General features: G+C 66.8%; 58 protein-coding genes (2 of these 58 running past the window's edge). 31 read left to right on the forward strand and 27 right to left on the reverse strand.

The window, feature by feature from the left end:
- The 4 genes in view from hemW to IB255_RS11925 are tightly spaced (at most 56 nt apart) and all read left to right on the forward strand, a layout consistent with a single transcriptional unit that may run on beyond the window.
- Positions 1–727 carry the 3' portion of a radical SAM family heme chaperone HemW gene (hemW, locus tag IB255_RS11910; RefSeq protein ID WP_192210407.1) on the forward strand. Its footprint begins 464 nt before the window's first position, so the window shows 727 of its 1,191 coding nt (coding positions 465–1,191); its start codon lies off the left edge, out of view; the stop codon is at positions 725–727.
- A 5-nt stretch (positions 728–732) separates the two neighbouring features.
- On the forward strand, positions 733–1,563 hold the full coding sequence (locus tag IB255_RS11915; RefSeq protein WP_081519581.1) for a glycosyltransferase: 831 nt from the start codon (positions 733–735) through the stop codon (positions 1,561–1,563).
- Between the two features lie 56 nt (positions 1,564–1,619).
- Entirely contained in the window at positions 1,620–1,943 is a 324-nt protein-coding gene (locus IB255_RS11920) for a DUF3392 domain-containing protein (protein ID WP_017520106.1), read from the forward strand.
- 44 nt (positions 1,944–1,987) lie between these two features.
- Complete coding sequence (locus IB255_RS11925; RefSeq protein ID WP_017520105.1) at positions 1,988–2,242, forward strand: hypothetical protein; 255 nt, start codon at positions 1,988–1,990, stop codon at positions 2,240–2,242.
- Between the two features lie 227 nt (positions 2,243–2,469).
- Here the strand turns inward: IB255_RS11925 and IB255_RS11930 are convergent, their stop codons facing one another.
- The 5 genes from IB255_RS11930 to IB255_RS11950 form a co-directional block, all read right to left on the reverse strand.
- Positions 2,470–3,816: a DUF1329 domain-containing protein gene (locus IB255_RS11930; protein ID WP_081519580.1), complete on the reverse strand. Its 1,347-nt coding sequence runs from the start codon at positions 3,814–3,816 to the stop codon at positions 2,470–2,472.
- Between the two features lie 170 nt (positions 3,817–3,986).
- Positions 3,987–4,658, reverse strand: a complete 672-nt coding sequence (trmB, locus tag IB255_RS11935; RefSeq protein ID WP_218189949.1) for a tRNA (guanosine(46)-N7)-methyltransferase TrmB — start codon at positions 4,656–4,658, stop codon at positions 3,987–3,989.
- A 135-nt stretch (positions 4,659–4,793) separates the two neighbouring features.
- Positions 4,794–5,600, reverse strand: coding sequence for a thiazole synthase (locus IB255_RS11940; protein WP_045213012.1), 807 nt, complete (start codon positions 5,598–5,600; stop codon positions 4,794–4,796).
- 54 nt (positions 5,601–5,654) lie between these two features.
- Positions 5,655–5,855, reverse strand: a complete 201-nt coding sequence (thiS, locus tag IB255_RS11945) for a sulfur carrier protein ThiS (protein WP_017520101.1) — start codon at positions 5,853–5,855, stop codon at positions 5,655–5,657.
- A gap of 100 nt (positions 5,856–5,955) precedes the next feature.
- Positions 5,956–6,324, reverse strand: coding sequence for a DUF423 domain-containing protein (locus IB255_RS11950; protein WP_192210408.1), 369 nt, complete (start codon positions 6,322–6,324; stop codon positions 5,956–5,958).
- A 32-nt stretch (positions 6,325–6,356) separates the two neighbouring features.
- Here IB255_RS11950 and mtgA point away from each other — a divergent pair, with 32 nt between their 5' ends.
- Complete coding sequence (gene mtgA, locus IB255_RS11955; protein WP_081519577.1) at positions 6,357–7,079, forward strand: monofunctional biosynthetic peptidoglycan transglycosylase; 723 nt, start codon at positions 6,357–6,359, stop codon at positions 7,077–7,079.
- On the opposite strand, the gene IB255_RS11960 is transcribed toward mtgA, so the two are convergent.
- The 5 genes from IB255_RS11960 to ftsY form a co-directional block, all read right to left on the reverse strand.
- Positions 7,076–7,690: a hypothetical protein gene (locus IB255_RS11960; protein ID WP_081519576.1), complete on the reverse strand. Its 615-nt coding sequence runs from the start codon at positions 7,688–7,690 to the stop codon at positions 7,076–7,078. The two genes, mtgA and IB255_RS11960, sit on opposite strands and share 4 nt — an antisense overlap.
- Before the next feature lie 82 nt (positions 7,691–7,772).
- Entirely contained in the window at positions 7,773–8,627 is an 855-nt protein-coding gene (gene rpoH / locus IB255_RS11965; protein ID WP_045213023.1) for an RNA polymerase sigma factor RpoH, read from the reverse strand.
- A gap of 110 nt (positions 8,628–8,737) precedes the next feature.
- On the reverse strand, positions 8,738–9,748 hold the full coding sequence (gene ftsX, locus IB255_RS11970) for a permease-like cell division protein FtsX (RefSeq protein ID WP_081519575.1): 1,011 nt from the start codon (positions 9,746–9,748) through the stop codon (positions 8,738–8,740).
- Complete coding sequence (gene ftsE, locus IB255_RS11975) at positions 9,748–10,419, reverse strand: cell division ATP-binding protein FtsE (protein WP_017520095.1); 672 nt, start codon at positions 10,417–10,419, stop codon at positions 9,748–9,750. The genes ftsX and ftsE overlap by 1 nt, the downstream gene beginning before the upstream one ends.
- A complete protein-coding gene (gene ftsY / locus IB255_RS11980; protein ID WP_081519574.1) occupies positions 10,416–11,855 on the reverse strand; it encodes a signal recognition particle-docking protein FtsY in 1,440 nt (479 codons plus the stop codon). The genes ftsE and ftsY overlap by 4 nt, the downstream gene beginning before the upstream one ends.
- Before the next feature lie 205 nt (positions 11,856–12,060).
- On the opposite strand from ftsY, the gene IB255_RS11985 reads away from it, so the two are divergent.
- The 4 genes from IB255_RS11985 to IB255_RS12000 are packed head-to-tail and all read left to right on the forward strand — an operon-like array spanning position 12,061 to position 16,101.
- Complete coding sequence (locus tag IB255_RS11985; protein ID WP_081519573.1) at positions 12,061–13,431, forward strand: M16 family metallopeptidase; 1,371 nt, start codon at positions 12,061–12,063, stop codon at positions 13,429–13,431.
- Positions 13,424–14,935 (forward strand): M16 family metallopeptidase, encoded by a 1,512-nt coding sequence (locus IB255_RS11990; RefSeq protein WP_081519572.1) that lies wholly within the window; start codon positions 13,424–13,426, stop codon positions 14,933–14,935. Before IB255_RS11985 ends, IB255_RS11990 begins: the two co-directional genes overlap by 8 nt.
- Entirely contained in the window at positions 14,935–15,543 is a 609-nt protein-coding gene (gene rsmD, locus IB255_RS11995; RefSeq protein ID WP_081519571.1) for a 16S rRNA (guanine(966)-N(2))-methyltransferase RsmD, read from the forward strand. The genes IB255_RS11990 and rsmD overlap by 1 nt, the downstream gene beginning before the upstream one ends.
- 3 nt (positions 15,544–15,546) lie before the next feature.
- Positions 15,547–16,101, forward strand: a complete 555-nt coding sequence (locus IB255_RS12000; protein ID WP_192210409.1) for a hypothetical protein — start codon at positions 15,547–15,549, stop codon at positions 16,099–16,101.
- A gap of 6 nt (positions 16,102–16,107) precedes the next feature.
- Here IB255_RS12000 and IB255_RS12005 read toward each other — a convergent pair whose 3' ends face one another.
- Positions 16,108–17,103 (reverse strand): tetratricopeptide repeat protein, encoded by a 996-nt coding sequence (locus IB255_RS12005; protein WP_192210410.1) that lies wholly within the window; start codon positions 17,101–17,103, stop codon positions 16,108–16,110.
- A gap of 76 nt (positions 17,104–17,179) precedes the next feature.
- A complete protein-coding gene (locus tag IB255_RS12010; protein WP_192210411.1) occupies positions 17,180–17,533 on the reverse strand; it encodes a hypothetical protein in 354 nt (117 codons plus the stop codon).
- 108 nt (positions 17,534–17,641) lie between these two features.
- Here IB255_RS12010 and IB255_RS12015 point away from each other — a divergent pair, with 108 nt between their 5' ends.
- Together IB255_RS12015 and IB255_RS12020 are read left to right on the forward strand one after the other, a co-directional pair.
- On the forward strand, positions 17,642–18,637 hold the full coding sequence (locus IB255_RS12015; RefSeq protein ID WP_192210412.1) for a hydrolase: 996 nt from the start codon (positions 17,642–17,644) through the stop codon (positions 18,635–18,637).
- 82 nt (positions 18,638–18,719) lie between these two features.
- Positions 18,720–19,136, forward strand: coding sequence for a GNAT family N-acetyltransferase (locus IB255_RS12020; protein WP_192210413.1), 417 nt, complete (start codon positions 18,720–18,722; stop codon positions 19,134–19,136).
- A gap of 96 nt (positions 19,137–19,232) precedes the next feature.
- Here IB255_RS12020 and IB255_RS12025 read toward each other — a convergent pair whose 3' ends face one another.
- Positions 19,233–19,886, reverse strand: coding sequence for a TetR/AcrR family transcriptional regulator (locus tag IB255_RS12025; protein ID WP_192210414.1), 654 nt, complete (start codon positions 19,884–19,886; stop codon positions 19,233–19,235).
- A gap of 245 nt (positions 19,887–20,131) precedes the next feature.
- On the opposite strand from IB255_RS12025, the gene IB255_RS12030 reads away from it, so the two are divergent.
- The 6 genes from IB255_RS12030 to IB255_RS12055 all read left to right on the forward strand — a co-directional run bounded on the left by IB255_RS12030 (position 20,132) and on the right by IB255_RS12055 (position 26,797).
- Positions 20,132–21,562: a coniferyl aldehyde dehydrogenase gene (locus IB255_RS12030; RefSeq protein ID WP_081519565.1), complete on the forward strand. Its 1,431-nt coding sequence runs from the start codon at positions 20,132–20,134 to the stop codon at positions 21,560–21,562.
- Positions 21,563–21,610: 48 nt separating this feature from the next.
- The gene (locus tag IB255_RS12035) at positions 21,611–22,156 is read left to right on the forward strand and encodes a twin-arginine translocation pathway signal protein (RefSeq protein ID WP_081519564.1); all 546 of its coding nucleotides are present in this window, start codon (positions 21,611–21,613) and stop codon (positions 22,154–22,156) included.
- A gap of 39 nt (positions 22,157–22,195) precedes the next feature.
- Positions 22,196–23,791 (forward strand): GMC family oxidoreductase, encoded by a 1,596-nt coding sequence (locus IB255_RS12040; RefSeq protein ID WP_081519563.1) that lies wholly within the window; start codon positions 22,196–22,198, stop codon positions 23,789–23,791.
- Positions 23,792–24,106: 315 nt separating this feature from the next.
- Positions 24,107–24,586 (forward strand): pantetheine-phosphate adenylyltransferase, encoded by a 480-nt coding sequence (coaD, locus tag IB255_RS12045; protein WP_024767001.1) that lies wholly within the window; start codon positions 24,107–24,109, stop codon positions 24,584–24,586.
- Positions 24,587–24,718: 132 nt separating this feature from the next.
- Entirely contained in the window at positions 24,719–24,970 is a 252-nt protein-coding gene (locus tag IB255_RS12050) for a YfhL family 4Fe-4S dicluster ferredoxin (protein WP_017521427.1), read from the forward strand.
- A gap of 123 nt (positions 24,971–25,093) precedes the next feature.
- Complete coding sequence (locus IB255_RS12055) at positions 25,094–26,797, forward strand: gamma-glutamyltransferase family protein (RefSeq protein ID WP_081519562.1); 1,704 nt, start codon at positions 25,094–25,096, stop codon at positions 26,795–26,797.
- Here IB255_RS12055 and IB255_RS12060 read toward each other — a convergent pair whose 3' ends face one another.
- The 6 genes from IB255_RS12060 to nudE form a co-directional block, all read right to left on the reverse strand.
- Positions 26,798–28,645, reverse strand: coding sequence for a Na/Pi cotransporter family protein (locus IB255_RS12060; RefSeq protein ID WP_192210415.1), 1,848 nt, complete (start codon positions 28,643–28,645; stop codon positions 26,798–26,800).
- A 73-nt stretch (positions 28,646–28,718) separates the two neighbouring features.
- The gene (locus IB255_RS12065) at positions 28,719–29,057 is read right to left on the reverse strand and encodes a multidrug transporter (protein ID WP_151189037.1); all 339 of its coding nucleotides are present in this window, start codon (positions 29,055–29,057) and stop codon (positions 28,719–28,721) included.
- An 83-nt stretch (positions 29,058–29,140) separates the two neighbouring features.
- Positions 29,141–29,719, reverse strand: coding sequence for a lysophospholipid acyltransferase family protein (locus tag IB255_RS12070; RefSeq protein ID WP_192210416.1), 579 nt, complete (start codon positions 29,717–29,719; stop codon positions 29,141–29,143).
- A 96-nt stretch (positions 29,720–29,815) separates the two neighbouring features.
- Positions 29,816–30,628 (reverse strand): bifunctional DNA-formamidopyrimidine glycosylase/DNA-(apurinic or apyrimidinic site) lyase, encoded by an 813-nt coding sequence (mutM, locus tag IB255_RS12075; RefSeq protein ID WP_081519558.1) that lies wholly within the window; start codon positions 30,626–30,628, stop codon positions 29,816–29,818.
- 99 nt (positions 30,629–30,727) lie between these two features.
- The gene (gene cysQ, locus IB255_RS12080) at positions 30,728–31,546 is read right to left on the reverse strand and encodes a 3'(2'),5'-bisphosphate nucleotidase CysQ (protein WP_139791632.1); all 819 of its coding nucleotides are present in this window, start codon (positions 31,544–31,546) and stop codon (positions 30,728–30,730) included.
- Positions 31,546–32,112: an ADP compounds hydrolase NudE gene (nudE, locus tag IB255_RS12085; RefSeq protein WP_081519556.1), complete on the reverse strand. Its 567-nt coding sequence runs from the start codon at positions 32,110–32,112 to the stop codon at positions 31,546–31,548. Before nudE ends, cysQ begins: the two co-directional genes overlap by 1 nt.
- Positions 32,113–32,238: 126 nt before the next feature.
- Between nudE and yrfG the strand changes: the two genes are divergently transcribed.
- Positions 32,239–32,901 carry a GMP/IMP nucleotidase gene (gene yrfG / locus IB255_RS12090; protein ID WP_081519555.1) on the forward strand — a complete coding sequence of 221 codons (663 nt, stop codon included), beginning with the start codon at positions 32,239–32,241 and terminating at the stop codon, positions 32,899–32,901.
- Positions 32,902–32,953: 52 nt separating this feature from the next.
- Here yrfG and lysM read toward each other — a convergent pair whose 3' ends face one another.
- Positions 32,954–33,400: a peptidoglycan-binding protein LysM gene (gene lysM, locus IB255_RS12095; RefSeq protein WP_081519554.1), complete on the reverse strand. Its 447-nt coding sequence runs from the start codon at positions 33,398–33,400 to the stop codon at positions 32,954–32,956.
- Positions 33,401–33,549: 149 nt separating this feature from the next.
- Between lysM and IB255_RS12100 the strand changes: the two genes are divergently transcribed.
- The 5 genes from IB255_RS12100 to IB255_RS12120 all read left to right on the forward strand — a co-directional run bounded on the left by IB255_RS12100 (position 33,550) and on the right by IB255_RS12120 (position 39,190).
- Positions 33,550–34,449: a LysR family transcriptional regulator gene (locus IB255_RS12100; protein ID WP_081519553.1), complete on the forward strand. Its 900-nt coding sequence runs from the start codon at positions 33,550–33,552 to the stop codon at positions 34,447–34,449.
- 93 nt (positions 34,450–34,542) lie between these two features.
- The gene (gene fdhD, locus IB255_RS12105; protein WP_081519552.1) at positions 34,543–35,379 is read left to right on the forward strand and encodes a formate dehydrogenase accessory sulfurtransferase FdhD; all 837 of its coding nucleotides are present in this window, start codon (positions 34,543–34,545) and stop codon (positions 35,377–35,379) included.
- Between the two features lie 29 nt (positions 35,380–35,408).
- The gene (locus IB255_RS12110; protein ID WP_081519551.1) at positions 35,409–37,730 is read left to right on the forward strand and encodes an FdhF/YdeP family oxidoreductase; all 2,322 of its coding nucleotides are present in this window, start codon (positions 35,409–35,411) and stop codon (positions 37,728–37,730) included.
- A gap of 397 nt (positions 37,731–38,127) precedes the next feature.
- Positions 38,128–38,631: a hypothetical protein gene (locus tag IB255_RS12115; protein ID WP_081519550.1), complete on the forward strand. Its 504-nt coding sequence runs from the start codon at positions 38,128–38,130 to the stop codon at positions 38,629–38,631.
- Positions 38,632–38,752: 121 nt separating this feature from the next.
- Complete coding sequence (locus tag IB255_RS12120) at positions 38,753–39,190, forward strand: glycine zipper domain-containing protein (RefSeq protein ID WP_081519549.1); 438 nt, start codon at positions 38,753–38,755, stop codon at positions 39,188–39,190.
- Between the two features lie 59 nt (positions 39,191–39,249).
- On the opposite strand, the gene IB255_RS12125 is transcribed toward IB255_RS12120, so the two are convergent.
- Positions 39,250–39,789, reverse strand: coding sequence for a DUF2087 domain-containing protein (locus IB255_RS12125; protein ID WP_081519548.1), 540 nt, complete (start codon positions 39,787–39,789; stop codon positions 39,250–39,252).
- Positions 39,790–40,063: 274 nt separating this feature from the next.
- Here IB255_RS12125 and IB255_RS12130 point away from each other — a divergent pair, with 274 nt between their 5' ends.
- On the forward strand, positions 40,064–40,429 hold the full coding sequence (locus IB255_RS12130) for a hypothetical protein (protein ID WP_081519547.1): 366 nt from the start codon (positions 40,064–40,066) through the stop codon (positions 40,427–40,429).
- An 18-nt stretch (positions 40,430–40,447) separates the two neighbouring features.
- Here IB255_RS12130 and IB255_RS12135 read toward each other — a convergent pair whose 3' ends face one another.
- From IB255_RS12135 to IB255_RS12145, 3 genes are all read right to left on the reverse strand, one after another.
- A complete protein-coding gene (locus IB255_RS12135) occupies positions 40,448–40,882 on the reverse strand; it encodes an acyl-CoA thioesterase (RefSeq protein WP_045213088.1) in 435 nt (144 codons plus the stop codon).
- 7 nt (positions 40,883–40,889) lie between these two features.
- A complete protein-coding gene (locus IB255_RS12140; RefSeq protein WP_081519546.1) occupies positions 40,890–42,047 on the reverse strand; it encodes an iron-containing alcohol dehydrogenase in 1,158 nt (385 codons plus the stop codon).
- 260 nt (positions 42,048–42,307) lie between these two features.
- Positions 42,308–43,102, reverse strand: a complete 795-nt coding sequence (locus IB255_RS12145) for a thymidylate synthase (protein ID WP_081519545.1) — start codon at positions 43,100–43,102, stop codon at positions 42,308–42,310.
- A 210-nt stretch (positions 43,103–43,312) separates the two neighbouring features.
- On the opposite strand from IB255_RS12145, the gene IB255_RS12150 reads away from it, so the two are divergent.
- The 7 genes from IB255_RS12150 to IB255_RS12180 all read left to right on the forward strand — a co-directional run bounded on the left by IB255_RS12150 (position 43,313) and on the right by IB255_RS12180 (position 50,412).
- The gene (locus tag IB255_RS12150; protein ID WP_081519544.1) at positions 43,313–43,819 is read left to right on the forward strand and encodes a sugar dehydrogenase complex small subunit; all 507 of its coding nucleotides are present in this window, start codon (positions 43,313–43,315) and stop codon (positions 43,817–43,819) included.
- A 2-nt stretch (positions 43,820–43,821) separates the two neighbouring features.
- A complete protein-coding gene (locus IB255_RS12155) occupies positions 43,822–45,411 on the forward strand; it encodes a GMC family oxidoreductase (protein WP_081519685.1) in 1,590 nt (529 codons plus the stop codon).
- Positions 45,408–46,688 carry a cytochrome c gene (locus IB255_RS12160; RefSeq protein ID WP_081519543.1) on the forward strand — a complete coding sequence of 427 codons (1,281 nt, stop codon included), beginning with the start codon at positions 45,408–45,410 and terminating at the stop codon, positions 46,686–46,688. The genes IB255_RS12155 and IB255_RS12160 overlap by 4 nt, the downstream gene beginning before the upstream one ends.
- A gap of 111 nt (positions 46,689–46,799) precedes the next feature.
- Positions 46,800–49,217: a tetratricopeptide repeat protein gene (locus IB255_RS12165; protein ID WP_192210417.1), complete on the forward strand. Its 2,418-nt coding sequence runs from the start codon at positions 46,800–46,802 to the stop codon at positions 49,215–49,217.
- A 122-nt stretch (positions 49,218–49,339) separates the two neighbouring features.
- The gene (locus IB255_RS12170; protein WP_081519541.1) at positions 49,340–49,657 is read left to right on the forward strand and encodes a DUF2388 domain-containing protein; all 318 of its coding nucleotides are present in this window, start codon (positions 49,340–49,342) and stop codon (positions 49,655–49,657) included.
- 111 nt (positions 49,658–49,768) lie between these two features.
- Complete coding sequence (locus tag IB255_RS12175; RefSeq protein ID WP_045213102.1) at positions 49,769–50,095, forward strand: DUF2388 domain-containing protein; 327 nt, start codon at positions 49,769–49,771, stop codon at positions 50,093–50,095.
- Positions 50,096–50,190: 95 nt separating this feature from the next.
- On the forward strand, positions 50,191–50,412 hold the full coding sequence (locus tag IB255_RS12180) for a hypothetical protein (protein ID WP_081519540.1): 222 nt from the start codon (positions 50,191–50,193) through the stop codon (positions 50,410–50,412).
- Between the two features lie 422 nt (positions 50,413–50,834).
- Here the strand turns inward: IB255_RS12180 and gcvP are convergent, their stop codons facing one another.
- The 3 genes from gcvP to gcvT form a co-directional block, all read right to left on the reverse strand.
- Complete coding sequence (gcvP, locus tag IB255_RS12185) at positions 50,835–53,711, reverse strand: aminomethyl-transferring glycine dehydrogenase (protein ID WP_192210418.1); 2,877 nt, start codon at positions 53,709–53,711, stop codon at positions 50,835–50,837.
- Between the two features lie 76 nt (positions 53,712–53,787).
- Positions 53,788–54,177 carry a glycine cleavage system protein GcvH gene (gene gcvH, locus IB255_RS12190; RefSeq protein ID WP_045213109.1) on the reverse strand — a complete coding sequence of 130 codons (390 nt, stop codon included), beginning with the start codon at positions 54,175–54,177 and terminating at the stop codon, positions 53,788–53,790.
- A gap of 67 nt (positions 54,178–54,244) precedes the next feature.
- Positions 54,245–54,452, reverse strand: the end of a protein-coding gene (gcvT, locus tag IB255_RS12195; protein WP_081519538.1) for a glycine cleavage system aminomethyltransferase GcvT. 875 nt of this gene lie beyond the right edge of the window; only the last 208 of its 1,083 coding nucleotides appear in the window; its start codon lies off the right edge, out of view; its stop codon occupies positions 54,245–54,247.

The following is a 54,452-nucleotide window of genomic DNA, read 5'->3' on the forward strand; positions in this document are numbered from 1 at the left end:
CCACGATGGTGACGAAGCAGTACGCGCCGCCGAAATGGCCCGCCGCGCCGGCTTCGACAACTTCAACCTGGACCTGATGCACGGCCTGCCGGAGCAGAGCGTCGCCGACGCCCTGGCCGACCTGCAGCAGGCCGTCGACCTGGCGCCGACGCACCTGTCCTGGTACCAGCTGACCATGGAGCCGAACACGGTGTTCTGGAGCCAGCCGCCAGAGCTGCCCGAGGATGACCAACTGTGGGAAATCCAGGAAGCCGGCCAGGCGCTGCTCGCCCAGGCGGGCTACGCCCAGTACGAAACCTCGGCCTATGCCCGTGACGGCAAGCGCGCGCGGCACAACCTGAACTACTGGACCTTCGGTGACTTCCTCGGCATCGGCGCCGGCGCCCACGCCAAGCTGAGCACGCCGCAAGGCCGCATCCTGCGCACCTGGAAGACCCGCCTGCCGAAGGACTACCTGAACCCGGACAAGCCCTTCCAGGCCGGCGAGCGCGACCTGCTGGCGGACGACCTGCCCTTCGAGTTCATGATGAACGCCCTGCGTCTCACCGAGGGCGTGCCGGCGGCGGCCTTCGCCGAGCGCACCGGCCTGCCACTGGCCTGTATCGAGGAGGCCTGCCGTCAGGCGCGCCAGGACGGCCTGCTGGTGGACGACCCGCAGCGCCTGGCTCCTACCGAGCGCGGGCAGCTGTTCCTCAACGACCTGCTGCAACGCTTCCTGCCGGAGTGAGCCAGATGCGGGCGACGATCGTTCTGGTGATCTACCGGCAGTCCCTGGCCGACTCCGAAAGCTTTCGCAGCTTGCAGGCCAACCGGGCATTGCTGGCGGAGCACGATATCGAGCTGATCCTCCACGACAACAGCCCGCAACCGCAGCCTCTGCCCCCCATGGATGCAGCGCTGCCGGTTCGCTACCACCACGATGCCGGCAACCCGGGGCTGGCAGCCGCTTACAACCTCGCCCTGCGCTCGGCCTGCCAGCGTGGCAGTGAATGGCTGTTGCTACTGGACCAGGACACCCACCTGAACGCCGGCTACTTCCGCGAGCTGCTGGAAGCGACTCCAGGCCTGGAGCCCGGCTGCATCTGCCTGGTGCCCCGCGTCAGCGATGGCCTGCGACAGGTGTCGCCGATGGATTGCAGCAAGGTGCGCGCCCAGGCCTACACCCGCTCCGGCAGCACCTCCGGGATGGTGACGGCGATCAACTCCGGCGCCTGCTGGCGCGTCTCCTGGCTGACCGAGAGCGGGGGATTCAACCTCGACTTCCCCCTGGATTACCTGGACCACTGGGCCTTCCACCATGCCAGAAGTCAGGGCCGGCAGCTCTATGTGATGGACAGCGAGATTCACCAGAACCTCTCCATCAGCGATCGGAACTGCGTCTCCAGGGCACGCTACGACAGCATCTACGAATCGGAATACCGGTACTACAGCCGCTATCGCAAGGATCTCTTCGCCACTTACCGGCGACACCTGCCAGCGCGCCTGCTCAAACAGCTGCTGCTGTTCCGCGACAAGCGGGTGGCGCTCACCACGCTCCGCCTGATGCTGCGCAAGCCCGACTGACCCGGAGCCCCGTCTCAAGTAGACTCCCCGGCAACTCTGAATCCCAAGGAGCCCCAATGGACTTCGCGCTCGACCTGATTGCCAACGTCTCCCGCTGGTGCCGCGGCCACCTGTCCGACATCGCCCTGGCGATCATGGCGACCGTGCTGGTGCTGTTCGGCCCGGCAATCAACGCCTGGGTACAGCAGCGCATCGGCAGCCTGAACTTCGTCTTCCGCACCCTGCTGTTCGTGCTGATCTGCGCCGTGGGCTACGGCCTGGCGATGGTCTTCGTCACCCCGTGGCTGGCCAAGGGCCTGGGTTATTTCAACAACTACACCCTGGCGCCCGTCCTGCTGCTAGTGTTCTTCGTGATTGGCATGATCGCCGACCGCAGTTGACCTGCGTTCCTCCGGCGGTTGGCCACCCACCCGCCGGAGGACACATGAAGCCGATCAAGCATCTCTACCTGCACTTCTCCGATGGCCAGCGCCTGGCGCTGCGCTTCCCGCAACAGAGCGACGACCCCGCCGAAGTGGCCCGCGGCATCCGCAAGCAGATGGAGTCGCCGGTAATCAGCATCGAGGTGGACGGCGACCTGCTGATCATCCCGCGCACCAGCATCAAGTACCTGCAGATCAGCCCGGCGCCAATGCGCATGCCGGAGACCACCGTGCTGGGGGCGGAGTTGATCGAGTAGAAGGCCTGCGTCTGCGCAGGAGCGGATTCATCCGCGATCGGGTCGGTACGGTGCCAACTGACAGCACCGCCTTTCAGGCGGTTCGCGGGCATGGCCCGCTCCTACAACTCGGCGCCATGTAGCAGCGCACTTTGTAGGAGCGGGCCATGCCCGCGACTCGCTGCACCAGCAGCGACATTCCACACTGCACAAACACAAAGGCCGCCTCGCGGCGGCCTCTGCTGGACTCAGTTGCCCTCGCGGCGCAAAGCCTGCGGGGTGAAGTCGCGCGGCCCCAGCGGGACCTTGAAGTCGTACATCGGCTCGTTGTTGTCCAGGCCGTCGACGAAGTAGCGCGCCCCTTCGAAGTCGTACAGCGCTTCCAGGGTGCTGAGCACCATGGGCACGTCGTAGTAGTTGATCGGGTGCACTTCCTGGGCGCGGATCAGCTTGCCGTCGGCGTTGTAGATGTCCGAGGCGAGGATCTGCCAGCTGTCTTCATCCAGGTAGAAGCGGCGCTTGGCGAACGGATGGCCCATGCCCTTGCGCAGGGTCGCCTCGACCACCCAGACGCGGTGCGGCTCGTAGCGCAGCAGCTCGGGGTTGAGGGTCTTGGTCCTGAGGATGTCGGCGTAGGGGATGCCCTTCTGGTGCACCGCGTAGCTGTTGTACGGCACCAGCATCTCGCGCTTGCCCAGCAGCTGCCACTCGTAGTGGTCCGGCGCGCCGTTGTAGACGTCCACGGTGTCGGCGGTGGCCAGGCCGTTGGTGTCGGGCTGCAGGGTGTCGTAGGCCAGGCTCGGCAGGCGGCGCACACGACGCTCGCCGCTGTTGAAGCGCCAGGCCTTGCGGATCGACAGCACCTGGTCGATGGTCTCCTGCACCACCAGCGCAGAGCCGGCGAGCTTGGCCGGGGCGACGATGTTGTACTTGTAGTAGAACAGCGTGTTGTTCAGGTCCTGCGGGGTCATGCCCTCGCGACCGTAGTTGAAGTACACGTAGCGGTCGAGCTTGAGCAGGTTGTAGCTGCCGCTGGCGAGCACGGCGGCCTGGTTGGTCACCATGTGAATCTGCTCGCCACGGTAGCGCATGATGTGGTTCCAGATGGCTTCCAGGCCGGTCTTCGGCATCGGAAACGGCACACCGGCGGCGGCGCCCTGCACACCGTTGCCGTCGGCGATCAGCTCGGCGTTCTCGGCATTGAAGCGGGTGGCGTCATAGATGCGCTGGGGCAAGGATGCACTGCGGCGGCTGGGGAAGACGCGCAGGTAGTAGTCCGGGTTCTCCTGCAGCAGCGCCTGGGTGCCGGGAGTAAGCAGCGCCTGGTACTGCGCCAGGTTCTTGCTGTCGATCTTGTACTGCACGGCATCGGTGGCGTACGGATCGAGGTGGTGGGTGCCGGGCTGGTAGCCCGCCGGGGCGCTGGTGATGCCACCGGTCCACGCGGGGATGGTGCCACTGGCATTGCCGGCCATTTCCGCCCCCATCGGCGTCAGGTCGCGACCCAGTCGAGCGGCCTCGGTGGCATCGACTTTCGCCTGCGCCGGCAGGACCCACGCCCCCGCCATCAGCAGTACAGCAAGTTTCTTCAACACAGCAGACTCCTTTGCGACGGACTCCTGTCCATCACTCTTATTTTCGTCCGCGGCGGATGCCGCTTTTTATTCAGGAGGTGAGGGTGGCCTTTGCGGCCTGCCGGGTGGTCCCGGTCTATAGGCTGTTCATCCGTGAAAAAGGCCTGCTGCGCAGGCCTTTTTCCGCTGAATCAGTCGACACGCTCGAACTTCAGGTCCCAGACGCCATGCCCGAGTCGCTCCCCGCGACGTTCGAACTTGGTGACCGGACGCTCTTCCGGGCGCGGCACATAGGTATTGTCCGCCGAAAGGTTGCGATAGCCGGGTGCGGCATTCATCACTTCCAGCATGTGCTCGGCATATTGTTCCCAGTCGGTGGCCATGTGCAGCACGCCGCCGACCTTCAGCTTCTGCCGTACCAGCTCGGCCCAGGCCGGCTGCACGATGCGACGCTTGTGGTGACGCGACTTGTGCCACGGGTCCGGGAAGAACAGCAGCAGGCGGTCGAGGCTGGCATCGGCCACGCAGTCGCGCAGTACTTCGATGGCGTCGCAGCTGTAGACGCGGATGTTGCTCAGGTCCTGGGTCAACATGCCGTTGAGCAGTGCGCCGACGCCCGGACGGTGCACTTCCACGCCGATGAAGTCCTGCTCCGGCGCGGCAGCGGCCATCTCCAGGGTGGCGTGGCCCATACCGAAGCCGATCTCGAAGGTACGCGGCGCCTGGCGCCCGAACACCTGATCGAAGTCCCGCGCGCCGTCGGCCAGTTCCAGGCCGTACTTCGGCCAACCCTGGTCGAGGCCGCGTTGCTGGCCTTCGGTCATGCGCCCGGCGCGCATCACGAAGCTCTTGATGGCGCGCATCGGACGGTTGTCGGCGCCGGGCTGGTTCTCGGGCTGATTCTCGGGAATGTCACTCATGACTCGGACCTTGCGGATAAATGCACGCGCGGGCCGGCTGCCTTCGGCATACCGGCCCGCGCGTCGGGATGGAAATACTTAGTTGATCAGGCCCGTCATCGGCGACGACGCGCTCGCGTACAGCTTGCGCGGCATGCGGCCGGCCAGGTAGGCCAGGCGGCCGGCGACGATGGCGTGTTTCATGGCCTCGGCCATCATCACCGGGTTCTGCGCGTGGGCGATGGCGGTGTTCATCAGCACGGCTTCGCAACCCAGTTCCATGGCGATGGTGGCGTCGGAGGCGGTGCCCACGCCGGCATCCACCAGCACCGGAACGGTGGCTTCTTCGAGGATGATGCGCAGGTTGTAGGGGTTGCAGATGCCCAGGCCAGAGCCGATCAGGCCGGCCAGCGGCATCACCGCGATGCAGCCGATCTCGGCCAGTTGGCGGGCAATGATCGGGTCGTCGCTGGTGTACACCATGACGTCGAAGCCGTCCTTGACCAGTACTTCGGCGGCCTTGAGGGTTTCGACGACGTTGGGGAAGAGGGTCTTCTGGTCGGCCAGGACTTCCAGCTTGACCAGGTTGTGGCCATCGAGCAGCTCGCGGGCCAGGCGGCAGGTACGTACGGCCTCGACGGCATCGTAGCAGCCGGCGGTGTTCGGCAGGATGGTGTAGCGATCCGGCGGGATCACGTCCAGCAGGTTCGGTTCGCCCGGGTTCTGGCCGATGTTGGTGCGGCGCACGGCAACCGTGACGATCTCGGCGCCCGAGGCCTCGATGGCGACGCGGGTCTCCTCGAGGTCCTTGTATTTGCCGGTGCCGACCAGCAGGCGGGAATTGTAGGTACGGCCAGCCAGGGTGAAGGGCTTGTCGACCGGCAGGTTGGAGTTGGTTTGGCTCATCGGATCACTCCTGAAGGAAAGGCGGGCGGGGCCTGAAAGTCTGGGAGGCGGCTGCTAGCCGCCGCCGATGGCATGCACCACTTCCACCTGGTCGCCTTCGCTCAGGGCGGTGGCGGCGTGCTGGCTGCGCGGCACGATGTCCTGGTTGAGCTCGACCGCGACACGCTTGCCGGTGAGGTCGAGACGCTCGAGCAGGTTGGCGACGCTGTGGCCGTCGGGCAGCTCGAAGGGTTCGCCGTTCAACTGAATACGCATGGGCGGGACGGTCGTTGCTGGAGGGGGTCGCATTCTAGCCCGATCGCGCCGGATGACCAAGGTTCCGGAGTGCCGCACTCGGGCTTTTCTGACGCTCGGGTCAACCCAGCCGGAAGGCCGCCACCAGCAGCAGCGCCCAGCCGATCAGGAAGAACAGCCCGCCAATCGGGGTGATGATGCCCACGCCGAGGCCGGCCAGGGTCAGCAGGTAGAGGCTGCCGGAAAACAGCAGGATGCCGACGGTGAAGGCCCAGCCGGCAAGGCTGACCAGGGTGCCGCCGATATGCGCCGAGAGCAGCGCCACGCCGAACAGCGCCAGGGCATGCAGCGTCTGGTAATGCACGCCGGTCTGGAACACCGCCAGGTACTCCGGGGTGAGCTTGCTCTTCAGGCCGTGGGCAGCGAAGGCGCCGAGGGCGACACCGGTGAAACCGAAGAAGGCGGCGAGCATCAGGAAAGTACGCAGCATCGGAAAGCTCCAGACAGGTGAGTGCCGCTATAATGGCCCGCTCATCCGCCCAGTCAAAGCCTCGCATGCGCAACGTCCTCCGCCGCCTGTTCAAGATCGCGCTCTGGTTCGTCGCCGTCAGCGTGGCGCTGGTCATCATCCTGCGCTGGGTACCGCCGCCGGGCACCATGGTCATGATCGAGCGCAAGGTCGAGTCCTGGTTCAACGGCCAGCCCATCGACCTGCAGCGCAGCTGGCGCTCCTGGGACGAGCTGCCGGACAGCCTCAAGCTCGCCGTGATCGCCAGCGAAGACCAGAAGTTCGCCGAACACCACGGCTTCGACGTGCCGGCGATCCAGAAGGCCCTGGCGCACAACGAGCAGGGCGGCAGGGTCCGCGGCGGCAGCACCATCAGCCAGCAGGTGGCGAAGAACGTCTTCCTCTGGACCGGCCGCAGTTGGGTACGCAAGGGCTTCGAGGCATGGTTCACCCTGCTGATCGAGACCTTCTGGTCCAAGCAGCGGATTCTCGAGGTCTACCTCAACAGCGTGGAGTGGGACGCCGGCGTATTCGGCGCCCAGGCCGCTGCCCAGCACCACTTCGGCGTCGACGCCAAGCGCCTGTCGCAACAGCAGGCCAGCCTGCTGGCGGCCGTGCTGCCCAACCCGCGCAAGTGGAGCGCCGGCAAGCCCGGCCCCTACGTGCGCCAGCGCGCCTCCTGGATCCGCCAGCAGATGTGGCAGCTGGGTGGCAGCGATTATCTCGGGCGCCTTTAAGGCGCCTCGCTGGTCTTGAGGGTATTGCGCGGCACCACCCGCACCCACTGCAGGGTGCCGTCGCGATGCAGCAGGGTCATGCCCTTCTCCGGATAGACCCAGGCCTCGCCGCCATCCACCTGCAGGCGCAGTCGCGGATCGCCCAGGCTCACTGCCAGGCGACCGACCGCTAGGTCTTCCTGCGGCGCCAGCGCCAGCTCGGAGACCGGCTTGTTGCCCAACTGGCCCATCAGCTCGGCGCTCAGCGGCTGGTCCTTGCTGGTCGGCTGCATGCCGGTGGCCTTGGCCAGGCTGGCATGCTCGGCGTCGCTCAGGGCCAGCTCCGCCTCGACGTGCCAGGGCCCCTCTTCCGTCACCAGCTTGCCGCGGTAATGCAGTTGCGGGCCGTCCTGGCTGGCGGTCAGCCACAGCTCGCCGGGCTGCTGGCCCTGCAGATCGTTCAGGGTCAGCTTGTCGTCGGCCAGCGGCTCGAAGACCTTTTCCTTCCAGTCGTTGAACCACTGCGGCGGCTTGGGCGGCGCGGACGTGCGGGCGACCCAGGAACCGAGGCCGAAGGCCAGCAGGGCGATGACCAGGAAGAACATCCCGTGGACGGGACGCAGGCGCGGCATGGGACTCTCCAGACGCTGAAGGCGGGCAGAAAAAAACCGCACCAGGGTGCGGTTCGCGACTCGCAGGGCGCGTCGAAGCCGGTCAGGCTTCGATGCGACCCTTGAGCTTGTTCATCGCGTTCTTTTCCAGCTGACGGATCCGCTCGGCGGACACGTTGTACTTGGCCGCAAGGTCGTGCAGGGTCGCCTTCTCCTCGGCCAGCCAACGCTGGTAGAGGATGTCGCGGCTGCGGTCGTCCAGGCCTTCCAGCGCCTCGTGCAGGCTGGCGGTGGAGCTGTCGCTCCAGTCCGCTTCCTCCAGCTGGCGCGCCGGGTCGTAACGATGGTCTTCCAGATAATGCGCCGGGGACTGGTAGGCGCTCTCGTCGTCGGCATCCGCCGCCGGGTCGAAGGCCATGTCCTGCCCGGTGAGACGGCTTTCCATCTCGCGGACTTCGCGGGCCTCGACACCGAGGGTCTCCGCGACGCGGTGCACTTCGTCATTGCTCAGCCAGGCCAGCTTCTTCTTCTGGCTGCGCAGGTTGAAGAACAGCTTGCGCTGCGCCTTGGTGGTCGCGACTTTCACGATCCGCCAGTTGCGCAGGATGAACTCATGGATTTCCGCCTTGATCCAGTGGACGGCGAACGACACCAGGCGCACACCCATTTCCGGGTTGAAGCGCTTCACGGCCTTCATCAGGCCGACGTTGCCTTCCTGGATCAGATCGGCCTGGGCCAGGCCGTACCCGGAATAACTCCGGGCGATATGCACGACGAAGCGCAGGTGCGCCAGAACCATTTGCCGTGCCGCTTCCAGATCTTGCTGGTAGAAGAGGCGTTCGGCCAGTTCGCGCTCCTGCTCCGGCGTCAGCAGCGGAATGCTGTTCACCGAGTGCACATAGGCTTCCAGGTTCGCACCGGGAGCCAGGGCATATACAGGTTGCAGAGAAGTGGTCATGCGAATCCTCCGATTCACGAAACTCGCGCAGTGTAGCACTGCGAAATCTGACTGCAAGCGGGTGTAAAAGTTCCTTTACACCCGCTTAACCCCTGCAAAATCAGGGGGTTTCAGCGCGGTGCCAACTCGCGCAGGTGGCGCGCCACGGCCAGCCAGGCACCGATCCAGCCCAGCAGCACGGCACCAATAGTGAGCGACAGGCCGTCGTCGACCGGTACGCCCGCCAGCCCGAAATCACTGCCGTACAGCCCGGCCAGGTTGACCACGGAGCTGTTCAGCCAGTCCAGGCCGAAGGCCAGCAGGGCCCAGGACAGGATGCCCGCGCCCAGGCCGTACAACGCGCCCATATAGAGGAAGGGGCGACGCACGTAACCGTCCGTCCCGCCGACCAGCTTGATGACTTCGATTTCGTTACGGCGGTTTTCGATGTGCAGGCGGATGGTGTTGCCGATCACCAGCAACAGGGTCAGCACCAGCAGGAGGGTCAGGCCGAAGACGAAGCGGTCGCCCAGCTTGAGGATCGCCGACAGCCGCTCGACCCAGACCAGGTCCAGCTGCGCCTGTTGTACACCCGGCAGCTCCGACAACCTTTGACGCAAGGCATCCAGCTGGGCCTTGTCGATCTGCTTGGGCGTCACCGAGATGACCGCCGGCAGCGGGTTGTCAGGCAATTCCTTCAGCGCTTCGCCGAGACCGGACTGTTCCTGCAGCTCTTTCAGCGCATCGTCGCGACTGATCAGCTGCGCCTCGATCACATCGGGCATTTTCTCGATCTGTTCGCGCAGGTCCTGGCCCTGGGCCTCGCTGGCCTTGAGGTCGAGGAACAGGGAAATCTGTGCGGCGCGCTGCCAGGAGCCACCGAGGCGCTCGACGTTGTTCAGCAGCAGCGACAGGCCCATGGGCAGGCTCAGGGTGATGCCCATCACCAGGCAGGTGAAGAAGCTGCCGAAGGGGTGGCTGACCAGGCGGTGCAGACTGTCCATCAGGCTGGCGCGGTGGTTTTCCGCGTAGGCCGAGAGGGACGCGCTGTGGTCCTGGTGTTCGTTGTCTTCCGGGCGCTCGCGGGTGTTGCGCGTCGGGGTGCCTTCTTCGTCGCCGCGGGGCAGGTCATTGGCGCTCATCAGGCGTTCTCCTCACGATCAGCGATGATCCGGCCACGCTGCAGGGTGATCATCCGGTGGCGCATGCGCGCGATCAGTGCCAGGTCATGGCTGGCGATCAGCACGGTGGTGCCCAGGCGGTTGATGTCTTCGAACACAGACATGATTTCCGAGGCCAGGCGCGGGTCGAGGTTGCCGGTGGGTTCGTCGGCGAGCAGCAGGGCCGGACGGTGCACCACCGCGCGGGCGATGCCGACGCGCTGCTGCTGCCCGGTGGAGAGGTCGGACGGACGGTCCTCGGCCTTCTCCTTGAGGTTCACCCGGTCCAGCGCCGCTTCGACGCGGTAGGCGATGTCCGCCTTGGGCAGGCCGAGAATCTGCATCGGCAGGGCGACGTTCTCGAACACGCTGCGGTCATCGAGCAGCTGGTGGTTCTGGAAGACCACGCCGATCTGCCGGCGCAGGAAGGGAATCTGCGCGGTGGAGATGCGCGAGACGTCCTGCCCGCCTAGCAGCAGCTTGCCGGAAGTGGGTCGCTCCATCGCCAGGATCAGGCGCAGCAGGGTGCTCTTGCCCGCACCGGAGTGGCCGGTGACGAACATGATCTCGCCGCGCGGCACGCGGAACGAAATCTCGTGCAGGCCGACGTGGCCGTTGGGATAGCGTTTGCCAACCTGCTCGAAACGGATCATGCGATTTCCCGGGTCTCGAAGAGTGCACGGACGAAGGCATCGGCTTCGAAGGTTCGCAGATCGTCGATCCCTTCGCCGACACCGATATAGCGGATCGGCAGGCCAAACTGCTTGGCCAGGGCGAAGATCACCCCGCCCTTGGCGGTGCCGTCCAGTTTGGTCAGGGCCAGGCCGGTGAGTTCCACGGCATTGTTGAACTGCTTGGCCTGGTTGATGGCGTTCTGCCCGGTACCGGCATCCAGCACCAGCAGGACTTCGTGGGGAGCCGTCTCGTCCAGCTTGCCGATCACCCGGCGCACCTTCTTCAGCTCTTCCATCAGGTTGTCCTTGGTGTGCAGGCGACCGGCGGTATCGGCGATCAGCACATCCACGCCACGGGCCTTGGCGGCCTGCACGGCATCGAAGATCACCGAGGCGGAGTCCGCGCCGGTGTGCTGGGCGATCACGGCGATGTTGTTGCGCTCGCCCCAGACCTGCAGCTGCTCGACGGCGGCGGCGCGGAAGGTATCGCCGGCGGCCAGCATGACCTTCTTGCCATCGAGCTGCAGTTTCTTCGCCAGCTTGCCGATGGTGGTGGTCTTGCCAACGCCGTTCACGCCGACCACGAGGATCACGTAGGGCTGCTTGTCGGTGGTGATGGTCAGCGGCTGCTCGACGGGGCGCAGCAGGCCGGCCAGCTCTTCCTGCAGGGCCTTGTACAGCGCTTCGCTGTCAGCCAGCTCCTTGCGCGCCACGCGCTTGGTCAGGTTCTGCACGATGGTGGTGGTGGCCTCGACGCCGACGTCGGCGGTCAGCAGGCGGGTCTCGATCTCGTCGAGCAGGTCGTCGTCGATGGCCTTCTTGCCCAGGAACAGGCTGGCCATGCCTTCGCCGAGGCTGGCGCTGGTCTTCGACAGGCCCTGCTTGAGGCGGGCGAAGAAGCCAATCTTGGCCGGCTCGCTGGCAGCAGGCTTGGCCTGCGGCTCGGGTTCGGGCTGAGGAGCGGGCTCCGGCTCCGGCTGGACGACCACAACGGGGGCTTCGGCAACGGGTTCGGGCTGAACCGGCGCGGCGACCGGCTGGACAGCCGGCTGCGGCGCCTCGGCAACCACTGGCGGCGCAACGGGTTGCGGCTCAGGCTGCGGCGCGGGCTGAGCTTCAGGTTGCAGAGCGGGCTGCGCCAGCGGCTCGACCGGCACGCTGGCCGGTACCACGTCGACTATCGGTTCGGGCGTCGGTTCCGGAGTCAGCTCGGCGCGCGGGGCAACCGGCTCGGCCTGGACGGCGGGAGCCTGCTCGGGGGCGGGGGCCGGTTCGGCGGCCACAGGCTGTTCAGCCTGTGGCTCGGCTTGCGCGGCGGGTTGTTCCTCGGCCTGGGGCTTCTTGCGCCACCAGCCGAACAGACCCTTCTTCTCCCCGGCTGGCGGGGCCTTCTTGTCGTCGTTGGAACCAAACATGTAGGGATCGAATCTCTAGGGGGCGCCACACAGGCAGGCAACAAAGAGCCAGGCAGAAAAAAGCCTCGAAACAGCTTTGAGAAGCCCTGAACGTGGCCGCCCGGAAAACGGATGGGTATCCTAGCATCTCCTCGCCCGCCGGGGTTAAGAGGCTGGCCGCCAGCCTGCATAGACCCCGCGGACAGCCCGAAAGGTTCAGTCCACGATGAAAACCCTTGCACGCCGCCACGCCGGCCTGCTGCTCGGCTCCCTGTTGCTGCCGCTGATGGCGAGCGCCGCGGAACCACAGCCCACCCACGAATACACCCTGGACAACGGCCTGAAGGTCGTTGTCCGCGAGGACCACCGCGCCCCCGTGGTGGTTTCCCAGCTCTGGTACAAGGTCGGCTCCAGCTACGAGACGCCCGGCCTCACCGGACTCTCCCACGCCTTGGAGCACATGATGTTCAAGGGCAGCCGCAAGCTCGGCCCCGGCCAGGCTTCGCTGGTGCTGCGCGACCTCGGCGCGGAAGAGAACGCCTTCACCACCGACGACTACACCGCCTATTACCAGGTGCTCGCCCGCGACCGCCTGCCGGTGGCGCTGGAGCTGGAAGCCGACCGCATGGCGCACCTCGCCCTGCCGGCCGACCAGTTCAAGAGCGAGATCGAGGTAATCAAGGAGGAACGCCGCCTGCGCACCGAGGACAAGCCCAGCGCGCTGGCCTTCGAGCGCTTCAAGGCCGCCGCCTACCCCGCCAGCGGCTATCGGACACCGACCATCGGCTGGATGGCCGACCTGCAGCGCATGACCATCGACGATCTGCGCCACTGGTACCAGGCCTGGTACGCGCCGAACAACGCCACCCTGGTGGTGGTCGGCGACGTCAGCGGCGACGAGGTGAAGGCCCTGGCCGAGAAGTACTTCGGCGAGATCCCCAAGCGCGACCTGCCCGCCGCGCGCAAGCCGCTGGAACTGGCCGAGCCGGGCGAGCGCCGCCTGAAGCTGCACGTGCGCACCCAGCTGCCCAGCCTGATCATGGGCTTCAACGTGCCGACCCTGGGCAGCAGCGATGACTCGAAACAGATCAACGCCCTGCGCCTGATCTCGGCGATCCTCGACGGCGGCTACAGCGCGCGCCTGTCCGCGCGCCTGGAGCGCGGCGAGGAAATCGTCGCCGGCGCCTCGGCCTCCTACGACGCATTTTCCCGCGGCGACGGCCTGTTCTTCCTCTCGGCCACCCCCAACGTGCAGACCGGCAAGACCCTCGACCAGGTCGAGGCCGCGCTGTGGAAACAGCTGGAAGACCTCAAGCAGAACCCGCCGAGCAAGGAAGAACTGGAGCGCGTGCGCGCCCAGGTCATCGCCGGGCTGGTCTACGAGCGCGATTCCATCGCCGGACAGGCCAGCACCATTGGCGAGCTGGAAAGCGTCGGCCTCGGCTGGCGTCTGGCGGACAAGGACCTGGAAGCCATCCAGGCCGTCACCGCCGAAGACATCCAGCAAGCCGCCCGCACCTACTTCACCCGCTCCCGCCTGACCCTCGCCCAGGTCCTGCCGGAAGTCGCCACCGACAAGGAGCCGAGCCATGAGTGAACGCAATGGCCTGCGCTACGGCCTGGTCGGGCTGATCGTCATCGCGCTGATCGCCGGACTGGTGCTGTTCGTTTCCCGCCCCGCCGCCGAGTCCGCCACCGCCGCCCCTGCGCCCGCGCAATCGGCTGCCGCCGAGACTGCCGCGCCCACGGGCCTGCAATCTCTCGCCGAGGCCGCCGGCAAGGCGCCCAGTCACCGCAAGCTGAACATCCAGCAATGGCAGACCGCCGAAGGCGCCCGTGTGCTGTTCGTCGAGGCCCATGAGCTGCCGATGTTCGACCTGCGCCTGACCTTCGCCGCGGGCAGCAGCCAGGACGGCGACAGCTACGGCCTGGCCATGCTGACCAACGCCATGCTCAACGAAGGCGTGCCCGGCAAGGACACCAGCGCCATCGCCGCCGGTTTCGACGACCTGGGCGCCAACTTCGGCAACGGCTCCTACCGCGACATGGCGGTGGCCAGCCTGCGCAGCCTCAGCGAGCCAACCAAGCGCGACGCCGCGTTGGCGCTGTTCGACCAGGTGATCGGCCAGCCGACCTTCCCCGAGGACGCCCTGGCGCGTATCAAGAACCAGGTCATGGCCGGCTTCGAGTACCAGAAACAGAACCCCGGCAAGCTGGCGGGCCTGGAGCTGTTCAAGCGGCTTTACGGCGATCACCCCTACGCCCACTCCAGCGACGGCAACGAAAAGTCGGTGCCGAAGATCAGCGTCGCCCAGCTGCGCGCCTTCCACCAGAAGGCCTACGCCGCCGGCAACGTGGTCATCGCACTGGTCGGCGACCTGACCCGCGAGCAGGCCGAAGCTATCGCCGGCAGCGTCTCCAAATCCCTGCCCAAGGGCCCTGCCCTGCCGGCACCGGGCGAGCCGCAGATGCCCAAGGCCGGCGTCACCCACATCGAGTTCCCGTCCAAGCAGACCCAGCTGATGCTGGCGCAGCTGGGCATCACCCGTAACGACCCGGACTACGCTGCGCTCTACCTGGGTAACCAGATCCTCGGCGGCGGCGGCTTCGGCACCCGCCTGATGGACCAGGTGCGCGAGAAGCGCGGCCTGACCTACGGCGTGTACTCCGGCTTCACCGGCATGCAGTCGCGCGGGCCGTTCACCATCGGCCTGCAGACCCGCGCCGAGATGAGCGAAGGCACCCTCAAGCTGGTCCAGGACATCGTCCGCGACTACCTCGACAAGGGCCCGACGCAGAAGGAACTCGACGACGCCAAGCGCGAGCTGGCCGGCAGCTTCCCGCTGTCCACCGCGAGCAACGCCGACATCGTCGGCCAGCTGGGCGCCATCGGCTTCTACAACCTGCCGCTGGATTACCTGGAAACCTTCCTCGGCCAGGTCCAGGGCCTGAGCGTGGAACAGGTGAAGCAAGCCATGCGCCGCCACCTCGACCCGGACGCTTTCGTCATCGTCACCGCCGGCCCCACCGTGCCGCAGCAGCCGCTGCCGCCGCCCACCGACAAACCCGCCGCGCAACCTGCCGGCGTACCGGAGCACTGATGAGCAAACGATCCGGCGGCGCCCCGCGCGCCGCACAGAAGCCCCACGGCGGCCAGGGCCAGCTGCGCATCATCGGCGGCGAATGGCGCAGCCGGCGCTTCGCCTTCCCCGACGGCCCGGGCCTGCGCCCGACGCCCGACCGCGTGCGCGAGACCCTGTTCAACTGGCTCGCGCCCTACGTCCCCGGCGCCCGCGTGCTCGACCCCTTCGCCGGCAGCGGCGCGCTGTTCCTCGAAGCGCTGTCCCGTGGCGCCAGCGCGGGCCTTGCGCTGGACACCAACGGCGAAGCGGTGGCCGCCCTGCGCGGCACCCTCGACACCTTGAAGTGCGCCACCGGCCAGCTGGTGATGACCGACGCCCTGCGCTACCTGGACAACCAGGCCGCGCAGCCCTTCGACCTGGTATTCCTCGACCCGCCCTTCCACCAGGACCTGCTGCAGAATGCCTGCCGCCTGCTGGAAGAGCGCGGCTGGCTGGCCAGGGACGCCTGGGTCTACACCGAAAGCGAAGCCGTGCCCTCCAGCCTCGGCCTGCCGGGCAACTGGCGACTGCACCGGGAGAAGAAGGCGGGCTCGGTGCATTACGCGCTGTGGCAGCGGGAAGGTTGACGGATGCCGGATGCCCTCCGCGAACAGCTGCTGGCACTGGACGAACACTGCTTCGCGCAGCCCGCCAGCGACTGGGCCGGCGACATTGCCCTGCCCGCCGAGCTGGAACGCTTCTACCGTGAGGTCGGTCCCTGCGACTGCACCCTGGACACCGCCGGTAACCCGTTCTTCATTCCCTCGCTGGCGAAGCTGTGGAAGCAGCAGGCCGGCTACCGCTGGCACGGCCTGACCGGCGAGCGGCTGGCAGGGTGGAGCGAGGACTGGATCGTGGTGGCGGACCAGGGCGCCGATCCCTTCATCTTCGAGAGCTCCACCGGCCGCATCCTCTTCGACCAGCACGGAGGTCCCTGGGACCCAGCGCCGATGTTCGATGACCTCTGGCAGATGACCGCCTGCCTTGCCACTTTCGCCCGAGTGTGGCGCGGCGCCGGCGAGGACATCTTCGCCGAGGATTACAGCGTCAACCCGCTGTACCGCCGCGAGCTGATCGACGAGCTGGCGCCGCTGCTCGGCGACGCCCGCCGCGCGCAGGACCTGGCCGACGAGTTCGGCTGGTAGCGAGCCTTATTGGCTCGCCGGCTCCGCCGCGTCTACTGCCTCTGCTGCGTCGGCCGCGCTGGCCTCCACGGCTTCCGGCTCAGGCGAGGCGTTGTCCACGCCGCGATTGGCATGCCGGCGATCCGGCGCGCCGGAGCAATCGGCAGTGCCGGACAGCTCGCCATCCAGCGCGGCGTGGCCCCAGTTTTCCAGGCGGGTGTACCAGGCCGCGTCCTCGGCAGTCTTCAGCCAGGCGATGGCTTCCGCGTCCTGCTGCTGTGCGGCCTTTTCCAGCCAGAGCCGCGCCTGCAACTTGTTCATCCCCGCACCGGCACCGTTCCAGTAGGCCTCGCCAACCTTGAACTGGGCGCGGGCGCTGCCCCGGGTGGCCGCCTTGCAGAACCACTGGAAAGCCTTTTCGCGGCTGGCGGCGTAGCGGTCCAGCAGGGCAGCTTCTTCGTCGCTGGCGGCGCCATAGACTCCCTGCGAATCGTCCAGGTAGAACCAGCCCAGGTTGGTCTCCGCGTCTTCGCTACCGGCCTTGGCCGCGCGCTCGAACCAGATGCCGGCCTTGACCCGGTCCTTGTCGACGCCTTCGCCGCTCCAGTAGAGGACGCCCATCTCGTTCTGTGCGCCGGCGTCGCCCTGCTCGGCCGCCCTGGCGAACCAGCGCGCCGCTTCGGCCTTGTCCTGCGGACCACCGTCGCCGTCGCGATAGAGCATGGCCAGCTGGATCTGCGCGCGGGCCAAGCCGGCCTCGGCAGCCTTGCCCCACCATTTGCGCGCTCCGGCGTAGTTCTGGTGCTGATAGAAGTAGGCACCGAGATTGAACAGGGCCTGCGGCTCGCCCGTCTTCGTGGCCTGGTGCAGACGGGTGAATTCCGCGAACAGCTCTTCGGCACGCGGATCACTCTGCTCGGTGCTGGACACCTCATCGCTGAAATCTGAAGAAGCGCCATCGGACCATGCCAGGGACGGCAGGACCAGAGAGAGCGCAGACAGGAACAGCCAACGGCTGAACATAGGGGACAATCCTCATGTCGATTGAATCGGTCGGCCGTCCAGGGCCGACTCCTTGATAATGAAGGCTCAGCAGCCCTCAGATGGACTTGCCGACATCGACGGTGCTGGTGCGCACCAGTTCCACGCCGTCGACCACCATCTTCCATTGGCTACCGTCCTGACAGGGTGGTTTCGAGACCTTGAAGTGCGTATCGAAGGGACCGAAGCCCACGGTGAAGCCGTCGGCTTCGTAGCTCTTGATCGGTGCCTCGATGGACCTCGACGTGCTGCCCGCCACCCGTTTGTAGGCGACGCGGCCATCCGCCGTCACCAGCAGGCTCATCTGCGGCGCGGTCCACAGGCCGACGTAGGAGCGGTGCTCCTGCGGCACCGGTTCGCCGCACGCGGCCAGCCACACCAGCAGGCTCAACGCCGCGATTTTCTTCCACATTCCATCCCCTCCTTTGCGTGGGTTTTCCTGACGACGGAGGCATGAGGCATCCATCGCACGGCCGACTTGGCGTTACTATCACGATTCGTCGGCCCCATTCGATCCGTGATGACTATACCCTCCCCGTTCAAACCCGCCTGGTGGCTACCCGGCCCGCACCTGCAAACCCTGTATGGCTCGCTCGCACGCAAGGCGCCCAGCCTCGAGCGCACGCGCGAGCGCCTGTGGCTGGAGGATGGCGACTTCATCGACCTCGACTGGCACGGCCCGCACGAGGCGGATGCGCCGCTGGTGCTGGCGCTGCACGGGCTGACTGGCTCGTCGTCCTCGCACTACATCCTCGGCGTGCAGCAGCAGCTGGCGGCGCAAGGATGGGCCAGCGTCGCGCTGAACTGGCGCGGCTGCTCGGGCGAGTCGAACCTGCTGCCGCGCGGCTATCACTCGGGCGTCAGCGAAGACCTCGCCTCGGTGGTCGCCCACGTCCGCGCCAAGCGGCCGATGGCGCCGCTCTACGCAGTGGGCTATTCGCTGGGCGGCAACGTATTGCTCAAGTACCTGGGCGAAGCCTCGGACAGCTGCCCGCTGAAAGGCGCAGTCGCGGTGTCGGTCCCCTTCCGCCTGGACCAGTGCGCCGACCGCATCGGCATCGGTTTCTCCAGGGTCTACCAGGCGCACTTCATGCGCGAGCTGGTGGCCTATGTGCAGACCAAGCGCCAGGCCTTCGCCGCCGGCGGCCACACGGAAAACCTCGCCGCGCTGGAACGCCTCGGGCCGCTGGACGGCATGCGCACCTTCTGGGACTTCGACGACCGGGTGACTGCGCCCCTGCACGGTTTCGCCGACGTGCACGATTACTACCGGCGCGCCTCCAGCCGCTATTACCTGGGCGGTATCCGCGTGCCGACGCTGATCATCCAGTCCAGCGACGATCCGTTCATCCACGCCCACAGCGTGCCGCAGCTGGACGAGCTGTCGGCTTCGACGCAGATGGAGTTGCTGCCCCATGGCGGCCATGTCGGCTTCATCGGCGGCTCGCCCGGGCGCCCGGACTACTACCTGGAGCGGCGCATCCCGCAGTGGCTGCGCGAACGGCGGGAAGCCTGACTGCGCTGGGTCAGCCCCTGGACGCGGGAATGAGGCAGACTGAAGGTGCACCAGGAAGGAAACGCCAGAAAGGAGCGCCGCCATGCACGACACGCCGCTGACGATTCTGCACAACGCACCGCTGAGCGATGCTCAGTGCGTCGGCATCGCCACGCTGTACCGCGCGGTGGGCTGGGGCTCGCCCGGCACCACGGCGGAACTGCGCGATCTCTACGAGTTTTCCAGCTACTTCCTGCTGGCCATGGACGGTGATCAGGTACTCGGCCTGCTGCGCGCGGAAAGCGAAACGGCGCAGACCACCTGGCTGGCGGAAATCGCCGTGCTGCCGGGCTTCCAGTCCCGCGGGATCGGCCTTGCGCTGATGGCGCGCTTCCTCGCCGATCACCCGAACCGCACGCTCTACACCGATGCCACCGAGGGCGTGGAGGAGTTCTTCCTGCGCCATGGCATAGCCCTGCGCCGGCCACGGGTGCCGGGGCCGCGCCAGGTGGATGCCTGACCGAGCAGCCGGCGGATAACGCTGGCGCGTGATGCGCCCTACGTAACGGTTGAGCGTTAGGCGGATAACCGTTCACGGTTATCCGACGTCTGAAGATCAGTCTTCCAGCGGCACGTACAAGCGGTCGAACACCGCCGCCACCGCCTCGCGGAAAGGCGGGGCGATGTGCCCGCTTTCCAGCGCCAGCACCTGGTAGATGCCGCGACGCATCAGCGCTTCGCTGAGGTCATTGGCCACTTCACGGGTGGTACACAGGTAACGCACCCAGGAGGTGAGGATGATCCAGGCGTTGAGGGTCAGGGCCTCGAGCTGGGGTTCGTCCATCTGCAGGATGCCGGCGTCGACGAAGCCCCGGTAGATGCCCTTGGCGTTGTCCATGGCGCGGCGGGCGAAGGCGCGGTAGCCGGCGGCCAGCTCCGGGTCCGAATCCAGCAGGTGTTCCAGGTCGCGGTGCAGGAAGCGGTAGTGCCACATCGCCGCGAGCAGCGCTTCCAGGTAGAAGGTCTTGTCCTCCACCGTCAGCGCGCGACCCTCGGGCAGGTGCAGGAACTGGTCGACGTGGCTTTCGTACTCGGCGAACAGCTGGGCGATGATCACCTGCTTGTTGCGGTAGTGGTAGTACAGGTTGCCCGGCGAGATACCCAGGTGCGCGGCGATGTGGTTGGTGGTGACGCTGCGCTCGCCCTGGGCATTGAACAGCTCAAGGCTGGCCTGGGCGATGCGGTCACGGGTGTTGATGCGTGGTGCCATTGCCAAAACTCGTCGAAGCGGATTGCGCGGACGCAAAGGTACACCGATTGCTACCACCTGACACAACTGTCGGGCTCGCCCAACTTTTCGTTGGCTGGGCCCGGCGGCGCGGAACCGGCATGCTGATTGACACTCTAGAGCAATTGCTCTAAAAAACCAGCGACAGCATAAAAACGCGAGGCATCCGGGATTCCTGTGCGAATCATCCGAGAGCCTCCCCACCACGCTTGCGCCAGGAGCCCGTCATGGTTGCCGATATCGCCTACCTGCAGCAGACCCAGCAGCAGATCAGTCAGCTGGAAGCCCTTCTCGAACGCCAGCGCCAGGCGTACCGCGCCAACCCGATGCCCGACGCCGGCCAGCGCATCCAGTGGCTGAAAAGCCTCGCCAACCTGCTGGTGACCGAGCAGAAGGCGATCATCGATGCGATCAGCAGTGACTTCAGCAACCGCTCCGCCGACGAGACCCTGCTCGCCGAAGTGATGCCCAGCCTGCACGGCGTGCACTACGCGACCAAGCGCGTGAAGAAGTGGATGAAACCGGCGCGCCGCAGCGTGGGCATGCAGTTCATGCCGGCCTCGGCCAAGGTCATCTACCAGCCGCTGGGTGTGGTCGGCGTGATCGTGCCGTGGAACTACCCGCTGTTCCTCGCCATCGGCCCGCTGACCGGGGCGCTGGCCGCCGGCAACCGGGTGATGATCAAGATGAGTGAATCCACCCCGGAATCTGCCCGCGTGCTGAAAGAGCTGCTGGGCAAGGTGTTCCCCGAAGACCTGGTCGCCGTGGTGCAGGGTGAAGTGGATGTGGGCGTGGCCTTCTCCAAGCTGCCCTTCGACCACCTGCTGTTCACCGGTGCCACCAGCGTCGGCAAGCATGTGATGCGCGCCGCCGCCGAGAATCTCACCCCGGTCACCCTGGAGCTGGGCGGCAAGTCGCCGGCCATCGTTTCCACCAGCGTGCCGATGAAGGATGCCGCCGAGCGCATCGCCTTCGGCAAGTCGCTCAATGCCGGCCAGACCTGCGTGGCGCCGGACTATGTGCTGGTGCCGCAGAACCGCGTCGACGAGTTCGTCGAGAGCTACCGCCAGGTGGTCCAGGGCTTCTTCCCGAAACTGGAGAACAACCCCGACTACACCGCGATCATCAACGAGCGCCAGCTGTCGCGCCTGAACAGCTACCTCGCCGACGCCCAGGCCCGCGGCGCCACCGTCGTGCCGCTGTTCCCGCAGGCCCAGGGCCGCCGCCTGCCCCAGGCGCTGGTGCTGAACGTGACCGACGAGATGAAGATCATGCAGGAAGAGATCTTCGGCCCGCTGCTGCCGGTGATCCCCTACCAGAACCTCGACCAGGCGCTCAGCTACATCAACGAGCGCGACCGCCCGCTGGCGCTGTACTACTTCGGCTACGACAAGCGCGAGCAGGACCACGTACTGGCCCAGACCCATTCGGGCGGCGTGTGCCTGAACGACACCCTGCTTCACGTTGCCCAGGACGACATGCCCTTCGGCGGTGTCGGCCCGTCCGGCATGGGCCACTACCACGGCCACGAAGGCTTCCTGACCTTCTCCAAGGCCAAGGGCGTGTTCAGCAAGCCGCGCTTCAACGCCGCGCGAGTGATCTACCCGCCCTACGGCAAGGCGCTGCAGAAGCTGGTCTACAAGCTGTTCATCCGCTGACCAACCCTTTCCACCACAGGTGCCCTCTACACAGGTGACAGAACAAGAATGACAGACACCTCCCTGAGCGCGCCGGGACTCTCCCGGCGCGGCGTGCTCAAGATCGGCCTGCTGGGCGGGGCCTTCCTCGCCGCGGCTGGCGTCACCGCCAGCCTGAGCGGCTGTTCGGCCAGCACCCCGGCCAACGGGTTCGCCGTGCTGCGCGATTCCGACATGCCCTTCCTGCGTGCGCTGATCCCGGTGATGCTGGCCGGCGCCGTGCCCGCCGAGCGCATGGCCGAGGCCGTCAAGGGCACCATCGAGAGCCTGGACAACAGCCTCAACCACCTCTCTCCGGAGATGCTCAAGCTCACCGTGCAGCTGTTCGACGTGCTCGCCCTGCCGGTCACCCGCGGGCCGCTCACCGGCATCTGGGGCAGCTGGGACAACGCCAGCGCGGACGACGTGCAGAACTTCCTGCAGCGCTGGCAGAACAGCTTCATCTCCCTGCTGAAGATGGGCCACAGCTCGCTGCTGCAACTGGTGATGATGGCCTGGTACGGCCGCACGGAATCCTGGGGCCACTGCGGCTATCCCGGACCGCCGAAGATCTGATGTCACCAGAACAACAAGAATTCGCCTGAGAGATTTCCGATGCCCGTACCCGATCTGTTCGCCGAGGGCCTGGCCCGCGGCTGGAAAGTCCACAACGGCTCGCGCCTGGACAAGGACCTGACCCTGGAAGCCGATGTCGTCATCGTCGGCACCGGCGCCGGTGGCGGCACCACTGCCGAAGCCCTGAGCGCCGCCGGCTACAAGGTGCTGCTGGTGGAAGAAGGTCCGCTCAAGACCAGCACCGATTTCAAGATGCAGGAGTCCGACGCCTACCCCAGCCTCTACCAGGAAGGCATCGGCCGCATGAGCAAGGATGGCGCCATCACCATCCTGCAGGGCCGCGCCGTGGGTGGCACCACCCTGGTCAACTGGACCTCCAGCTTCCGCACGCCGGAGCCAACCCTGGAACACTGGGCCAAGGAACATGGCGTGAAGGGCCACAGCGTCGCCGAGATGGCGCCCTGGTTCGAGAAGATGGAGCAGCGCCTGGGCGTCGCGCCCTGGATCATGCCGCCCAACGCCAACAACGACGTGATCCGCAATGGCTGCGAGAAGCTCGGCCTGCACTGGAAGGTCATCCCGCGCAACGTCCGTGGCTGCTGGAACATCGGTTACTGCGGGATGGGCTGCCCGACCAACGCCAAGCAGTCGATGCTGGTAACCACCATCCCGGCGACCCTGGAAAAGGGCGGCGAGCTGCTGTTCCTCGCCCGCGCCGACCGCCTGCTGCACGACGGCAACAAGGTCAGTGGCCTGGAATGCTCGGCCATGGACGAGCGCTGCGTCGCCCCCACCGGCCGCAAGATCACCATCAAGGCGCGTCACTACGTGCTCTCCGGCGGCGGCATCAATACCCCGGCGATCCTCCTGCGCTCCAAGGCGCCGGACCCGAATGGCCGCGTCGGCCAGCGCACCTTCCTGCACACGGTGAACTTCAGCGCCGCCCTGTTCGACGAGGTCATCAACCCCTTCTACGGCGCGCCGCAGTCGATCTATTCCGACCACTTCCAGTGGGATGACGGCGCTACCGGGCGCATGTCCTACAAGCTCGAAGTCCCGCCGCTGCAACCGGCGCTCAGCGCCACCCTGCTCGGCCGCTTCGGCGAGGACAACGCACTGCGCATGGAGCAGCTGCCGCACACCAACGTGATCCTGGCGCTGATGCGCGACGGCTTCCATCCGGACAGCGCGGTGGGCTCGGTCAGCCTGCGCGGCGACGACACCCCGGTGCTCGACTACCAGATGACCGACTACACCTGGGACGGCATCCGCCGAGCCTTCCACACCATGGCCGACATCCAGTTCGCCGCCGGCGCCAAGGCTGTGCTGCCGCTGCATGCCGATGCCGACTATGTGAAGAGCGCCAAGGAGGCCCACTCGCTGATCGACGGCCTGAGCCTGGAGCTCTACCGCACCCGTCTGGGCAGCGCCCACGTGATGGGCGGTTGCGCCATGGGCGAGGATTCGAAGCAGTCTGTCTGCGACAGCCTCGGCCGCCACCATCAGCTGGAGAACCTGTCGATCCACGACGGCTCGCTGTTCCCCACCAGCATCGGCGCCAACCCGCAGCTCTCGGTCTACGGCCTCACCGCACAACTCGCGGACGCCCTGGCCAAGCGCCTGGGCAAGGCCTGACGCGCAACCCGAGCGCCCATGGCGACACCTGCGCTTCCGTAGGGCGCATAACGCGCCAGCGTCATCCGCCGCAGGTTGGCCGGCGGATAACCCGTTCCGGGTTATCCGCCCAACGAAACAGAGCAGCATCAGGCAAGACAGCACGCGCAGGCTCTGGCACGGGGCCTGCGCGTGACTCACCGGTCTCTCGCCGGTTATCTCAGGTAGTCCGTTCACAGAAGCACTACCAAGGTCGCTTGGCCCCACGGACATGCTGCGTTACCATCCGCCCGCTATTGCACCAGCCTGCCAACAAGAGCCGACCAGGACGCCGCGATGAATCGAGTGTTGTACCCGGGTACCTTCGACCCCATCACCAAAGGCCATGCCGATCTGGTCGAACGCGCCTCGCGACTGTTCGACCAGGTGATCATTGCCGTCGCCGCCAGCCCCAAGAAGAATCCCCTGTTCCCGCTGGAACAGCGCGTAGAGCTGGCCCGCCAGGTCACCTCGCACCTGCCCAACGTGGAAGTCGTCGGTTTCTCGACGCTGCTCGCCCATTTCGCCAAGGAACAGAACGCCAACATCCTGCTGCGCGGCCTGCGCGCGGTGTCGGACTTCGAGTACGAGTTCCAGCTGGCCAACATGAACCGCCAGCTCGCACCCGACCTGGAAAGCATGTTCCTCACGCCGTCGGAGAAGTACTCCTTCATCTCCTCCACCCTGGTGCGCGAGATCGCGGCACTGGGCGGCGACATCACCAAGTTCGTGCATCCCGCGGTGGCCAGCGCCCTGGCCGAGCGCTTCAAGCGCTGACCGCGCAACCGCCAAGGACGGCGGTTTCCGTCTGCTGACTCCCCTTCGCGTGCACTAAACGCGCCGATACGGCACAATTTCACTATTGTTGCTACCGATCGCCATGGCTGCCGTCATGGTTGGAGTTGTTCGATGTCCCTGAAAATCACTGACGATTGCATCAACTGCGACGTCTGCGAACCCGAGTGCCCCAATGCCGCGATCTCCCAGGGCGAGGAGATCTACGTCATCGACCCGAACCTGTGCACCGAGTGCGTCGGCCACTATGACGAACCGCAGTGCCAGCAGGTCTGCCCGGTCGACTGCATCCCCCTCGACGAAAGCAACGTCGAGAGCAAGGATCAGCTGATGGAAAAGTACAAGAAGCTCACCGGCAAAGCCTGACTTCGCGCGTTTCGACACTTTTTCATTGAGTTCTCACAAACCCGGGGCGTTGTGGATTGTCTATCCTCCACCTTCGCCCCGTTTGGTTTTCCAGCCGGCCCTGCCGGCGGTTCGTGAGATGCCATGTCCCTGTTGAACTCCCGCTCCCGCGCCTCCCTGGTCGGCTTCTGCAGCCTCCTGCTGCTGAGCTTTGCCCTGCACGCTGCGGAACATCCGGCCCAGGCCAGCGTTGCCAGCGCGCACCCATCGGCTACCGTGGCCGGCCTGGAGACCCTCGCCGACGGCGGTAACGCCTTCGACGCCGCCGTGGCCATCGCCGCCGCGCTGGCGGTGGTCGAGCCCTACGGCTCGGGTCTGGGCGGCGGCGGTTTCTTCCTGCTGCGCAAGGCCGGCAGTCCGCCGACCTACCACTTCATCGATGCCCGCGAGCGCGCCCCGCTGGCCGCCCACGCGCGGATGTACGAGCGCAACGGCAAGGTCGACCCGCAACTGTCGCTCAACGGCCCGCTGGCCGCCGGCATCCCCGGCCTGCCCGCCGCCCTGGCGGACATCAGCAGCCGCTACGGCCGCAAGACCCTGGCGAACAACCTCGTGCCGGCGATCCGCCTGGCCACCGATGGCGTGTCCATCGACCGCGTCTACATCGACCGTGCCTCCTGGCGGCTCGACGCGATGCGCAAGGACCGCGAGACCGCACGCATCTTCCTCGACCAGGGCAACCTGCCCGAGGAATACAGCCTGATGCGCCAGCCGCAGCTGGCCAATACCCTGGAGAAGCTGGCGCGCTACGGCCGCATCGGTTTCTACGAAGGCGAAACCGCCGAGAAACTGGTCGAAGGCGTGCGCGCCGCCGGCGGTGTGTGGAGCCTGGAAGACCTTGCCAGCTACCGTACCGTCGAACGCCAGGCGCTGCACTACCCGCTGGCCGACGGCCGCGAACTGATCAGCGCCCCACTGCCCTCCGCCGGCGGCGTCGCCCTGGCGCAAAGCCTGGGCATGCTGCAGCAATTGCCGTGGCAGAAGGCCGAACCGGTGCAGCGCGTGCATTACGTGGTGGAAGCCCTGCGCCGCACCTACCGTGACCGCGGCCTGCTGGGCGACCCGGACCGCGTCGCCAACCCGGTCAACCAACTGCTCGCGCCGGACTACCTGAAGCGCCTGGCCGCCGGTATCGACCCGCAGCGCGCCACGCCCAGCTCCTCCCTGCCGTCAGCACCCGCCTGGCGCGAAGGCGACCACACCACCCACTTCGTGGTGATGGATGCCGACGGCAATGCCGTGGCCGCCACGCTCTCGGTCAACCTGCCGTTCGGCGCAGCCTTCACCGTGCCGGGTACCGGCGTGTTGCTCAATGACGAGATGGACGACTTCGCCACCGACGTCAGCGGCGCCAATGCCTACCAGTTGGCTGGCAGCCAGGCCAACGCGGTGGCCGCCGGCAAGCGCCCACTGTCGAGCATGAGCCCGAGCTTCATCGAAAGTCCCACCGAGCTGGCCGCCTTCGGCACGCCCGGCGGCAGCCGGATTCCCAGCATGGTGCTGCTGGCGATGCTGGACTACCTGGACGGCAAACCGGTGCAGCGCTGGGTGTCCTCGCCGCGCTACCACCACCAGTTCCTGCCCGACGTGATCGAGCATGAACCGCGCGCCTTCACCGCCGCCGAAATGGCCGACCTGCAGCGCCGTGGCTACACCCTCAAGGATGTCGGTCGCGCCTACGGCAACCAGCAGGTGCTGCTGTGGAACAAGAAGTCCGGCGAGGTGCAGTCCGCCAGCGACCCGCGCGGCATTGGTCTTGCGACCGAGCTGGCGGCGCCGCTGCGCTGATCAGGGCAGGATAAGAGCCGGAGCGTCTTCTTCGCGGGCATCGAACAGGCCATGTTCGGTGCCCAGTTGCAGCACGTTGCGCAGGCTCTGGATGATCCGGCTGACGTAGCCCAGATCGTTCATCAGCGAGCTCATCTGCAGGCCGTCCAGCTCCTGTCGGCGCACCGCCGCGAACAGGCGCTGGCGGAACGCCGCGTCGAACTCCGCAGCGCCCTCGTCAAGCAATTGCAGGCGCGCCACCAGAGCCTCTTCCGGCAGGTCGCCACCGAGCAGCGATCCCAGCGCACGCACTTCCCGCAGCATGCCGATCAGGTGCCGGCGCAGTTCGACGTAGGTATCGCGCAGCGCCGAAGGCTCGCCGTACAGTGCCTGGCCGAGGTTCTTCTGCAGGTGCTTGGCGTCCTTCACCGCGTCCACCAGCTGCAGCGCCACCACCTGGCAGGACAGCCAGAAGCGCTGGTGCTCCTCGTCCAGCGGCACTTCCAGGCGGCTCATGAAGCTCAGCAGGTCGCCATACACGCCCTTGATATGGCGCTGGTAAAGCACCTCCGCGGCCAGCGCATGGCGATCCGGCGCAGCCTGCAGCTGGCTTTCATCAACCCGCGGCTGGTTGAGCATCTCCACCGGCAGGTACAGCGCGTGGCAGATCACCTCGATGCTCAGGCGCCCCAGGTGGCGCAACTCCTGCAGCACCGCGCTGGCGGCTGCATCGGCGGAATCCAGCGCGCGCTCATTGAGGTAGCGCGCATGGGTGCGTTCGATGGTGGGCAGTGCCGGCGCCATGTCGGTGATCAGCACCGCCGGCTCCTCGACCTCCGGCAGCCAGCGCACCAGCGCATTGGCCAATGCGCCCTGGATCGGCCAGAACAGCACCACGCCCATGCCGTTGAACAGGGTGTGGAACAGCGCCAGCTGGATCATCGGGTTGTCCGCCAGCCCCACCGGCGTCACCAGCCAGTGCACCAGCCAGGTCAGCGGCGCGAGCAGGAGGAACGCCAGCACCCCGGTCACCACGTTGAACAGCACGTGCGCCAGCGCCAATCGCTGCCCGCTGCGGTTGCCGCCCAGGGAGCCGACGAAGGCCGTGGTGACGCTGCTGCCAACGTTGGAGCCGATGGCGATCGCCAGGCTCTGGCCCAGCTCAAGCTGGCCACCGGCGAGGGCGGCAAGCGTCAGCATCAGGGTCGCGTGACTGGACTGCAGCACCACGGTGATGAGGATGCCGAAAGTGACGAACAGCAGCGCGCCGAGCATGCCCTCCGAGCGCAGTTCGCTCATGTCCATGGCGTCGCCGAAGCTGCCGAAGCCATCCTTGATCTGGTCGATGCCCAGGAAGATGAAGGCGATACCCAGCAGGATGCGCCCGGCGGCCTTGCTCTTGGCGCCGTTGAAGCCCATCAGCACGCCGAACACCAGCAAGGGCAGCGCCAGGGGACTCAGGCTGAGGTTCTGCCCGGCCAGCGCCAGCAACCAGATGCCGCTGGTGGCGCCGAGGTTGGCGCCAAAAAGAATGGCGATGCCACCGGCCAGCTGGATCAGCCCGGTGCTGATGAAGGCGATGGTGAGCAGGGAAACCAGGGTGGAGGATTGCAGCAGGAAGGTGCCGAACAGCCCGAACAGCAGGCTCTTGCCGCGAGTCGCGGTGCTCTTCTCCAACCAGCGCTCAAGCTGGCTGCCGGCGAGGTCACGCAGGCCTTCTTCAAGGCACTGCATGCCGAACAGGAACAGCGCCAGGCCCGCCCCCAACTGCAGCAGACCAGCGCTGGACCAGAAGGTGTAGCCCAGGATGACGGCGACCAGCAGCAGAAGCAGCGGACGCAGGTGCTTCTTCAGGCCACTCAGCTTCATGGGCTACCTACGGGACTTACCCGGCAAGCCGGGCTGGCGAGGCGGACACGCCGCCCCGGAGCAGGACGACGGATCAGTCCTTCTTGTAGCCGCTGGTGGTGCAGCCCAGGCAGCGCACGAAGGCGGCCTTGCCCGGATCGACGACCAGCGCCTTGCCCGCTTCGCCGATGTTGCCGCCGGCCGCGCTGAACGGCAGGGTCACCACGAAGGCCGCAGCGCCCACTACGGTCGCGCCGATCAGCAGCGGACGCGCGATCAGCAGGTCGCCAATCATGGAGTAGAACGGCGGGGCCGAGACGACATAGGTCGGGTCACCGCTGACGTTGCTCACTTCTTCCTGAGCAACGGCCGGCAACACCGAGAATGCACAGACCAGGGCCATTGCAGTGGCGGCGGTGCGGAACACGTTCATGGAGGGAAGTCCTTTTTTGTGTAGTTGGGCAGGCAGACTGCCATAACTATAACAGCGCTCCGTGACTTGTCGCGTGACAGCCTTCAATCGCCGAAGAATGCGTATTCAGGCTTTTTCGGCACGAAAGGCCGGTAGAAGGCCAGCATGCGGCGCAGGTCGGCGGGTTCGTCGCCAGTGGGCCAGAACGGCTCGCCGATGACGATGCGCCGGCCGGGGTAATCCAGCGCCGCCAGCACGATGGGCACGCCCGCGCCACGGGCGATGTGATAGAAGCCCATTTTCCAGCGCTCGACCTTCTTGCGCGTGCCCTCCGGGGAGAGGATCAGCATCATCTCGCGGTTGTCTGCGAAGGCCTGGATCGCCTGGTCCACGGTGTTCAGCTTGAGGTGGCGCTGGATCGGGATGCCGCCCCAGCGGCGCATCAGGCCGCCGAAGGGTGTGCGGAAGATAGTGTGCTTGCCGAACCAGCGGGCGTTCAGGCGCAGCACGAACTTGACCGCCAGGAACAGGATGAAGTCCCAGTTGGACGTGTGGTGTGCGCCGATCACCACGAACTTGTCGAGTTTGGGCAGCGCACCTTCGATACGCCAGCCGGCCAGGCGCAGCATGCTGTGGCCGAGTGCTTCGGCGAACGGGTTGCGGGGCAGATAGTTGCCGGACATGAATCACCTGAAGGCCCCTCGTCGGGGGCCTTTGTTGTTATGGCGGAGGGAGGATCGGGCAGATCGGGGCGGCAGCTTAACGGCCGCCCCAGGGCCTCAGCGTTGGCAGCGCGGACAGTAGACGCTGGCGCGCTGGCCGAGACGCACTTCGCGCAGGGTCGAACCGCAGACCTTGCACGGCTCGCCTCCGCGCCCGTAGGCGAAGAGCTCCTGCTGGAAGTAGCCGGGCTGGCCATCGCCGCCGACGAAATCGCGCAGCGTGGTGCCGCCGCGCTCGATGGCAATGGCGAGGATGCGCTTGATCTCCTGGGCGAGCTTCACGTAGCGCGCTCGCGAGATGGTTCCGGCCTCGCGGCGCGGGTCGATACCGGCGGCGAACAGCGCCTCGGTGGCGTAGATGTTGCCCACGCCGACCACCACCGCGTTGTCCATGATGAAGGGCTTCACCGCCATGCTGCGGTTGCGCGACAGCTGGAACAGGCGCTCCCCCTCGAAGGCATCGGTCAGCGGTTCCGGGCCCAGGTTGCGCAGCAGTTCGTGCTCCAGCGGCGTCAGGCTCCAGAGCAAAGCACCGAAGCGACGCGGGTCGGTGTAGCGCAGCGCCATGCCCGATTCCAGCTCGATGTCCACATGCTCGTGGCGCGCTGCCGGCGTGCCGCATTCCACCAGGCGCAGGTTGCCGGACATGCCCAGGTGGCTGATCAGCGTGCCCACCTCGGCATTGAGCAACAGGTACTTGGCGCGCCGCTCCACCTTCACGATGCGCTGTCCGGACAGGCGAACGTCCAGGTCCTCGGGGATCGGCCAGCGCAAACGGCGCTCGCGGACGATCACGCGGCTGACGCGCTGGCCTTCGAGGTGGGGCGCGATGCCCCGGCGGGTGGTTTCGACTTCAGGTAATTCGGGCATGGATGACGATATCTGAGGGACTTTTACGTAGGAGCGAGCTTGCTCGCGAACCGCCCGGCAAGTAAATGCCGGGCGTACGCCTACCGGATGAAACGCAGGTCAGTCCAGCGCGCGCGCCAGCTGGATCAAGTCTGCGCGCCACGGTGCCGCCTTGGGCAGAGCCAGGAAGGACTCGTTGAGCAGACTCTCCCGCGCTTCATAGGTGAAGGGCTCGCCGCGCACGTCCAGCACTTCTCCGCCAGCGCCTTCCAGCACGCCCTGGGCCGCGGCGGTATCCCACTGGCTGGTCGGCGCCAGGCGCGGGTAGCAGTCCGCCGAGCCTTCGGCGAGCAGGCAGAACTTCAGCGAGCTGCCGATACTGGCCAGGTTCAGGTTGCCGAAGCGCTGCGCCAGGCCGGCCAACAGCTTTTCCTGCTGCGGGCTGGAGTGGCGCTTGCTGGCCACCACGGTGAAGACGTCGTCCGGCTCGGTGCGCACTTCGATGGCTTCGGGCTCGTCGCCGCGGTCCTCGCACCAGGCGCCCAGGCCAGCACCGCCGTAGTAGCAGCGGCCGCTGGCCGGTATGCCGACCACGCCGAAGACCACCCGGCCGTGCTCGATCAGCGCGACGTTGACGGTGAATTCGTCACTGCCGGAGATGAACTCCTTGGTGCCGTCCAGAGGGTCCACCAGCCACCAGCGAGTCCACTGGGCGCGCTGCTCGAAGGGGATGTTGCAATCTTCCTCGGACAGCACCGGCACATCCGGCGCCAGCGCGCGCAGGCCGTCGGCCAGTACGCGGTGGGCAGCCAGGTCGGCGGCGGTCACCGGCGACTCGTCGGCCTTGCTCTGGACATCCAGGTCGCCCTGCCAGAACGGCAGGATCACATCGCCAGCCTTGTGCACCAGGTCGATCACGGCAGGCAGAAAAGCATTCATCACGGCTGGAATTCCCCTCGTTGGGTCAGCAGGTCACGTACCAGGTAGAGCGCGGCCAGCGCCCGTCCTTCACTGAACTGGGCATTCTGGGCGAGGCTGGAAAGCTCGCGCAGGCTGATCTTGTCCACGCCCATCGGCTCGGGCTCGTCGCCGGGCAGCGTTTCCTCGTAGAGGTCGCGGGCCAGCACCACCTGGATGCGCTGACTCATGTAGCCGGGGGACAGCGACAGTTCGGTGATGTATTCGAGCTGGCGGGCGCCATAGCCTGCCTCCTCCTTCAGCTCGCGGTTGGCGGCGTCGAGGATGTCCTCGCCCGGCTCCACCAGGCCCTTGGGCAGCGACAGCTGGTACTCGTCGACCCCGGCGCAGTATTCCTCGACCAGCACGGCGTGTTCGGCATCGAGCATGGCGATCACCATCACTGCACCGTAGCCCTGTCCCTTGCCCACCAGGCGCTCGTAGGTACGCTCGACGCCATTGGAGAAGCGCAGCTGCAGCTCCTCGACGGCGAACAGCCGGCTTCTGGCAACGATCTCTCGGGCGAGGACCGTGGGTTTCTGACGCATGGGGCGACTCCTGGGGGTGGCCGGGTCGGCTATGATAACCCGCCTTTTCCGATTCTCCGTGTCAGATATCGCGCCGATTCCGTCCACCGGCGGCGCAATTGCGACACCCTTTTGCGAAAGCCCAGCATGCCACGCCTGCCCTGGAACCAGATCGACACCGTCCTGCTCGACATGGACGGCACCCTGCTCGATCTGCATTTCGATAATCACTTCTGGCTCGAACACCTGCCGCAACGCTACGCCGAGCACCACGGCATCAGCCGTGCCGAGGCCGACGCCGAGCTGCTGCCGCTGTTCCGCGACAACGCAGGCCTGCTCAACTGGTACTGCCTGGACTTCTGGAGCCGCGAGCTCAAGCTGTCGATCCTCGACCTCAAGCACGAGGTCGCCGACCTCATTGCCCTGCGCCCGGACGCTGACCTGTTCCTCGCCGAACTGCGTCGCCACGGCAAGCGCGCGGTGCTGATCACCAATGCCCACCGCGATTCGCTGTCGCTGAAGCTGCAACGGGTGGAGCTCTCGCCCTGGTTCGACCGGCTGATCAGCTCCCACGACTACGGCTTCCCCAAGGAAGACCAGCAGTTCTGGCAGGCGCTGCAGGCGGACGTCGGTTTCGATCCGGCCCGCAGCCTGTTCATCGACGACAGCCTGCCGATCCTGCGCGCAGCGCGAACCTTCGGCGTCGCCCAGTTGCTGGCGGTGCGCCAGCCGGACAGCCGCCAGGGGCCGAAGGACACCGAGGAATTCGCCGCCCAGGAAGACTACCGGACGCTGCTCGAAGGGTTGTGAATCGCCGGGCTGCAGAAACAGCGAACCCGGCGCTGGGCCGGGCTCTCTGGCTTTACTCCGGAATCCGCAGCACCTGGCCGGGATAGATCTTGTCCGGATGGCTAAGCATCGGCTTGTTCGCCTCGAATATCTTCATATAGGCGTTGGCGTTGCCGTACTCGGCCTTGGCGATGGCGCTCAGGGTATCGCCCTTCTTCACGGTGACGAAGCGCGCCTCGGCAGCAGGAGCCGCAGAAGCGGCGACGGTGATGTGGTCTTCCACACCGGAAACCCCCGCGACGTTGCCCAGGGTGAGGAGGATCTTTTCCTTCTCTTCCTGGCTGGCCACTTCACCGGTGGCGATCACCTTGTCGCCCTCGACGCTGACCTGGATGTTCGGGTTGCCCAGGCCAACCTTGGCAATGTGGTCCTTGAGCGATTCGGCGGCTTGCGCCTCCTGGCCCACAATGCTTTCCCACAGCTTCTCGCCGGCTTCCTTCACGAACGCAAAAATGCCCATTTCCAACCTCCCTACGGTTACAGTGACAGGCGGCCGGCATTGGGCAGACCGCGCGCCCCTGGAGTCTAGACGGCGACTTCCGCAGCGCCTGACGGAAAAGTCCTAATCCCTCCCCGACCCGACAGAACGCCCCCGGAGCCTTCCCGCCGATGGACATCAAGCAGCTGAAATTCCTCTGCGCCCTGGATGAGACCCGGCACTTCGGCCAGGCGGCGGCGCGCTGCCATGTCACCCAGCCGACCCTGTCCATGCGCGTGCGCAGCCTGGAGGAAGAGCTGGGCCTGGAACTGGTGCGCCGTGGGCAGCGTTTCGAGGGTTTCACCGAAGCCGGCGAACGCGTACTGGCCTGGGCCCGCAGCCTGCTGGCGGCCCACGACGGGCTCTACGCCGAAGCGGCCGCGTGCCGGGGCCAACTGGTCGGCACCCTGCGCCTGGGCCTGGTGCCACTGGCGGGGTTCGACCCCATGCGGCTGATCGAGCTGTTCGCCCAGCGCCACCCGGAACTGCGCTTCCAGCTGTTCGCCCTGAGCTCGGAAAATATCCTCGAAGGCCTCGGCCGCAACCAGCTGGACCTCGGCCTGTCGTACCTGGATCGCCTCGACCGCGAACACTTCGAAAGCCTCGAACTGGCCGCCACGCGCATGGGTTTGCTGCACGACCGCCGGCACTTCCAGATCGACAGCCCGACCCTGAGCTGGGATGCCCTGGCGGAGCTGCCGCTGGGCCTGCTTTCGGCCGGCATGCACTTCCGCCAGTCCATTGACCACGGCTTCCGCAGCCGCGGCCTGACCCCCCAGGCACGCCTGGAGACCGACGCCGTGCACCAATTGGTGCAGGCCGTGGAGCGCGGGCTGTGTTGCGCGATCATGCCGTTGGGCAGCGGGCTGGATACCCAGGGCGAGCACTTCGTCCTCACCCCGATAGAGGACGCGCGCACGCTGTCGCCGCTGGGCCTGATCCTGCGCCGCAGCGAGCCGCGCTCGGCGCTGGCCGAAGCCTGCTTCCGCGAAGCCGCGGCTCTGCTGGGCGGTTCCGAAAGCGACCGATAAACGCCATCTATCACTACATCGACAGTAGCCATTAGACGCTGCCCCGGCATAGGCATAGGCTGGTCGCATTACTAGAACCACAGGGCTCAGCCCATGCCTTGCCTGATCACCCGCCCGGCCAGCGCCGCGGTCCGGGATGCCGTCGTGCCTGCCGACGGCTACAGCTATGCCGAACTCACCCCGGAGGGCGACACCGGTCGCGCCGTGCTGGCCGGGGAAGTCGCCCTGGCGATTGCCTACAACGGGCTCAGCCAGGCCGTCATGATGGTCTCGCCGAACGACCTGGAAGACTTCGCCTACGGTTTCAGCCTCGGCGCCGGCCTCATCGACTCCATCGACGACATCTATGACGTGCGCCTGACGCCCCATGGCGACGCCATCGCGGCCGAGCTGCAAGTCAGCAACCGCGCCTTCTGGGCCCTCAAGGACCAGCGCCGGCAACTGGCCGGCAATACCGGCTGCGGCCTGTGCGGCGTCGCGGCGCTGGACCAGGCGCTGCCTGGCCTGCCGGTGCTGCCCTCGGCGCCGCTGCCGCCCGCCGGGCACTTCGAGCACCTGCGTGAGCGGGTCAACGCCGTCCAGGAGATCGGCCGCCGCAGCGGCGCCCTGCACGCCGCACTGTTCGTCGATGCCGCCGGCGAGATTCGCCTGTGCCGCGAGGACATCGGCCGCCACAACGCCCTCGACAAGCTGATCGGCGCGCTCAAGCGCCAGCGCCTGGACCTGGCCGGCGGTTTCGCCGTGGTCACCAGCCGCTGCAGTCTGGAACTTATCCACAAGGCCGTGCGAGCCGGGTTGTCGACCCTGGTCAGCCTCTCCGCACCGACCGCACTCACCGTGCAGTGGGCCCGCGAGCACAACCTGAACCTGATCCACCTGCCGCACCGCAGCGCGCCGCGCATCTACAGCCCGGCTCCGCCAGCCGCCTGAACGCCCGCATTCGAAGATAAAGAGACCCCATGAGCCTGCAGCAAGAGAATCCCCGCTACCAACCCTACAAGGGCGCAGCCGCCGGCTGGGGCGCGCTCATCAGCGTCACGCGCTTCTGGCTGGACAGCAAGCAGCCGTTCAAGAACCTGCGTGCGCTGCTCAAGACCAACCAGAACGGCGGCTTCGACTGCCCCGGTTGCGCCTGGGGCGACTCGCCGGAAGACGGCCGGGTGAAATTCTGCGAGAACGGCGCCAAGGCGGTGAACTGGGAAGCCACCAAGCGCCGCGTCGACCCGGCCTTCTTCGCCCGCCACAGCGTCAGCTCGCTGCGCGAGCAGAGCGACTACTGGCTCGAGTACCAGGGCCGCCTGACCGACCCGATGCGCTACGACCCGGCCACCGACCGCTACCAGCCGATCGCCTGGGACGATGCCTTCGCCCTGATCGCCAGGCACCTGAATGCGCTGGAAAGCCCTGACCAGGCCGAGTTCTACACCTCGGGACGGGCGAGCAACGAGGCCGCGTACCTTTATCAGCTGTTCGTCCGCGCTTTCGGCACCAACAACTTCCCCGACTGCTCGAACATGTGCCACGAGGCCAGCGGCGTCGCCCTGGGCCAGAGCGTCGGTGTCGGCAAGGGCAGCGTGACCTTCGACGACTTCGAGCATGCCGACGCGATCTTCGTCTTCGGCCAGAACCCCGGCACCAACCACCCGCGCATGCTCGAACCGCTGCGCGAGGCGGTAAAACGCGGCGCCCAGGTGGTCGCCTTCAACCCGCTGAAGGAGCGCGGCCTGGAACGCTTCCAGCACCCGCAGCATGCGCTGGAAATGCTCACCAACGGCTCCGAGCCGCTGAACACCGCGTTCTTCCGCCCGGCCCTGGGCGGCGACATGGCCGCCGTGCGCGGCATGGCCAAGTTCCTCCTGCAATGGGAACGCGAAGCCCAGGCCAAGGGCGAGCCGGCGGTGTTCGACCATGAATTCATCGCCGAGCACACCCAGGGCGTCGACGCCTACCTCGCCGCCGTGGACGACACCAGCTGGGATCACATCGTCCAGCAGTCGGGCCTGAGCCTCGAGGAGATCGAGCAGGCCGCGATCATGTACCGCCGCGCCGAACGCGTGATCGTCTGCTGGGCCATGGGCATCACCCAGCACCACCACTCGGTGCCGACCATCCAGGAACTGGTCAGCCTGCAACTGCTGCGCGGCAACGTCGGCCGCCCCGGCGCCGGCCTGTGCCCGGTGCGCGGCCACAGCAACGTGCAGGGCGACCGCACCATGGGCATCAACGACCGCCCGCCGGCCGCGTTGCTCGACGCCATGGAGCGCCGCTTCCAGTTCAAGGTGCCGCGCGAGAACGGCCACAACACCGTCGAGGCGATCAACGCCATGCTCGATGGACAGTCGAAGGTGTTCATCGGCCTGGGCGGCAACTTCGCCCAGGCGACCCCGGACAGCCCGCGCACCCACAGTGCCCTGCAGAGCTGCGCGCTGACCGTGCAGATCAGCACCAAGCTCAACCGCAGCCACCTCACCGTGGGCGGCGACGCGCTGATCCTGCCGTGCCTGGGCCGCACCGACATCGACCGTCAGGCCGACGGCCCGCAGGCGGTGACCGTGGAAGATTCCTTCAGCATGATCCACGCGTCCTTTGGCCAGTTGGAGCCGTCGTCGAAGCAGATGCGCTCCGAGCCCGCCATCATCGCCGGCATCGCCAAGGCCACCCTGGGCAACCACCCGGTGGACTGGGACGCGATGATCGCCAACTACGACCGCATCCGCGACCTGATCGCCGATACCATTCCCGGCTTCAGCGACTTCAATCGCCGCGTGGCCAATCCCGGCGGCTTCCACCTGGGCAACTCGGCCGGTTCACGGCGCTGGAACACCGCCAGCGGCAAGGCCAACTTCCACCACCATCCGCTGCCGGCCGACCTGGTCCACGCGAAGATCCGCGAGACCGGCCAGGAGCCGCACCTGATCCTGCAGACGCTGCGTTCCCACGACCAGTACAACACCACCATCTATGGCCTGGACGACCGCTATCGCGGCGTGCGCGGTCATCGCGAGGTGGTGTTCGCCAACGAGGCCGACATCCGCCGCCTGGGCTTCGAGCCCGGCGAGAAGGTAGACATGGTGTCGCTCTGGTCCGATGGCGTGGATCGCCGCGTCAGCGGTTTCACCCTCCTGGCCTACGACATCCCCGCCGGCCAGGCCGCGGCCTATTACCCGGAAACCAATCCGCTGGTGCCGCTGGACAGCCACGGCGTGGGCAGCCACACGCCGACCTCGAAGTTCGTCGCCATCCGCTTCGAGAAGGCGCGGCCGAGCCTGCGGATCGTTTGACGACCTGACGCTTCGATACTCCTTGCAGGAGCGCCCCATGGGCGCGATCGCGGGCATGGCCCGCTCCTACAAGGGGACTTCGTGCGCGCAGCAGAAGGCCATCCTGCGAAAAATCCGCTGGATTTGCGTCACATCAGAAAGGGATGAAAGGTAAACTCGGAAGGGCCAGGGCAGTTCCCGTGAAAAGCCATCATTTCAATGGCAATTTGTGAGAAAAACACCTCACAAATGGAACCCTGGAATAACACTCAGACCGCCCGAAATCGAAAAAGTTCTGACCATAAATCAAATACTTGCAATATTTGATGAAAGTCGTGTTACTCGTCGGAACCCCCTTGTCAGAGCCTTCGCACGACCCGAGGATCGCTTCCAACATCCCCACAGAGAGATCCTCTCTATGAAGTACTCCTCGATGCTCCTGTTGTCTCTTGCGCTGGTCGGTGGCACCGCCTACGCGGACGGCGACACCCGTGCCGGCGTCGGTGGCGCCCTGGGCGGGGTATTGGGTTCGGTCATCGGCCAGTCGGTCGGTGGCAGCACCGGCGCCGCCATTGGTAGTGGTCTGGGCGGTGCGGCCGGTGGCGCGGTCGGTGCCCGCCACGGCAACAAGACAGAAGCCGCCATCGGTGGCGGCCTGGGCGCTGCCGGCGGCCAGGTGATCGGCAACAAGATGGGTGGTACCACCGGCGGCCTGATCGGCGCGGCCCTGGGTGGCGGCGCCGGCGGCGCACTGGGCAACCACTACGCCGACAACAACCGCGACGACGATGATGACGATTACCGTCACGGCTACCGTCGTGCCCGTTACGACGACCATCGCCACTATGATCGCCGCTGGCACGACAACGGTCGCCATCGTGGCTGGTACAAGCACAAGCACCACCGTCGCGACTGGGATTGACCCGCGGTAGCTCTAACCGCGATCAGTCCACGGAAACGACGACTGACAGCCGGGCCTGATTGCCCGGCTGTTTTGTGTGCGGGACAATTCTCCCGATAATTCCTACTTTCAGGTTCGCAACATGCGTAAGACTCTTTCTGTTCTGGCACTGGCCCTGCTGGCCAGCCACGCCGTGGCCGATGACACCAAGACCGCCATTGGCGGCGGTATCGGTGGCGCCCTCGGCAACGTGGTCGGCGGCGCCCTGGGCGGCTCCACCGGTGCGGCCATCGGTGCTGGCGTAGGCGGTGCGGCTGGCGGCGCGATGGGCGCGAAGAACGGCAACAAGACCGAGGCGGCCATCGGCGGCGGCCTGGGCGCAGCCGGCGGCTCGGTCATCGGCAACAAGGTCGGTGGCTCCACCGGCGGCGCCATCGGCGCGGGCCTGGGTGGTGCAGCCGGCGGCGCACTGGGCAACCACCTGGCCGACGATAACGACGATGACCACCACAGTGGCAGCAAGAGCCATCACAAGGGCAAAGGCCACTACAAGCACAAACACAAGCATCACGACGACTGACGGATGCCCTTGTGAAAAAGCCCGCCTATTGGCGGGCTTTTTCGTTCAGGCCTTCAGCTTCAGGCGCAGGCTGGCAAACAGGACAACAGCGCGCCCAGCTCGGCCGGCGGACGTCGCTCGACGCGCCGGTACTCACCACCATCCGGGGTACGCGTGAGCCAACCGCCGTCCACCAGCGCCCTTCGCAGCAGGAGGTGGTCGCCCAGACATTCCTGGGCGCGCAGCCGTTCGTTGAGCTCCTTTTCGCTCCAGCGCTGCCGTGCCGGCAGTCGCGACCACAGCACCCAGAGGCACGCCTCGCGGTGGCTGTGCTTCTTCGGCCAGCGCTGCAGGCAGCCGGCGTCATCGAAGTAGCGCCGCCATTGCTCGACGCGGCGAAAATCCACCACGGCTTCAGGCTCGGCTTCGCGGGCCAGTCGCGTCTGCGCCTGATGACTGGCGCGCAGCGCCTGGTAGTTGCGGAAGCCCACCGCGCGGGCGAGCAGGTTGAGTAGTTCGACATGACCGGGGCGCTCGGGCGATTCGCCGAGCTGGCGCGCCAGCGATTTCGCCAGCGCGGAGATGTCGGGGGCGTGATAGGGCAAGCGTTGCCTGGACACAGTGCAATCCTCGTTGCGTGCCAAGACCTCGCGCGGGAGGTTATCGGGGGTCGCCATTCCGATGCGGCACTGGGGAAAGTGTGTCGGATCGTCAAACATGCGGGGAACCGCGCGGCAGGTTTAGCGCTCTCCATACGGAGGCGGCGACGCCTGGGTGAACTGCCGACCGGCCGCCAGCATAGGCCGGACGCGCCGCCCGGGACAAGCCCCGTGTCATCCCGCGAGCCTGGTATAGGCTTGCCGGGGAGGGATCACTGCCGACAAGGAGTTACTCGTGAAAGCTCTTGCTGCCGCCGGACTGCTGCTGACGCTCTGCGCCGCGCAGCCCGCGTACGCCGGGGACTGGCAGGTCTGCCAGCTGGAAGTGGAAATCACCGGAGCGCTCAAGCTGCCCGTGCGCGGGCTGGAAGGCCGGGTCGCTTCGGCCAAGCCGCGCTCGGCGGGCACCCAGTGCCCGAGCCCGGGCGAGGTCATCGCCTTCGAACCGGAAAGCGCCGACTGGCAGAGCCGCATCCCTCGCCCGCACTGGCCTGCGGCCGGACAACGGGTGTGGATGCGCTACCAGTACCTGGACGGCATCTGCAAGGGCGACGGCAACAACCGGCCCTGCCGCATCGAGCATTATCCGATGGGCTGGTGAGACGTCCGCCCCTAGAGGTCAGCCTCGAACCAGCACTTCCATCGCCTCGCGCAGCGGCGCCGGAATCGACACCGGCCGGTTGCTCGCCCGATCCACGAACACATGCACGAACTTGCCCGCCGCGCAGGCCAGTTCATCGCCCTCGCGGAAGATCGCCAGTTCGTACTGCACCGAGCTGTTGCCCAGCTTGCCGACCCGCAGGCCGACCTCGATGCGCTCGGGGAAGGCCACCGGCGCGAAGTAGTCGCAGCTCGAACTGACCACGAAGCCCACCACGTCGCCGTCGTGGATATCCAGGCCGCCGCGCTCGATCAGGTAGGTATTCACCGCCGTGTCGAAGAAGCCGTAGTAGGTCACGTTGTTCACGTGGCCGTAGATGTCGTTGTCGTGCCAGCGCGTGGTGATCGGCTGGAAGTGCGCGTAGTCGGCGCGGCTGGGGTGCTGTTCGCTCATCGGGTTCTCAGAATGCGGCTCGGTAGATGGCCAGCGCGTCGCTCTCGCTGACTTCGCGGGGATTATTCACCAGCAGGCGCTGCTGCAACATCGCATCGGCGGCCAGGCGCGGCAGGCTGTCCTCCGGCACGCCGGCATCGCGCAGGCGCGACGGCAGGCCGCTGCGCGGGCTGAGGTCGGCCAGCTCGGCAATGAACTGCTCGGTGCGGTCGCCATCGCTGCGCAGGCGCTCGCCCAGCAGCAGCGGCGCCAGCTCGGCATAGAGCGGGCCGGCGTTGGGCGCATTGAAGCGGATCACCTCGGGCAGGACCAGCGCATTGCTCAGGCCGTGGGGAATATGGAAGTGCCCGCCCAGCGGGTAGGCCAGCGCGTGCACGGCGGCTACCGGGGCGTTGGCGAAGGCCTGCCCGGCCAGGCACGCGCCCAGCAGCATGGCCTGGCGCGCCTCGCGGTTGCGGCCGTTGTGCACCGCTTCGTCGAGGTTCAGCGCCAGCAGGCGCAGGGCTTCGCGGGCCAGCAGGTCGGACAGCGGGTTCTTCTTCAGCTTGCTGGTGTACGCCTCGATGGCGTGAACCATGGCGTCGATGCCGGTGGCGGCGGTGACCGCTGGCGGCAGGCCGAGGGTGAGGTCGGCGTCGAGCACGGCCAGGTCCGGCAGCAGGTAGGGGCTGACGACGCCCATCTTGGTGGTCTCGCCGGTGGTGACGATGGCGATCGGCGTCACTTCCGAGCCGGTGCCGGCGGTGGTCGGCACCTGGATCAGCGGCAGGCGCGGGCCACGGGCGTTGCCGACGCCGAAGACATCCTTCAGGCCTTGTGTCGCCAGCGGGTGCGCCAGCAACGCCACCAGCTTGGCAACGTCCATCGAGCTGCCGCCGCCGAAGCCGACCACCAGCTGCGCGGCCATCCGGCGCGCCTGATCAGAGGCTTCCAGCACGATGCTTTCCGGTGGGTCGGCCAGCACCTGGTCGAAGACTTCCACTGCCACGCCGGCTGCGGCGAAGCCTGGCAGCACGCCGTCGAGCATGTTCAGGCGGGTGATGCCGGGGTCGGTGACGATGAGCACGCGCTGGGCGCCGCGCTCGCGGCAGAGTTCACCCAGGCGGGCGGCGGAGCCACTTTCGCAGAGGATCTGCGCGGTGGTGGCGAAGCTGAAAGGCTGCATGACGGTCCCCGGTCTTGTCGTTGTAGTGCGGAAAATCCGTAGGCCATCGTTCGGCGGCCAGCCGGGGGAGCATAGCAATGGGACGCAGCCTCATGAAACCTTGTACCGCCAGGCGAAACAGTTATTCACCGAGTGAATGGTTTTGCCATGGATCACCGGGGCCCAGCAAGCTCGCTCCTACGAAGAGCATCCACTGACTCTTGGCGGGGCAGAAACAAAAAGGCCGGCATTGAGCCGGCCTTTTCTTCATCGAGGACAGGTCAGACAGCGACCGGTGCCTTGATGTGCGGGTGAGATTCGTAGCCGACCAGTTCGAAGTCCTCGAAGCGGAAGTCGAACAGGTCCTTCACCTCGGGGTTGATCTTCATGGTGGGCAGCGGCAGCGGCTGGCGGGTCAGCTGCAGGTCGGTCTGCTCCAGGTGGTTGGCGTACAGGTGGCAGTCGCCGCCGGTCCAGATGAATTCGCCGGGCTGCAGCCCGGCGACCTGCGCGACCATCAGGGTCAGCAGCGCGTAGCTGGCGATGTTGAAGGGCACGCCGAGGAAGATGTCGGCCGAACGCTGGTACAGCTGGCAGCTGAGCTTGCCGTCGGCCACATAGAACTGGAACAGCGCGTGGCACGGCGGCAGGGCCATTTCGTCGATCAGCGCGGGGTTCCACGCGGAGACGATCAGGCGGCGCGAATCCGGGTTGTTCTTCAGCATCTGCATCAGGTTGGCGATCTGGTCGATGTGGCGACCGTCCGGCGCCGGCCAGGAGCGCCACTGGTAGCCGTAGACCGGGCCCAGGTCGCCGTTCTCGTCGGCCCATTCGTCCCAGATCGAGACGCCGTTTTCCTTCAGGTAGGCGATGTTGGTCGAACCTTTGAGGAACCACAGCAGCTCATGGACGATCGATTTGAGGTGGCACTTCTTGGTGGTCACCAGCGGGAAGCCTTCGGCGAGGTCGAAACGCATCTGATGGCCGAACACGCTGTAGGTGCCGGTGCCGGTGCGGTCGCTCTTGAAGGTGCCGTGTTCGCGCACGTGGCGCATGAGGTCGAGGTACTGTTTCATCGCTGCGGTTTCACCCAAAAGCCGGTCGGTGAGGCTCTGCGGCGCGGCTCCGGGGTGGGCCGCCGGCAGGAGCAATCGCCCGGCAGAATCTGAACAAGCGGCAATACTAAGGGCCTGGGCAAGGTATCGCCACCCTGGCCGACCAATACCCGATTCAAGCGGCGACAGACCGCGCTCCCCAACCGTTCGCCTGTTGCAAGAGAGGTCGTCATGTCCGAGGCACAGCTGCCCGCCTTCCCCCTTTCTCGTCGCCGCCTGCTGGCGGTGGCCTGCGCCAGTGCCGCCCTCGGCGGTGTGCTGCTCAGCCCCGCCGCGCGCACCTGGGCCGCGCTGACGCCTCAGGCCGAGAAGGAGCTGGAAAGCTTCATGACCCTGTCCCAGCGCCTCACCGGGCGCAGCAACCTCGACCCGCGCATCGGCCAGCGCCTGTTCCAGGCCCTGGCGCAGCGCGACACCGCGCTCAAGCAGAGCCTGGCCGAGCTGCTCGAGCGCCTGGGCGACGCCCCGGACAGCTGGAACGAGCGCCAGCAGTGGCTGGCCCGGCAGATCCTCGGCGGCTGGTACCTGGGGCAGGTCGGCGATGACACCAGCGCCACGGTCGTCACCTACGAGCAGGCGCTGATGTTCCGTGCGGTGGACGACGTGCTGGTGATCCGCAGCTACTGCCCGAACAAGCCGGGCTTCTGGGCGGCGCAGCCTACCGAGCGGGGGGCATGAGCATGGCCGAGACGCAACGCGCGGATTTCGTGGTGGTCGGCTCCGGAGTGGCCGGCGCCCTGGTCGCCCATCAGCTGGCGCTGGCCGGCAAGGACGTGCTGATCCTGGAAGCCGGCCCGCGCATGGGCCGCTGGGAGATCGTCGAGCGCTTCCGCAACCAGGCGGACAAATCCGACAACCAGGCGCCCTACCCGTCCAGCGCGCACGCGCCGCATCCGCAGTTCAAGCCGGACAACCACTACCTCATCCAGAAGGGCGAACACCCCTACGACGTGCAGTACATCCGCGCCGTGGGCGGCACCACCTGGCACTGGGCGGCGTCCGCCTGGCGCTTCCTGCCCAACGACTTCAAGCTGCTCAGCCTCTACGGCGTGGGCCGCGACTGGCCCATCGAGTACGCCGAGCTGGAGCCCTGGTACCAACGCGCCGAGGAGGAACTGGGCGTCTGGGGCCCCGGCGATGAAGAGCTCGACTCGCCCCGCAGCCAACCCTACCCGATGCCGCCGCTGCCATTGTCGTGGAACGAGCAGCGCATCAAGACCCTGCTCAACGCCAACGGCTACCGCGTGGTCACCGAGCCGGTGGCGCGCAACAGCCGCCCCTACGATGGCCGGCCGACCTGCTGCGGCAACAACAACTGCATGCCGATCTGCCCCATCGGCGCCATGTACAACGGCATCGTCCACGTCGAAAAGGCCGAGGCCGCTGGCGCGCGGCTGATCGACAACGCGGTGGTGTTCAAGCTGGAGAAAGGCGACAGCGGCCAGATAGTCGCAGCGCTGTACAAGGACCCGCAGGGCAACGAAGTGCGGGTCGAAGCCGACACCTTCATCCTCGCCGCCAACGGCATCGAGACGCCCAAGCTGATGCTGATGTCCGAGGTTGGCAACAGCTCGGACATGGTCGGCCGCAACCTCATGGACCACCCCGGAACCGCCGTGCAGTTCTACGCCGACGAGAAGCTCTGGCCTGGGCGTGGGCCGCAGGAGATGACCTCCATGGTGGGCTTCCGCGACGGCGCCTTCCGCAGCGAGTACGCGTCGAAGAAGATCCACCTGTCCAACCTCTCGCGCACCGACCAGGTGGCCGCCGAACTGATCCGCCACGGGCCGCTGCTGCTGGGCCATGACCTGGAGGCGAAGATCCGCGACCGCGCCTCGCGTTTCGTGCGCTTCGACAGCTTCCACGAAATCCTCCCGCACCCGCAGAACCGCATCGTGCCCAGCGCCACCGAGCGCGACGCGGCGGGCATCCCCAAGCCCGAGTTCACCTATGCGATGGACGACTACGTGCGCAAGAGCGCGGTGCACACCCGCGAGGTGTACGCCCACGCGGCCAAGCTGCTGGGCGGCGAGGAGGTCAGGTACGACGACAGCTTCGCCAACAACAACCACATCACCGGCACCGTGCTGATGGGCGCGGACCCGAAGGACTCGGTAGTGGATGCCCAGTGCCGCAGCCACGACCACCCCAACCTGTTCATCGCCAGCAGCGGCGTGATGCCCACCGTCGGCTCGGTGAACTGCACCCTGACCATCGCCGCCCTGGCCCTGCGCCTGGCCGAGCACTTGAAGCGGGAGGCCAAGGCATGAAACCTCTCCTGCTGCTCGCCCTGCTGGCCGCACCGCTGGCCACCCATGCCGCCAAGGCCCTCGACCCGGCGCCGGCGGAGTTGCTGCAACGTGGCGAATACCTCGCCCGCGCCGGCGACTGCGCGGCCTGCCACACCGCGCCGGGCGGCAAGCCCTTCGCCGGCGGCCTGCCGCTGGCCACGCCACTGGGTGCGGTGTACTCCACCAACATCACCCCCGACCCGAAGACCGGCATCGGCAGCTACAGCTACGACGACTTCGCCCGTGCCGTGCGCGAAGGCGTGGCCAAGGGCGGCACGCGGCTCTATCCGGCGATGCCCTACACCGCCTATTCGAAGATCACCGACGAGGACATGAAGGCGCTCTACGCCTGGTTCCTCGAAGGCGGCGTACAGGCGGTCGCGCAGCCCAACCAGGATTCCGACATCACCTGGCCGCTGGACATGCGCTGGCCGCTGGCGATCTGGAACCTGCTATTCCACGACGATGCGATCTACCAGAACAACCCGAAGCAGAGCCCGGCCTGGAACCGTGGCGCCTATCTGGTCCAGGGCCTGGCCCACTGCGGCACCTGCCACACGCCGCGAGGCTTGGCGTTCCAGGAGAAGGCCACGGACGAACGCGGCACCGGCTTCCTCGCCGGCGCGGCACTTGGCGGCTGGTATGCCTTCAACATCACCCCCGACACCCACAGCGGCATCGGCGGCTGGAGCGACGCGGAGATCGTCCAGTACCTCAAGACCGGTCGCGTACCGGGCAAGGCGCAGGCCGCCGGGCCCATGGCGGAGGCGGTGGAGCACAGCTTCCAGTACATGACCGACGCCGACCTGCAGGCCATCGCCAGCTACCTGCGCAGCGTCCCGGAGGTCAGCGATGGCGAACGCAAGGCGCGCTTCGCCTGGGGCCAACCGGCGGACGATCTGGTCACCCTGCGCGGCCAGGACTTCGCTGCGCAAAAGCACGATGACGGCGCGCGCCTCTACCTGGGCAACTGCGCCAGCTGCCATTCCTGGAGCGGCGAGGGGGTGAAGGACGGCTACTACCCGATGCTGCTGAAAAACAGCGCGGTGGGTGCCCTGCAGCCGGACAACCTGGTGCAGGTGGTGCTCGGCGGCGTGCATCGCAAGGTGGGCAATGACGACGTGTTCATGCCCAGCTTTGCCGGCACGCTGAACGACGAGCAGATCGCCACCCTGGTGAACTACCTGACCGCGCAGTTCGGCAATCCCGACGTGAAGGTCGATAGCGCAAGGGTCGCCGAGATTCGTCAGCCCTGACCCCGACGTAGTGGCGGGCCGCCAGCCACCAGAAATGAGGCCCGCCCGCGTTGACAGCTCCCACCGGCTCGCGGAAGCTCCTGTACCCACGGAGTTGCCGCGGAACAACGGATGTCCATGCGCCACAAGACCAAGAAGCCTCGCACCGTCTCTGCCCCCGCTCCCGCCGCCGCGCAGCCCGAAGGATTGCGTCGCGCCTGGCTCGCCGTCGTCGTCGGGGCACTGCTCCTGGCTACCATCGGGGCGTGGATCTGGGTCGAACAGGACAACGGCGTCCAACTGCCCAGCGGCCACCCAGCGATTCCGGCCAGCACGGCGAAGCCCGCTGCGCCGACACCGGCGGTACAAACCGCGACGCTGGTGGATGAAGCCACCTGCAGCGGCTGCCACCAGTCGCAGATCAAGGACTGGCAGGGCTCCCATCACCAGCAGGCGATGAAACCGGCCACCGAAGGCAACGTCCTGGGCGACTTCGCCAATGTCACCTTCAAGGGCGAGACCGAGACCAGCCGCTTCTTCCGCAAGGACGGCGAGTACTGGGTCAACACCCCCGGCGCCGACGGCAAGCCGGCGGACTTCAAGGTCGCCTACACCTTCGGCTTCGAACCGCTGCAGCAGTATCTGCTGGCGTATCCGGGTGGCCGCCTGCAGGCCCTCGGCGTCGCCTGGGATAGCCGCAAGCACCAGTGGTTCCAGCTGATGCCGGGCCAGCGCATCGACTTCAAGGACGAGCTGCACTGGACCCGCCCCGCGCAGAACGCCAACTTCATGTGCGTCGAGTGCCACACCACCGGTTTCAAGCGCAACTACGATGCGAAGACCGACAGCTTCGCCAGCCACTGGAACAGCCTTGGCGTCGGCTGCCAGGCCTGCCACGGCCCGGCGTCCAAGCACCTGGAATGGGCACAGAAGCCCGACGGTAACGCCGCCAGGGGCTTCGATGTGCCGCTGCAGAACGCCAGCCAGAGCACCATCGTCGAGACCTGCGCACGCTGCCACGCCCGCCGCGCGCCACTGGGCGACGGCTACCAGAACAACCACCGTTTCATGGACGACTACCTGCCCAGCACCCTGACCCGCGAGCTCTACGAGATCGACGGCAAGATCAAGGACGAGGTCTTCGAGTGGGGCTCCTTCACCCAGAGCAAGATGTTCGCCAAAGGCGTGCAGTGCACCGACTGCCACAACCCCCACAGCGGCGAGCTGAAAGCGCCGGGCAACGGCGTCTGCCTGCAGTGCCACAACACCGCCGGCAAGGCAGTGCGTCCGCAGATCGACGGCAAGGGCCTGCAGGCGAAGAACTACGACTCCCCCGAGCACACCCACCACCAGCCCGGCACCCCTGGCGCGCAGTGCACGTCCTGCCACATGCCGGGGCGCTACTACATGGTCAACGACTACCGCCACGACCATGGCTTCACCTTGCCCAACCCAGCGCATGCGCGGCACATCGGCGCACCGGATGCCTGCCTGGCCTGCCACAAGGACACCCCGGCGAAGAAGATCAGCGACCAGTTCCGCCAGTGGTACGCCAGTGAACTACCGGCCAAGGCCAACGCCTCCAGCAATCCCGTCCCGCGCTATGACGACACCCTGTGGAAAGCCCGAAATGGCAAGCCCGGTGCCTCCCGCGCCCTGCATCTGCTGCTGGCCGACGCCAGCCTGCCGGCGATCCGCCGCGCCACGCTGATCGCCGAGCTGCCCAGCTATCCCAGCCAGCGTTCGCTGGAACTGGCCGCGCTGGCCCTGAAGGATGCCGACCCGCAGGTACGTACCGCCGCCATCAACGTGCTCCTGCCGCTCGCCAACGGCCCGCAGCAGGCCATGGTGCTGCCGACCCTGCTGGCGCCGCTGCTGTCCGATCCGATCCGCGCCGTCCGCATCGCCGCCGCCTGGCAACTGGCGCAGCTGCCACCACAGGCCCGCTCCGGTCTCGACGCCGCGCTGGACAAAGGCCTGGGCGAATACGAGGCGGTGCAGAACGACCTGAGCGAACGCGCCGAGGCGAACCTCAACCTCGCCATGCTCTACCAGCGCACCAACCGGCCGGAAAAGGTGGAGCCCGCCCTGCGCGCCGCCATTGCCCGCAACCCGGCATTCCTGCCGGCCACGGTCACCCTGATCCAGTGGCTGGAGGCCAACGGGCGCCAGGCGGACGCTCGCCAGCTGCTCGACGAAGCCCTGCGCCAGAACCCGGCATCCGGGCTGCTGCACCACGTCAACGGCCTCGCCCTGATCCGCCAGGGGCAACGCCCGCAAGCCCTGAAGGAGCTGCGCGAAGCAGTACGCCTGGCCCCGGACGACGACCAGCTCCGCTATGTCCTGGCCATTGCCCTGCATGACAGCGGGGATGCCGACGGCGCCAGCCACGAGCTGGAGATCCTGCTGCAGAAACATCCGGCCAACCGCGCGGCACGCCTGGTGCTGCTCGACTACCTGCGTGAGTCCGGGCAGTTCCAGAAGGTGCAGCAACTTACGGCAGAGCTGGAGCAGCAGAACCCGGACGATCCCTCGCTCAAGCGCGAGTGATCGCTCCGGCGACAGATAGCGCTGAAGACCGGCAGCTCCGACGACAGACATTTCCGACGACAGGATGGAACCGCGGAATATTCCGATGCTCTGAGTGGCGCGCAATCACTCAAGGAACCATCATGCGTCGCCGTTCTGTCCCTGCTGTCGTAGCCCTCACCCTGCTCCCCCTCACCTGTGCCATGGCCGAAGATCGCGACTTCTGGCGCTCGATCCTGACCTCCGGCGCCACCACCGCCTCAAGCTACCTGACCAGCCGTGACGACCACAAGCTGATCGGCCCGGCCCAGGACGACGCCGCCAGCTTCATCGCCACCGACGGCGCCATTCGTGGCCCCTACCTGGAAGCCACGCTGCAGCAGATGCGCAGCGCCGACCCTGCGCTGGCGCAAGCCAGCGATGCCGAGCTGGCCTCGGCAATCCTCGCCGCCCAGCGCTGATCGAAACGGCCTGCGCGAGCGACCGCTCGCGCAGGCCGTCACCGGAAAGTTGGAACTCCCGCCAGTCGCCGCGCCTCTCACCAGTACACGGACCTTGCGGAGGTGTACCCGATGCGTACCGCGAAACTGGCCACGGCCTTTGCCCTGATCGCCCTGCCCGTTGCCTCGGCCATGGCCGACGGCGACTTCTGGCGCGACGTCATCTCGTCCGGCGCCACCACGGCGTCGACCTACCTGACCTTCAAGCACGACAAGCTGATCGTCGCCGCGCAGGACGATGCGAGCGCCTTCGTCGCCAGTGACGGCGCCATCCGCGGCCCCTACCTGGAAGCCGCCCTCACCCGCCTGCGCAGCGACGACGCCGCGCTGCAGGACCGCAGCGACATGGAACTGGCCAACGCCATCCTCGTCCGCCGTGATGACGCACCCGCCCAGTGACACCCACCGGCGTGGCCCATGGCGCTCGCCGCGGGCCACGCCATGTGGTGCGGGCTGTGTTCTACTGACACTCCGCCTACGACACGGAGTGTCCCATGAACGATCCCATCCAGCCGTTGAAGATCACCCTGATCCTGCTGATCGTCAGTGAAGGTTTCTGGCTGCTCAGCCGCCTGCTCAGCGTGGTCGGCCTCGAGATCTACTCGCTGCTGCCCTCGGCCGTCTACAACCTGATCGGCATGCTCAGCAACGTACTGATGATCCTGCTGTTCGTGTTCCTGATCCGCCTGATCGGCCGCTTGCAGCTCAAGCCCTGAGTCACGCCGCAGGCACCAGCGCCCGTCTCGAAAACGCGCCTGCCGCGAGCGCCACGTTGCGCCGTCGAACGGCACGCAGGATTGGCGGAGCCTAAGCGATACCCATGCTGTCGGCGCGCGGCGGTTGATGGGTATCGCTGCGCTCCACACCATCCTACGCCGTGCCTCGGTCCGCACCGGAATCAACCTGTAGGTGCGGTCCATGCCCGCGATCGCGCGCATGGCGCGCATGGCGCGCTCCCACAGGGGAACGCCCGCGCTAAGGGTTTGCCTGTGGGAGCGAGCTTGCTCGCGAACCCGCCCAGCGCCTGCGCCGCCGGGAACTCCATTCGCGAGCAAGCTCGCTTCTGGGAAAAGCCCAATGAAAAAGCCGCCCGAAGGCGGCTTTTTCAGTTCAGCGCACGTTCACTTCGGCGCACTGATCACTCGCGGTAGTCATCCACCGGCACGCAGGCGCAGAACAGGTTGCGGTCGCCGTAGACGTTGTCCACGCGGTTCACCGCCGGCCAGTACTTGAAGGCGCGGGTGTGCTCGGTCGGGGTCACCGCTTCGGCGATCTGGTAGGGGCGGTCCCACAGCCCGGTGACGTCCGCCAGGGTGTGCGGCGCGCGCTTGAGCGGGTTGTCCTCGGCCGGCCATTCGCCGGTCTCGACCTTGGCGATTTCCGCACGGATCGACAGCATCGCCTCGATGAAGCGGTCCAGCTCATGCTTGGACTCGCTCTCGGTGGGCTCCACCATCAGTGTGCCCGGTACCGGGAAGGACATGGTCGGCGCGTGGAAGCCGTAGTCCATCAGGCGCTTGGCCACGTCTTCCTCGCTGATCCCGGTCTGCGCCTTGAGCGGGCGCAGGTCGAGGATGCACTCGTGGGCGACACGCTCGTTGCGGCCACGGTAGAGCACCGGGAAGGCGCCATCGAGCTGCTGGGCCAGGTAGTTGGCATTGAGGATCGCCACTTCGGTGGCGTCGGCCAGCTGCGGGCCCATCATGGCGATGTACATCCAGCTGATCGGCAGGATGCTCGCGCTGCCCCAGGGCGCGGCGCTGACAGCGCCGTTCAGCGGGTTCGGACCTTCGATGCGGATCACCGGGTGGTTGGCGACGAAGGGCGCGAGGTGCTTCTTCACGCCGATCGGCCCCATGCCCGGGCCGCCACCGCCGTGGGGAATGCAGAAGGTCTTGTGCAGGTTCATGTGCGACACGTCGGCGCCGATGTCCGCCGGGCGCGCCAGGCCGACCTGGGCGTTGAGGTTGGCGCCGTCCATGTAGACCTGGCCGCCGTGGCTGTGGATGACCTCGCAGATTTCGCGGATGCCTTCCTCGTACACGCCGTGGGTCGATGGGTAGGTGATCATCAGGCAGGACAGCTGCTCGCCGGCTTCGGCCGCCTTGCGCTTGAGGTCCTCCAGGTCGACGTTGCCGCCCTTGTCGCACTCGACGATGACCACGCGCATGCTCGCCATGATCGCCGAGGCCGGGTTGGTGCCGTGGGCCGAGGACGGGATCAGGCAGATGTTGCGGTGCGCATCGCCACGGCTCTCGTGGTACTTGCGGATCGCCAGCAGGCCGGCGTACTCGCCCTGGGCGCCGGAGTTGGGCTGCATGCAGATGGCGTCGAAGCCGGTGATCGCGCACAGCCAGCTTTCCAGCTCCTCGATCATCAGGCGGTAGCCCTCGGCCTGCTCGCGCGGCACGAAGGGGTGAAGGCTGGCGAATTCCGGCCAGGTGATCGGGATCATCTCGCTGGTGGCGTTGAGCTTCATGGTGCAGGAGCCCAGCGGGATCATCGACTGGTTCAGCGCCAGGTCCTTGCCCTCGAGCTGGCGCAGGTAGCGCAGCATCTCGGTTTCGCTGTGGTGGCGATTGAACACCGGATGGCTCAGGTAGTCGCTGCTGCGCTGCAGGGCGGCGGGGATGCCGTCGGCAACCTTGCCGGCATCGAGCTGGGCGACGTCCAGGCCATGGCCGGCACCCAGCAGGATGTCGAACAGGCTGGCGAGGGTAGCGGCGCTGGTGGTCTCGTCCAGGCTCACGCCCAGGCGGTCTTCGCCAACGATACGCAGGTTCACGCGGGCGGCGCGGGCGCGCTCGAGGATGGCCTGCTGCTGGGCGCCGACATCCAGGGTCAGGGTGTCGAAGAAGTGCTGGTTGACCCGCTTCAGGCCCTTGGCGGCGAGGCCGGCGGCCAGCACGGAGGTCAGGCGGTGTACGCGCTGGGCGATGCGCTTGAGGCCCTGCGAGCCGTGGTACACGGCGTACAGGCTGGCGATGTTGGCCAGCAGCACCTGCGAGGTGCAGACGTTGGAGTTGGCCTTCTCGCGGCGGATGTGCTGCTCGCGGGTCTGTAGCGCCATGCGCAGCGCGGTGTTGCCGCGGGCGTCCTTGGACACTCCGATAATGCGGCCGGGCATGGCGCGCTTGTAGTCGTCGCGGCAGGCGAAGAAGGCCGCGTGCGGGCCGCCGTAGCCCATGGGCACGCCGAAGCGCTGGGCGCTGCCCAGGACCACGTCGGCGCCCAGCTCGCCCGGCGGGGTGAGCAGCAGCAGCGCGAGCAGGTCGCTGGCGACGCAGGCGATGGCCTGTTGGGCGTGCAGCGCGTCGATCACCGCGCGCAGGTCACGGATTTCGCCACGGGTGTCCGGATATTGCAGCAGCGCGCCGAACACGGTGTGCTGGCCGAGGTTGTCCACCTCGTCGACCACCACGTCGAAGCCGAAGGCTTCGGCACGGGTCTGCACCACGGAGATGGTCTGCGGGTGGCAATGCACGTCGACGAAGAACAGGTTGCTCTTGGCCTTGGCCACGCGCTTGGCCAGGGCCATCGCTTCGGCGGCGGCGGTGGCCTCGTCGAGCAGCGAGGCGCTGGCGAGGTCCAGGCCGGTGAGGTCGATGGTCATCTGCTGGAAGTTCAGCAGGGATTCGAGACGACCCTGGGCGATCTCCGGCTGGTACGGGGTGTAGGCGGTGTACCAGCCCGGGTTCTCCAGCACGTTGCGCAGGATCACTGTCGGGGTCAGGGTGCCGTAGTAGCCGGTGCCGATCAGGCTGGTCCACAGCTCGTTCTTGCCCGCATACCCCTTCAGCTTGGCCAGCGCGCCCTGTTCGTCGAGGGCGGTCGGCAGGTCCAGCGGCCGGTTCAGGCGAATCGCCGGCGGCACCGTCTGCACGATCAGGTCGTCGCGGTTGCCGAGCCCGAGGGTATCGAGCATGGCTTGCTGCTCGGCGGCGTCGGGGCCCAGATGGCGGGCGAGGAAGGCATCAGGCTGGTGCAGCTGGGAAAGCGAAGGGGTGTTCGACATGGCCACGGTCTCGAAAGGTCGGTCCGTAAAAAAGAACAGGCCCCGACGAGTCGAGGCCTGTGTTTACAGCAGTGTCTTACGCGTCGGCGTCGCTGGCAGCGCGGTAGCCGGCGGCGTCGAGGAGCTTGTCCAGCTCGGCCGGGTTGCTCGGCTTGAGCTTGAAGAACCAGGAACCGTACGGGTCGTTGTTCACTTCTTCGGGGGTGTCGGCCAGCACGTCGTTGACGGCGATGACTTCGCCGCCCACCGGGGCGTAGATGTCCGAAGCGGCTTTCACCGACTCGACGACACCGGCTTCCTGGCCGGCGGCGAGGGTCTTGCCCACTTCCGGCAGTTCGACGAAGACCACGTCGCCCAGGGCTTCCTGAGCATGGTCGGAGATGCCCACGGTCACGGTACCGTCGGCTTCCAGGCGCGCCCACTCGTGGCTGGCGGCGTAACGCAGGTCGGCGGGGATATTGCTCATCTTGTTGTTCCTCGAGGACTGGGCGACGGGCGGCGATGCCGCCCTCTTCTAAGTTAGATCATGCAATTTAGATCAGGGCTTTGCCATGACGCACGAAATTCGGCTGAACGACGCGAACCGGGTACCACTTGCCACGGATTTCCACTTCGGCGCGGTCACCGGTGGCTGCCGGCACGCGGGCCAGGGCGATGGACTTGCCGAGCGTCGGGGAGAAGCTGCCGCTGGTGATCTCGCCCTCGCCAACACCGGCGACGCGGACCACCTGGTGGGCGCGC

Source organism: Pseudomonas sp. PDM22 (genome assembly GCF_014851965.1).
Classification (GTDB): domain Bacteria; phylum Pseudomonadota; class Gammaproteobacteria; order Pseudomonadales; family Pseudomonadaceae; genus Pseudomonas.

Excerpts from the sequence above, each read along its gene's own strand:
- yrfG (WP_081519555.1), top strand. The coding sequence starts at position 32,239 with ATGCCACGCCTGCCCTGGAACCAGATCGACACCGTCCTGCTCGACATG.
- IB255_RS12040 (WP_081519563.1), top strand. The coding sequence starts at position 22,196 with ATGCCCGTACCCGATCTGTTCGCCGAGGGCCTGGCCCGCGGCTGGAAA.
- IB255_RS12035 (WP_081519564.1), top strand. The coding sequence starts at position 21,611 with ATGACAGACACCTCCCTGAGCGCGCCGGGACTCTCCCGGCGCGGCGTG.
- IB255_RS11985 (WP_081519573.1), top strand. The coding sequence starts at position 12,061 with ATGAAAACCCTTGCACGCCGCCACGCCGGCCTGCTGCTCGGCTCCCTG.
- IB255_RS11925 (WP_017520105.1), top strand. The coding sequence starts at position 1,988 with ATGAAGCCGATCAAGCATCTCTACCTGCACTTCTCCGATGGCCAGCGC.
- IB255_RS12050 (WP_017521427.1), top strand. The coding sequence starts at position 24,719 with ATGTCCCTGAAAATCACTGACGATTGCATCAACTGCGACGTCTGCGAA.
- rsmD (WP_081519571.1), top strand. The coding sequence starts at position 14,935 with ATGAGCAAACGATCCGGCGGCGCCCCGCGCGCCGCACAGAAGCCCCAC.
- IB255_RS12175 (WP_045213102.1), top strand. The coding sequence starts at position 49,769 with ATGCGTACCGCGAAACTGGCCACGGCCTTTGCCCTGATCGCCCTGCCC.
- fdhD (WP_081519552.1), top strand. The coding sequence starts at position 34,543 with ATGCCTTGCCTGATCACCCGCCCGGCCAGCGCCGCGGTCCGGGATGCC.
- ftsY (WP_081519574.1), bottom strand. The coding sequence starts at position 11,855 with ATGTTTGGTTCCAACGACGACAAGAAGGCCCCGCCAGCCGGGGAGAAG.
- IB255_RS11940 (WP_045213012.1), bottom strand. The coding sequence starts at position 5,600 with ATGAGCCAAACCAACTCCAACCTGCCGGTCGACAAGCCCTTCACCCTG.
- IB255_RS11915 (WP_081519581.1), top strand. The coding sequence starts at position 733 with ATGCGGGCGACGATCGTTCTGGTGATCTACCGGCAGTCCCTGGCCGAC.
- thiS (WP_017520101.1), bottom strand. The coding sequence starts at position 5,855 with ATGCGTATTCAGTTGAACGGCGAACCCTTCGAGCTGCCCGACGGCCAC.
- IB255_RS12015 (WP_192210412.1), top strand. The coding sequence starts at position 17,642 with ATGACTATACCCTCCCCGTTCAAACCCGCCTGGTGGCTACCCGGCCCG.
- mtgA (WP_081519577.1), top strand. The coding sequence starts at position 6,357 with ATGGCCCGCTCATCCGCCCAGTCAAAGCCTCGCATGCGCAACGTCCTC.
- IB255_RS12020 (WP_192210413.1), top strand. The coding sequence starts at position 18,720 with ATGCACGACACGCCGCTGACGATTCTGCACAACGCACCGCTGAGCGAT.
- IB255_RS12120 (WP_081519549.1), top strand. The coding sequence starts at position 38,753 with ATGCGTAAGACTCTTTCTGTTCTGGCACTGGCCCTGCTGGCCAGCCAC.
- IB255_RS12115 (WP_081519550.1), top strand. The coding sequence starts at position 38,128 with ATGAAGTACTCCTCGATGCTCCTGTTGTCTCTTGCGCTGGTCGGTGGC.
- IB255_RS12065 (WP_151189037.1), bottom strand. The coding sequence starts at position 29,057 with ATGAACGTGTTCCGCACCGCCGCCACTGCAATGGCCCTGGTCTGTGCA.
- IB255_RS12060 (WP_192210415.1), bottom strand. The coding sequence starts at position 28,645 with ATGAAGCTGAGTGGCCTGAAGAAGCACCTGCGTCCGCTGCTTCTGCTG.
- IB255_RS12160 (WP_081519543.1), top strand. The coding sequence starts at position 45,408 with ATGAAACCTCTCCTGCTGCTCGCCCTGCTGGCCGCACCGCTGGCCACC.
- IB255_RS12155 (WP_081519685.1), top strand. The coding sequence starts at position 43,822 with ATGGCCGAGACGCAACGCGCGGATTTCGTGGTGGTCGGCTCCGGAGTG.
- gcvP (WP_192210418.1), bottom strand. The coding sequence starts at position 53,711 with ATGTCGAACACCCCTTCGCTTTCCCAGCTGCACCAGCCTGATGCCTTC.
- cysQ (WP_139791632.1), bottom strand. The coding sequence starts at position 31,546 with ATGAATGCTTTTCTGCCTGCCGTGATCGACCTGGTGCACAAGGCTGGC.
- IB255_RS11990 (WP_081519572.1), top strand. The coding sequence starts at position 13,424 with ATGAGTGAACGCAATGGCCTGCGCTACGGCCTGGTCGGGCTGATCGTC.
- lysM (WP_081519554.1), bottom strand. The coding sequence starts at position 33,400 with ATGGGCATTTTTGCGTTCGTGAAGGAAGCCGGCGAGAAGCTGTGGGAA.
- IB255_RS12025 (WP_192210414.1), bottom strand. The coding sequence starts at position 19,886 with ATGGCACCACGCATCAACACCCGTGACCGCATCGCCCAGGCCAGCCTT.
- IB255_RS12180 (WP_081519540.1), top strand. The coding sequence starts at position 50,191 with ATGAACGATCCCATCCAGCCGTTGAAGATCACCCTGATCCTGCTGATC.
- IB255_RS11950 (WP_192210408.1), bottom strand. The coding sequence starts at position 6,324 with ATGCTGCGTACTTTCCTGATGCTCGCCGCCTTCTTCGGTTTCACCGGT.
- IB255_RS12055 (WP_081519562.1), top strand. The coding sequence starts at position 25,094 with ATGTCCCTGTTGAACTCCCGCTCCCGCGCCTCCCTGGTCGGCTTCTGC.
- IB255_RS12010 (WP_192210411.1), bottom strand. The coding sequence starts at position 17,533 with ATGTGGAAGAAAATCGCGGCGTTGAGCCTGCTGGTGTGGCTGGCCGCG.
- IB255_RS12150 (WP_081519544.1), top strand. The coding sequence starts at position 43,313 with ATGTCCGAGGCACAGCTGCCCGCCTTCCCCCTTTCTCGTCGCCGCCTG.
- gcvH (WP_045213109.1), bottom strand. The coding sequence starts at position 54,177 with ATGAGCAATATCCCCGCCGACCTGCGTTACGCCGCCAGCCACGAGTGG.
- IB255_RS12070 (WP_192210416.1), bottom strand. The coding sequence starts at position 29,719 with ATGTCCGGCAACTATCTGCCCCGCAACCCGTTCGCCGAAGCACTCGGC.
- IB255_RS12030 (WP_081519565.1), top strand. The coding sequence starts at position 20,132 with ATGGTTGCCGATATCGCCTACCTGCAGCAGACCCAGCAGCAGATCAGT.
- rpoH (WP_045213023.1), bottom strand. The coding sequence starts at position 8,627 with ATGACCACTTCTCTGCAACCTGTATATGCCCTGGCTCCCGGTGCGAAC.
- IB255_RS12140 (WP_081519546.1), bottom strand. The coding sequence starts at position 42,047 with ATGCAGCCTTTCAGCTTCGCCACCACCGCGCAGATCCTCTGCGAAAGT.
- IB255_RS12100 (WP_081519553.1), top strand. The coding sequence starts at position 33,550 with ATGGACATCAAGCAGCTGAAATTCCTCTGCGCCCTGGATGAGACCCGG.
- nudE (WP_081519556.1), bottom strand. The coding sequence starts at position 32,112 with ATGCGTCAGAAACCCACGGTCCTCGCCCGAGAGATCGTTGCCAGAAGC.
- IB255_RS12135 (WP_045213088.1), bottom strand. The coding sequence starts at position 40,882 with ATGAGCGAACAGCACCCCAGCCGCGCCGACTACGCGCACTTCCAGCCG.
- IB255_RS12165 (WP_192210417.1), top strand. The coding sequence starts at position 46,800 with ATGTCCATGCGCCACAAGACCAAGAAGCCTCGCACCGTCTCTGCCCCC.
- IB255_RS12170 (WP_081519541.1), top strand. The coding sequence starts at position 49,340 with ATGCGTCGCCGTTCTGTCCCTGCTGTCGTAGCCCTCACCCTGCTCCCC.
- IB255_RS12145 (WP_081519545.1), bottom strand. The coding sequence starts at position 43,102 with ATGAAACAGTACCTCGACCTCATGCGCCACGTGCGCGAACACGGCACC.
- mutM (WP_081519558.1), bottom strand. The coding sequence starts at position 30,628 with ATGCCCGAATTACCTGAAGTCGAAACCACCCGCCGGGGCATCGCGCCC.
- coaD (WP_024767001.1), top strand. The coding sequence starts at position 24,107 with ATGAATCGAGTGTTGTACCCGGGTACCTTCGACCCCATCACCAAAGGC.
- ftsX (WP_081519575.1), bottom strand. The coding sequence starts at position 9,748 with ATGAGCGCCAATGACCTGCCCCGCGGCGACGAAGAAGGCACCCCGACG.
- IB255_RS12005 (WP_192210410.1), bottom strand. The coding sequence starts at position 17,103 with ATGTTCAGCCGTTGGCTGTTCCTGTCTGCGCTCTCTCTGGTCCTGCCG.
- IB255_RS12000 (WP_192210409.1), top strand. The coding sequence starts at position 15,547 with ATGCCGGATGCCCTCCGCGAACAGCTGCTGGCACTGGACGAACACTGC.
- IB255_RS11920 (WP_017520106.1), top strand. The coding sequence starts at position 1,620 with ATGGACTTCGCGCTCGACCTGATTGCCAACGTCTCCCGCTGGTGCCGC.
- IB255_RS11960 (WP_081519576.1), bottom strand. The coding sequence starts at position 7,690 with ATGCCGCGCCTGCGTCCCGTCCACGGGATGTTCTTCCTGGTCATCGCC.
- ftsE (WP_017520095.1), bottom strand. The coding sequence starts at position 10,419 with ATGATCCGTTTCGAGCAGGTTGGCAAACGCTATCCCAACGGCCACGTC.
- trmB (WP_218189949.1), bottom strand. The coding sequence starts at position 4,658 with ATGCGCGCCATCAAGAGCTTCGTGATGCGCGCCGGGCGCATGACCGAA.
- IB255_RS12110 (WP_081519551.1), top strand. The coding sequence starts at position 35,409 with ATGAGCCTGCAGCAAGAGAATCCCCGCTACCAACCCTACAAGGGCGCA.